Source organism: Bacillus salipaludis (assembly GCF_004358205.1).
Map to the genome: position 1 here is coordinate 1 of NZ_SMYO01000019.1, position 57671 is coordinate 57671.

The 57671-nt window shown below is 40.3% G+C and carries 71 protein-coding genes, 1 rRNA gene and 2 other annotated features (1 of these 74 running past the window's edge); of the genes, 2 read left to right on the top strand and 70 right to left on the bottom strand.

The window, feature by feature from the left end; translation table 11 throughout:
* Positions 1-142, bottom strand: a 16S ribosomal RNA gene (locus E2K98_RS25375); the annotation flags it as partial.
* Between the two features lie 258 nt (positions 143-400).
* Positions 401-631: a hypothetical protein gene (locus tag E2K98_RS25380; protein WP_133339184.1), complete on the bottom strand. Its 231-nt coding sequence runs from the start codon at positions 629-631 to the stop codon at positions 401-403.
* Between the two features lie 137 nt (positions 632-768).
* Here E2K98_RS25380 and pdaB point away from each other — a divergent pair, with 137 nt between their 5' ends.
* The gene (gene pdaB, locus E2K98_RS25385) at positions 769-1521 is read left to right on the top strand and encodes a polysaccharide deacetylase family sporulation protein PdaB (protein WP_133339186.1); all 753 of its coding nucleotides are present in this window, start codon (positions 769-771) and stop codon (positions 1519-1521) included.
* Positions 1522-2059: 538 nt separating this feature from the next.
* Here pdaB and E2K98_RS25390 read toward each other — a convergent pair.
* Entirely contained in the window at positions 2060-2746 is a 687-nt protein-coding gene (locus E2K98_RS25390; RefSeq protein WP_133339188.1) for a KinB-signaling pathway activation protein, read from the bottom strand.
* A 149-nt stretch (positions 2747-2895) separates the two neighbouring features.
* Between E2K98_RS25390 and gerD the strand changes: the two genes are divergently transcribed.
* Positions 2896-3522: a spore germination lipoprotein GerD gene (gerD, locus tag E2K98_RS25395; RefSeq protein WP_133339190.1), complete on the top strand. Its 627-nt coding sequence runs from the start codon at positions 2896-2898 to the stop codon at positions 3520-3522.
* A gap of 55 nt (positions 3523-3577) precedes the next feature.
* On the opposite strand, the gene E2K98_RS25400 is transcribed toward gerD, so the two are convergent.
* The 67 genes from E2K98_RS25400 to clpC all read right to left on the bottom strand — a co-directional run.
* Complete coding sequence (locus E2K98_RS25400; RefSeq protein WP_133339192.1) at positions 3578-4633, bottom strand: Mrp/NBP35 family ATP-binding protein; 1056 nt, start codon at positions 4631-4633, stop codon at positions 3578-3580.
* 140 nt (positions 4634-4773) lie between these two features.
* A complete protein-coding gene (cwlD, locus tag E2K98_RS25405) occupies positions 4774-5505 on the bottom strand; it encodes an N-acetylmuramoyl-L-alanine amidase CwlD (RefSeq protein ID WP_133339194.1) in 732 nt (243 codons plus the stop codon).
* Between the two features lie 222 nt (positions 5506-5727).
* Complete coding sequence (locus tag E2K98_RS25410) at positions 5728-6171, bottom strand: YbaK family protein (protein WP_026574302.1); 444 nt, start codon at positions 6169-6171, stop codon at positions 5728-5730.
* A 209-nt stretch (positions 6172-6380) separates the two neighbouring features.
* Complete coding sequence (locus tag E2K98_RS25415) at positions 6381-7640, bottom strand: MFS transporter (protein WP_133339196.1); 1260 nt, start codon at positions 7638-7640, stop codon at positions 6381-6383.
* 530 nt (positions 7641-8170) lie between these two features.
* Positions 8171-8563, bottom strand: coding sequence for a 30S ribosomal protein S9 (gene rpsI, locus E2K98_RS25420; RefSeq protein ID WP_026574304.1), 393 nt, complete (start codon positions 8561-8563; stop codon positions 8171-8173).
* 20 nt (positions 8564-8583) lie between these two features.
* Entirely contained in the window at positions 8584-9021 is a 438-nt protein-coding gene (gene rplM, locus E2K98_RS25425) for a 50S ribosomal protein L13 (RefSeq protein WP_133339198.1), read from the bottom strand.
* Positions 9022-9272: 251 nt separating this feature from the next.
* Positions 9273-10013 (bottom strand): tRNA pseudouridine(38-40) synthase TruA, encoded by a 741-nt coding sequence (truA, locus tag E2K98_RS25430; protein WP_133339200.1) that lies wholly within the window; start codon positions 10011-10013, stop codon positions 9273-9275.
* 14 nt (positions 10014-10027) lie between these two features.
* Positions 10028-10825, bottom strand: a complete 798-nt coding sequence (locus E2K98_RS25435; RefSeq protein ID WP_133339202.1) for an energy-coupling factor transporter transmembrane component T family protein — start codon at positions 10823-10825, stop codon at positions 10028-10030.
* Entirely contained in the window at positions 10822-11691 is an 870-nt protein-coding gene (locus E2K98_RS25440; protein WP_133339204.1) for an energy-coupling factor ABC transporter ATP-binding protein, read from the bottom strand. Before E2K98_RS25440 ends, E2K98_RS25435 begins: the two co-directional genes overlap by 4 nt.
* Positions 11667-12506, bottom strand: coding sequence for an energy-coupling factor ABC transporter ATP-binding protein (locus E2K98_RS25445; protein ID WP_133339206.1), 840 nt, complete (start codon positions 12504-12506; stop codon positions 11667-11669). The genes E2K98_RS25440 and E2K98_RS25445 overlap by 25 nt, the downstream gene beginning before the upstream one ends.
* Before the next feature lie 369 nt (positions 12507-12875).
* Positions 12876-13238, bottom strand: a complete 363-nt coding sequence (gene rplQ, locus E2K98_RS25450) for a 50S ribosomal protein L17 (protein ID WP_026574310.1) — start codon at positions 13236-13238, stop codon at positions 12876-12878.
* A gap of 65 nt (positions 13239-13303) precedes the next feature.
* Positions 13304-14248, bottom strand: a complete 945-nt coding sequence (locus E2K98_RS25455) for a DNA-directed RNA polymerase subunit alpha (protein ID WP_133339208.1) — start codon at positions 14246-14248, stop codon at positions 13304-13306.
* A 177-nt stretch (positions 14249-14425) separates the two neighbouring features.
* Positions 14426-14815: a 30S ribosomal protein S11 gene (gene rpsK / locus E2K98_RS25460; protein WP_026574109.1), complete on the bottom strand. Its 390-nt coding sequence runs from the start codon at positions 14813-14815 to the stop codon at positions 14426-14428.
* Between the two features lie 21 nt (positions 14816-14836).
* Entirely contained in the window at positions 14837-15202 is a 366-nt protein-coding gene (gene rpsM, locus E2K98_RS25465) for a 30S ribosomal protein S13 (RefSeq protein ID WP_026574108.1), read from the bottom strand.
* A 24-nt stretch (positions 15203-15226) separates the two neighbouring features.
* Positions 15227-15340, bottom strand: a complete 114-nt coding sequence (gene rpmJ / locus E2K98_RS25470) for a 50S ribosomal protein L36 (protein WP_000868344.1) — start codon at positions 15338-15340, stop codon at positions 15227-15229.
* Positions 15341-15376: 36 nt separating this feature from the next.
* On the bottom strand, positions 15377-15595 hold the full coding sequence (gene infA / locus E2K98_RS25475) for a translation initiation factor IF-1 (protein ID WP_034676129.1): 219 nt from the start codon (positions 15593-15595) through the stop codon (positions 15377-15379).
* A gap of 303 nt (positions 15596-15898) precedes the next feature.
* Complete coding sequence (locus tag E2K98_RS25480) at positions 15899-16549, bottom strand: adenylate kinase (RefSeq protein ID WP_133339210.1); 651 nt, start codon at positions 16547-16549, stop codon at positions 15899-15901.
* A gap of 56 nt (positions 16550-16605) precedes the next feature.
* On the bottom strand, positions 16606-17901 hold the full coding sequence (secY, locus tag E2K98_RS25485; RefSeq protein ID WP_133339212.1) for a preprotein translocase subunit SecY: 1296 nt from the start codon (positions 17899-17901) through the stop codon (positions 16606-16608).
* The gene (rplO, locus tag E2K98_RS25490) at positions 17901-18341 is read right to left on the bottom strand and encodes a 50S ribosomal protein L15 (RefSeq protein ID WP_026574105.1); all 441 of its coding nucleotides are present in this window, start codon (positions 18339-18341) and stop codon (positions 17901-17903) included. The genes secY and rplO overlap by 1 nt, the downstream gene beginning before the upstream one ends.
* Before the next feature lie 32 nt (positions 18342-18373).
* Positions 18374-18553 carry a 50S ribosomal protein L30 gene (rpmD, locus tag E2K98_RS25495; RefSeq protein ID WP_026574104.1) on the bottom strand — a complete coding sequence of 60 codons (180 nt, stop codon included), beginning with the start codon at positions 18551-18553 and terminating at the stop codon, positions 18374-18376.
* A 13-nt stretch (positions 18554-18566) separates the two neighbouring features.
* Positions 18567-19067 carry a 30S ribosomal protein S5 gene (gene rpsE, locus E2K98_RS25500; RefSeq protein ID WP_026574103.1) on the bottom strand — a complete coding sequence of 167 codons (501 nt, stop codon included), beginning with the start codon at positions 19065-19067 and terminating at the stop codon, positions 18567-18569.
* Between the two features lie 24 nt (positions 19068-19091).
* On the bottom strand, positions 19092-19454 hold the full coding sequence (gene rplR / locus E2K98_RS25505; RefSeq protein WP_026574102.1) for a 50S ribosomal protein L18: 363 nt from the start codon (positions 19452-19454) through the stop codon (positions 19092-19094).
* A 33-nt stretch (positions 19455-19487) separates the two neighbouring features.
* Positions 19488-20024, bottom strand: a complete 537-nt coding sequence (rplF, locus tag E2K98_RS25510) for a 50S ribosomal protein L6 (protein WP_133339214.1) — start codon at positions 20022-20024, stop codon at positions 19488-19490.
* 31 nt (positions 20025-20055) lie between these two features.
* Complete coding sequence (gene rpsH / locus E2K98_RS25515) at positions 20056-20454, bottom strand: 30S ribosomal protein S8 (RefSeq protein ID WP_026574100.1); 399 nt, start codon at positions 20452-20454, stop codon at positions 20056-20058.
* A 30-nt stretch (positions 20455-20484) separates the two neighbouring features.
* Positions 20485-20670, bottom strand: coding sequence for a 30S ribosomal protein S14 (gene rpsN, locus E2K98_RS25520; protein WP_009499044.1), 186 nt, complete (start codon positions 20668-20670; stop codon positions 20485-20487).
* Between the two features lie 24 nt (positions 20671-20694).
* A complete protein-coding gene (gene rplE, locus E2K98_RS25525; RefSeq protein WP_026574099.1) occupies positions 20695-21234 on the bottom strand; it encodes a 50S ribosomal protein L5 in 540 nt (179 codons plus the stop codon).
* A gap of 27 nt (positions 21235-21261) precedes the next feature.
* On the bottom strand, positions 21262-21570 hold the full coding sequence (gene rplX / locus E2K98_RS25530; RefSeq protein WP_026574098.1) for a 50S ribosomal protein L24: 309 nt from the start codon (positions 21568-21570) through the stop codon (positions 21262-21264).
* A gap of 36 nt (positions 21571-21606) precedes the next feature.
* Positions 21607-21975 carry a 50S ribosomal protein L14 gene (gene rplN, locus E2K98_RS25535; protein WP_026574097.1) on the bottom strand — a complete coding sequence of 123 codons (369 nt, stop codon included), beginning with the start codon at positions 21973-21975 and terminating at the stop codon, positions 21607-21609.
* 39 nt (positions 21976-22014) lie between these two features.
* Complete coding sequence (gene rpsQ / locus E2K98_RS25540; RefSeq protein WP_026574096.1) at positions 22015-22278, bottom strand: 30S ribosomal protein S17; 264 nt, start codon at positions 22276-22278, stop codon at positions 22015-22017.
* A gap of 21 nt (positions 22279-22299) precedes the next feature.
* Positions 22300-22500 (bottom strand): 50S ribosomal protein L29, encoded by a 201-nt coding sequence (rpmC, locus tag E2K98_RS25545; protein WP_026574095.1) that lies wholly within the window; start codon positions 22498-22500, stop codon positions 22300-22302.
* On the bottom strand, positions 22490-22924 hold the full coding sequence (gene rplP / locus E2K98_RS25550; protein WP_026574094.1) for a 50S ribosomal protein L16: 435 nt from the start codon (positions 22922-22924) through the stop codon (positions 22490-22492). The genes rpmC and rplP overlap by 11 nt, the downstream gene beginning before the upstream one ends.
* Position 22925: 1 nt before the next feature.
* Positions 22926-23582, bottom strand: coding sequence for a 30S ribosomal protein S3 (gene rpsC, locus E2K98_RS25555; protein WP_026574093.1), 657 nt, complete (start codon positions 23580-23582; stop codon positions 22926-22928).
* A 3-nt stretch (positions 23583-23585) separates the two neighbouring features.
* Positions 23586-23927, bottom strand: coding sequence for a 50S ribosomal protein L22 (rplV, locus tag E2K98_RS25560; RefSeq protein ID WP_042453964.1), 342 nt, complete (start codon positions 23925-23927; stop codon positions 23586-23588).
* A gap of 17 nt (positions 23928-23944) precedes the next feature.
* Positions 23945-24223 (bottom strand): 30S ribosomal protein S19, encoded by a 279-nt coding sequence (gene rpsS, locus E2K98_RS25565; protein ID WP_026574091.1) that lies wholly within the window; start codon positions 24221-24223, stop codon positions 23945-23947.
* Positions 24224-24283: 60 nt separating this feature from the next.
* Complete coding sequence (rplB, locus tag E2K98_RS25570; protein ID WP_133339216.1) at positions 24284-25114, bottom strand: 50S ribosomal protein L2; 831 nt, start codon at positions 25112-25114, stop codon at positions 24284-24286.
* A gap of 29 nt (positions 25115-25143) precedes the next feature.
* On the bottom strand, positions 25144-25431 hold the full coding sequence (gene rplW, locus E2K98_RS25575; RefSeq protein WP_208025423.1) for a 50S ribosomal protein L23: 288 nt from the start codon (positions 25429-25431) through the stop codon (positions 25144-25146).
* Positions 25428-26051 carry a 50S ribosomal protein L4 gene (gene rplD, locus E2K98_RS25580; protein WP_133339220.1) on the bottom strand — a complete coding sequence of 208 codons (624 nt, stop codon included), beginning with the start codon at positions 26049-26051 and terminating at the stop codon, positions 25428-25430. The genes rplW and rplD overlap by 4 nt, the downstream gene beginning before the upstream one ends.
* Positions 26052-26080: 29 nt before the next feature.
* Complete coding sequence (gene rplC, locus E2K98_RS25585) at positions 26081-26707, bottom strand: 50S ribosomal protein L3 (RefSeq protein WP_133339222.1); 627 nt, start codon at positions 26705-26707, stop codon at positions 26081-26083.
* Between the two features lie 39 nt (positions 26708-26746).
* The gene (gene rpsJ, locus E2K98_RS25590; protein WP_007085291.1) at positions 26747-27055 is read right to left on the bottom strand and encodes a 30S ribosomal protein S10; all 309 of its coding nucleotides are present in this window, start codon (positions 27053-27055) and stop codon (positions 26747-26749) included.
* 442 nt (positions 27056-27497) lie between these two features.
* Positions 27498-28685: an elongation factor Tu gene (gene tuf / locus E2K98_RS25595; protein WP_133339224.1), complete on the bottom strand. Its 1188-nt coding sequence runs from the start codon at positions 28683-28685 to the stop codon at positions 27498-27500.
* Positions 28686-28810: 125 nt separating this feature from the next.
* A complete protein-coding gene (gene fusA / locus E2K98_RS25600) occupies positions 28811-30892 on the bottom strand; it encodes an elongation factor G (RefSeq protein ID WP_133339226.1) in 2082 nt (693 codons plus the stop codon).
* A gap of 48 nt (positions 30893-30940) precedes the next feature.
* Entirely contained in the window at positions 30941-31411 is a 471-nt protein-coding gene (rpsG, locus tag E2K98_RS25605) for a 30S ribosomal protein S7 (protein ID WP_026574084.1), read from the bottom strand.
* A 39-nt stretch (positions 31412-31450) separates the two neighbouring features.
* Positions 31451-31873, bottom strand: coding sequence for a 30S ribosomal protein S12 (gene rpsL, locus E2K98_RS25610; RefSeq protein ID WP_071355942.1), 423 nt, complete (start codon positions 31871-31873; stop codon positions 31451-31453).
* Between the two features lie 104 nt (positions 31874-31977).
* A complete protein-coding gene (locus E2K98_RS25615) occupies positions 31978-32226 on the bottom strand; it encodes a 50S ribosomal protein L7ae-like protein (protein WP_133339228.1) in 249 nt (82 codons plus the stop codon).
* A gap of 145 nt (positions 32227-32371) precedes the next feature.
* A complete protein-coding gene (rpoC, locus tag E2K98_RS25620; RefSeq protein WP_133339230.1) occupies positions 32372-35971 on the bottom strand; it encodes a DNA-directed RNA polymerase subunit beta' in 3600 nt (1199 codons plus the stop codon).
* 127 nt (positions 35972-36098) lie between these two features.
* Positions 36099-39659 carry a DNA-directed RNA polymerase subunit beta gene (rpoB, locus tag E2K98_RS25625; protein ID WP_133339232.1) on the bottom strand — a complete coding sequence of 1187 codons (3561 nt, stop codon included), beginning with the start codon at positions 39657-39659 and terminating at the stop codon, positions 36099-36101.
* Between the two features lie 254 nt (positions 39660-39913).
* A complete protein-coding gene (locus tag E2K98_RS25630; RefSeq protein WP_133339234.1) occupies positions 39914-40513 on the bottom strand; it encodes a class I SAM-dependent methyltransferase in 600 nt (199 codons plus the stop codon).
* Positions 40514-40613: 100 nt separating this feature from the next.
* Positions 40614-40976 (bottom strand): 50S ribosomal protein L7/L12, encoded by a 363-nt coding sequence (rplL, locus tag E2K98_RS25635; protein WP_026574078.1) that lies wholly within the window; start codon positions 40974-40976, stop codon positions 40614-40616.
* A gap of 55 nt (positions 40977-41031) precedes the next feature.
* Positions 41032-41532 (bottom strand): 50S ribosomal protein L10, encoded by a 501-nt coding sequence (gene rplJ, locus E2K98_RS25640; protein ID WP_133339236.1) that lies wholly within the window; start codon positions 41530-41532, stop codon positions 41032-41034.
* Between the two features lie 32 nt (positions 41533-41564).
* Positions 41565-41710, bottom strand: a sequence feature (ribosomal protein L10 leader region).
* 49 nt (positions 41711-41759) lie between these two features.
* Positions 41760-42458, bottom strand: a complete 699-nt coding sequence (rplA, locus tag E2K98_RS25645; RefSeq protein WP_133339238.1) for a 50S ribosomal protein L1 — start codon at positions 42456-42458, stop codon at positions 41760-41762.
* A gap of 113 nt (positions 42459-42571) precedes the next feature.
* Positions 42572-42997 (bottom strand): 50S ribosomal protein L11, encoded by a 426-nt coding sequence (gene rplK / locus E2K98_RS25650; protein ID WP_026565509.1) that lies wholly within the window; start codon positions 42995-42997, stop codon positions 42572-42574.
* Between the two features lie 193 nt (positions 42998-43190).
* Positions 43191-43724: a transcription termination/antitermination protein NusG gene (nusG, locus tag E2K98_RS25655; protein WP_026574075.1), complete on the bottom strand. Its 534-nt coding sequence runs from the start codon at positions 43722-43724 to the stop codon at positions 43191-43193.
* A gap of 226 nt (positions 43725-43950) precedes the next feature.
* Positions 43951-44133 carry a preprotein translocase subunit SecE gene (gene secE, locus E2K98_RS25660; RefSeq protein WP_133339240.1) on the bottom strand — a complete coding sequence of 61 codons (183 nt, stop codon included), beginning with the start codon at positions 44131-44133 and terminating at the stop codon, positions 43951-43953.
* Positions 44134-44177: 44 nt separating this feature from the next.
* Entirely contained in the window at positions 44178-44324 is a 147-nt protein-coding gene (rpmG, locus tag E2K98_RS25665; RefSeq protein WP_081810729.1) for a 50S ribosomal protein L33, read from the bottom strand.
* 118 nt (positions 44325-44442) lie between these two features.
* Positions 44443-45093, bottom strand: coding sequence for an RNA polymerase sporulation sigma factor SigH (gene sigH / locus E2K98_RS25670; RefSeq protein ID WP_026574073.1), 651 nt, complete (start codon positions 45091-45093; stop codon positions 44443-44445).
* Between the two features lie 68 nt (positions 45094-45161).
* Positions 45162-45671 (bottom strand): NYN domain-containing protein, encoded by a 510-nt coding sequence (locus tag E2K98_RS25675; protein ID WP_133339242.1) that lies wholly within the window; start codon positions 45669-45671, stop codon positions 45162-45164.
* Positions 45672-45673: 2 nt separating this feature from the next.
* Complete coding sequence (rlmB, locus tag E2K98_RS25680; RefSeq protein WP_133339244.1) at positions 45674-46417, bottom strand: 23S rRNA (guanosine(2251)-2'-O)-methyltransferase RlmB; 744 nt, start codon at positions 46415-46417, stop codon at positions 45674-45676.
* Positions 46414-46839, bottom strand: a complete 426-nt coding sequence (locus tag E2K98_RS25685; protein WP_133339246.1) for a Mini-ribonuclease 3 — start codon at positions 46837-46839, stop codon at positions 46414-46416. Before E2K98_RS25685 ends, rlmB begins: the two co-directional genes overlap by 4 nt.
* Positions 46840-46842: 3 nt before the next feature.
* The gene (gene cysS, locus E2K98_RS25690) at positions 46843-48240 is read right to left on the bottom strand and encodes a cysteine--tRNA ligase (RefSeq protein ID WP_133339248.1); all 1398 of its coding nucleotides are present in this window, start codon (positions 48238-48240) and stop codon (positions 46843-46845) included.
* Entirely contained in the window at positions 48221-48892 is a 672-nt protein-coding gene (cysE, locus tag E2K98_RS25695) for a serine O-acetyltransferase (RefSeq protein ID WP_197031409.1), read from the bottom strand. Before cysE ends, cysS begins: the two co-directional genes overlap by 20 nt.
* Positions 48893-48963: 71 nt before the next feature.
* Positions 48964-49191, bottom strand: a binding site (T-box leader).
* A 49-nt stretch (positions 49192-49240) separates the two neighbouring features.
* Positions 49241-50698, bottom strand: coding sequence for a glutamate--tRNA ligase (gene gltX, locus E2K98_RS25700; protein WP_133339250.1), 1458 nt, complete (start codon positions 50696-50698; stop codon positions 49241-49243).
* A 134-nt stretch (positions 50699-50832) separates the two neighbouring features.
* Positions 50833-51315, bottom strand: a complete 483-nt coding sequence (gene ispF, locus E2K98_RS25705) for a 2-C-methyl-D-erythritol 2,4-cyclodiphosphate synthase (protein WP_133339252.1) — start codon at positions 51313-51315, stop codon at positions 50833-50835.
* Positions 51316-51317: 2 nt separating this feature from the next.
* Positions 51318-52007, bottom strand: coding sequence for a 2-C-methyl-D-erythritol 4-phosphate cytidylyltransferase (gene ispD / locus E2K98_RS25710; RefSeq protein WP_133339254.1), 690 nt, complete (start codon positions 52005-52007; stop codon positions 51318-51320).
* An 84-nt stretch (positions 52008-52091) separates the two neighbouring features.
* The gene (locus E2K98_RS25715; RefSeq protein WP_133339256.1) at positions 52092-53180 is read right to left on the bottom strand and encodes a PIN/TRAM domain-containing protein; all 1089 of its coding nucleotides are present in this window, start codon (positions 53178-53180) and stop codon (positions 52092-52094) included.
* Positions 53181-53281: 101 nt separating this feature from the next.
* The gene (gene disA, locus E2K98_RS25720) at positions 53282-54355 is read right to left on the bottom strand and encodes a DNA integrity scanning diadenylate cyclase DisA (RefSeq protein WP_133339258.1); all 1074 of its coding nucleotides are present in this window, start codon (positions 54353-54355) and stop codon (positions 53282-53284) included.
* A gap of 3 nt (positions 54356-54358) precedes the next feature.
* The gene (gene radA / locus E2K98_RS25725; protein WP_133339260.1) at positions 54359-55741 is read right to left on the bottom strand and encodes a DNA repair protein RadA; all 1383 of its coding nucleotides are present in this window, start codon (positions 55739-55741) and stop codon (positions 54359-54361) included.
* Positions 55742-55891: 150 nt separating this feature from the next.
* Positions 55892-57671, bottom strand: the 3' portion of a protein-coding gene (gene clpC / locus E2K98_RS25730; protein WP_133339262.1) for an ATP-dependent protease ATP-binding subunit ClpC. It continues 662 nt past the right edge of the window; only the last 1780 of its 2442 coding nucleotides appear in the window; its start codon lies off the right edge, out of view — the gene reads right to left on this strand; the stop codon is at positions 55892-55894.

The following is a 57671-nucleotide window of genomic DNA, read 5'->3' on the forward strand; positions in this document are numbered from 1 at the left end:
AGTCTTACAGGCAGGTTGCCCACGTGTTACTCACCCGTCCGCCGCTAACCAACAGGAGCAAGCTCCTATTGATTCGCTCGACTTGCATGTATTAGGCACGCCGCCAGCGTTCGTCCTGAGCCAGGATCAAACTCTCCAAGAAAGTTGATGTAGCTCATTTTGTTACGTTGGCTTCATTTCAAATGAAATGAATATTATTGTTTGTTGACGTTTTTGTTTGTTTAGTTTTCAAAGATCAATTTCTCTTGTTCGCCCAAAAGCGACTTTTTAAATATATCATCTACAATACGTATTGTCAACAACTTTTTTAAGTTGTTTTTTACGTCAGCAGCGACGTTTATTAATATAACAGGATAATAAATATATGTCAACAATTCTTTCGAAAAAAGTTAACGAAAATTTATCCCTTCATTCTACCTCTTTTATCTTTCCTCATATATTTTAAACATTCGTTTGGTGAAGCAACCCGTCGAAATAAAGTAAATAATACTTTGTAACGCTCCTCCATTGCTCTTTTCACAATATGATCAATGCGGTCATCCCTTAAATCAAAGAGGATTTCATCCATTTCCCGCTTAATTAAATATTCCATTTCTTTTACTTCTTTTTCATTAATTAGTATTCCTAGCATCCAATAGCCTCCAATGAAGTTTCTAGTTCTAGTAGTCTTTTCCAAATAATTCAATTTTATAATAAAAATCTTTATTCATATTATTAAAAAAGCAGGCATAAGTTGAGACAAGGATGGCAATGGACGAGGTGGTTAGGATGAATTTCTTTTATGTATTAAATGGTAAATCTCTTAAAAACATTTCTCTAATCTTAATTGCTGCATTTTTTACAGCCTGGTTCCTTTATATGCAGAATCTTGCCCAAATACCTGTTTTTTCAACTAAGGATGGACCGAAGGCAATTTATCGCGGCGAAAAAGACCTTGCTTTATCTTTTAATATTGGTTGGGGAGATGAAAAAGCAGAACCGATTTTAAACACACTAAAAAAAGAGGGGGTAAAATCAGCAACATTCTTTTTAGCTGGTTCATGGGCTGAACGGCACCCCGATCTAGTCAATCGAATTGTAAAGGAGGGTTATGAAATTGGCATCCTTGGATATGCCTATGAGGATTATAAAAGTTTGGAGGATGCTAAAATTCGTAGGGATATTTCTAAAGCACAAGAGGTTTTTACAAAATTAAATGTAAAAAATATCAAGCTCCTGCGTGCTCCCACTGGTCATTTTGATGAAAGAACCTTAAAAATTGCAGAGCGGTATGGTTATACTGTTGTTCATTGGAGTGTGGATTCACAGGATTGGACGAATCCTGGTATTAAGACCATTGTTTCTAATGTTGAAAAGGCTAAAAAAGGTGATATTGTTCTCTTACATGCTTCTGATTCAGCCAAGCAAACCAATAAAGCATTGCCAGCGATTATAGAGGAAATTCATCATAAAGGTCTAAAAATGATTTCTGTTTCCGAAATGATTGCCAATGGTCATGTCAGCTCTAAAGAAATAAAATAAACTGATATAAAAACTGTACCGATCCGTTTTGAGTGGATTTTTATAAACGACATAAGAATTATCAAGACTATTTATCGAAGGGATTTGGTCTTCATCACCTTTATGATGACTTCTTCCTCTGATTTTTCAAAGGATTTGGTCTTCACCGGCCTTATGAGGTCCTCTTTCCCTGTTTTCCCAAATGGATTTGGTCTTCACCGGCCTTATGAGGTCCTCTTTCCCTGTTTTCTCAAATGGATTTGGTCTTCACCGGCCTTATGAGGTCCTCTTTCCCTGTTTTCTCAAATGGATTTGGTCTTCACCATCCTTATGAGGTCCTCTTTCCCTGTTTTCTCAAATGGATTTGTTCTTCACCGGCCTTATGAGGTCCTCTTTCCCTGTTTTCCTAAAAGGATTTGGTCTTCACCAGTCTTATGAGGTCCTCTTTCCCTGTTTTCTCAAATGGACTTGGCCTTCATCGCCTTTATGATGATCTCTCCCCTTGTTTTTAGATTGGATTTGTTCTTCATCATTCTTATAAAAAAACCGCCCCTACTATTTAAAGGGACGGTTTTTTATTGATTTTATTTTTTACCGCTTTATTGCTGTTCCCAGCCGCAGTGCTCTTACGCTTTTGTCTTTCCTGTTCGGAACGTTCATTTAACTTATGAAGGATTAACAATTGATAGGCATTACAAGCCAGGAGACCAAAGACCATAAGGTAAACCCAGCTTCTTTCATTAACCCGTAGAACTGGAACCCATTCGATAACTGTTACAACAACCATAAAAAAGAGCGCGGGTATAAAGGCACTAAAATTTGTTTGTTTACTTTTAAACCAAGCTGCACCCCCGCCAATCACTAAAGGAATTAACGCAACCCCTATGTAGGGCAGCACAGACTCTCCAGGCTTGGCAAATGCCTCATAACGCATATAAACCAAATCAAATAGGCAAAATAATATGAGGACGGATTGAACTCCATTCCAAAGGGTTGCAGACTTAAAAATACCTAATCCGAACCGATGAATCGTTAAATAAGCAAAAAAGCCCATTTGACTAATAACACTAAAAAGGAATCCCATCACAATTAACCAAATCGTCGTTGATAATATATCAATTAGTTTAAATTCAGTAAAATACTGCTGAAATTCACTCCAGCGAACAATGAAACCCACAATAGCTGTTGTGAGCCCGCCTACTAATAATGTGGTCAAAAATAGTTTTACCCAATTGCGGCTCGTCACACTTTAAACCTCCAAAATATAAAATGCATTCCTAATGATTGTACCAATCCATATTTGAAAAATCCATATTTTAAAATCCTTACGAATAATCTTTCATGATTTTCTTCATCCTAAAATTAAGGATTCTTATGCGAAAGGGGCTTTTCAAAATGAAAGCGAAAAGTATGCTGCTCCTCCTACCTATCATGATGTTGTTAACTAGCTGTGCATCCAACGAATCCAGCAGCGGAGGACAAATTGATTATGAGCAAACCAAAAAAATGGTTGTTGATATTCTTAAAACCGATGATGGTAAGAAGGCAATTCAAGATGTAATGAACGATGACAGTATGAAGGAAAAGCTTGTGATGGACCAAAAAATGGTTTCCCAGACAATTCAACAAACACTTACTTCCGATAAAGCCACAACCTTTTGGAAAAAAACGTTTAATGATCCAAAATTTGCTCAAGGCGTTGCCAAGAACATGAGATCCGAGAATGAAAAATTGCTAAAGGATTTAATGAATGATCCCCAATATAGAGGTATGATGATTCAAGTTTTTAAAGAGCCTGAAATTCAAAAGGAATTAGCGGACGCATTAAAAAGTAAGGAATACCGGGAACATCTTCAAAAGGTAATTGCTGAAACCATTGAAAGCCCGTTATTTAAGGTCAAAATGCAAGAGCTTCTGCTTAAGGCGGCTGAAGATGTAAAAGCGAATGCGAGCAGCAGTAAAGATGGCGGCGGTCAATCAAGTGGAGGACAAAGCGGTTCTGATAACAGCAGCGGGGCCTAATTAATCATTCTATTCATTCAAAAGCCTCTTCCTGATCAGGAAGAGGCTTTATTTATTACTTTTTTAAAAGGCTTGTCATTTTTTCAGCAATTTCTAGATAGATTTTTCCGATTGGATGGTCTTCCTGATAAACAGATGGTGCAAAATCTTCGGCATTCCAATCAGGCTGGTTAAGTGGCAGGCGTCCTAGAATTTCTGTATTTAGCTCCTCGGCTAATTTATCCCCGCCGCCGCGGCCAAACACATATTCCTTTTCACCTGTCAGCTTACTTTCAAAATAAGCCATATTTTCAATAACACCTAGGATTTCGTGTTCCGTACGAACAGCCATTGCGCCGGCACGTGCTGCTACAAAGGCAGCCGTTGGATGTGGTGTCGTAACAATAATTTCTTTACATGCAGGAAGCATCGTGTGAACATCTAATGCAACATCCCCTGTTCCTGGAGGCAAGTCTAATAATAAATAATCCACTGCTCCCCATTCCACTTCATTGAAGAAGCTATTCAGCATTTTTCCAAGCATAGGTCCGCGCCAAATGATTGGTGCATTATCTTCAACAAAAAAGCCCATTGATATGACTTGAACTCCGAAACGTTCAACCGGTATAATTTTTTCCCCTCTAACTACAGGACGCTTTGTGATCCCCATCATATCCGGTACACTAAAACCGTAGATATCGGCATCAATCAGACCTACCTTTTTACCTAAACGAGCTAGGGCAATAGCAAGGTTTACAGATACCGTTGATTTACCTACACCGCCCTTACCGGAAGCAATCGCAATAAAGGTTGTATTTTTTGAAGATAATAAGCCTTTATCCTCCGTTTCCTCTACTGCATTACGATTGGCTGCAAGTACCTCTTCGGAAAGCTCGCCAAAGCGAATCCCTACTGTAGCTGCACCTGCTTCTTTTAATACATTTACAATTTGCGTTTGCAATTGTAATTGTTCGGCAGTACCAGTTTTGGCAATGTCTACTTTTATACTGACATGGTTTTTTTCTTCTTTAATTTTTATTTCCTCAATTGCATTTAGCTCTGCTAATGTTTTATGTAAAAATGGCTCCTTTAAGCTGCCTACAATTTCACGGATTTTCGCTTCTGTTAGCATGTAAACAAACACCTCACAATTGAATTCGTTTCCAAATCAAGTATACCATAACTCTCACTAAAAACAGTTAACTGAATCACACGTAAACCCTATACCAATAATAAAAAGTCAAAGAAGATGAGCGATAGAGCTCATCTTCCTTAATCTGTTTCCTTTAATTCCTTTTCATTCGTAAAATAACGGATGATTCCTTTATAAATGGAAGCAGCCACCTTTTCCTGGTAGGAATCAGTTTGGAGATTTGCCTTTTCAGCTGGATTGGATAAAAAACCCACCTCAACTAAAACGCCGGGCTTCTTTGCATTCTTTAAAATATAGACATGACTTAAAGGCTTTGCCTTTCGATTTGTATTTTCTAAATTCCGTCTTAACTCATCTTGAATAAATTTTGCTGCTTTTGCATTTTCAGTATAATGAGGGGAATAAAAGGTTTGAGCCCCGCTCCATCTAGCAGATGGGATGGCATTTAAATGAATACTGACAAAAAGGTCATTATCAGAGCTATTGATCATTTTCAACCTTTGCTTCAGATCCTCTACCTTTCTCCTGCTATAACCTTTTGTTGTAGGGTCTGCCAGGTCCTCATCGGTTTCCCTCGTCATCATTACCAGAGCACCGTGTTGCTGCAGGAAATCTCTAACCTTAAACGAAATATCTAAAGCAATATCCTTTTCTAAGGTTTTTCCTTCACCGGCACCACCGTCAGGTCCGCCATGCCCGGGGTCAATAAGAATGATTTTTCCCGATAAAGGCAAATTCCATGATTTCCATGATTTATCCTCCATAAAATCATGCTGTAAAATCAGGAATAATAAAAGTAAACCCACAGAGAACCCTATAATTTTCAATCTTCTCTTTAGCAACCAAATCATTCCTTCCCGCTCGTCCATGTTCGTTTAAATATATGGGACAAGGGGGAATTTTAGAACTAATAAGAAAAGCGGAGGCGCCTTGTTCAGCCCCGAAAAGGCTTTAGGTCCTTCGGTGAAGTCGTTCTTTGACTTCATCGGCAGGACCGAACAAACCCCGAGGTTCTAGGCGCTGGAGCTAGACAATTCTCAAAGCAATTAATAATTACTTATATAAAGAATAACCTAGTGCAGCCTTAGCTTATGCCGTCTTTCTCCTTTTTGATATCCATCGAGCCACCAAACGTGGATGTATTGTTCACAGAGATAGTATAGGGATTCACTCATCGTCCCTTCTTCTCCATTACCCCAATAAAGTAAAAAATTGAATAGGGTATCAATTAAATGCTTTTCTTCCTTATAGCAGCGTTTTTTTACCTCTTCGATATCTTCACCATAGTAACCGAATTTGCTAAACTTCGCCCCTAATAGATAGGCTTCAAGCGCTACATCGTAGCAGGCTTCCTCAACACCAGCATGCATCACAAAGCTTGATGTAATTCTTGATGAGCCAAAATAGTGCTGGACCCGTTCTTTTAAAGTTTTTATCGATAAGTCCTTTAAGACTGACCGCTCATATTTAATTTGTTTTTCCCGTTTTTTCTCTTTAAAGGTTGTAATGACTGTCACAGTTTTCACCTCTTAGGACTATTCTTCATCCCATAATCCTAAGAAATGCAAAATTTCCGCTGTTTTCAATTGCCAATTTTATGATTAGAAAAATCCAGCCAATATGACTGGATTTTTGGGAATTTAATTATTCTTCAGCTAGTTGATCGCACTATTCACGACAATTCCATGCATGGGCTGGGTGTAAAAATTCATGAAAGATTTTATAATTACACTGCTTCTTTATTTAGAACTTCAGTTACCAGACTAAACTTTGGTTTCGTTTTGCTAGCAATAAGGAATAATACAAATTGCACAGTAGAAAGGGCAATTAAAACATCAAGAACCAATTCATAGGAATGATTGATATTAAAAATGGCACCAGAAACAATTGGCGTGACTGCCGCGCCTAATGAAATAAATATGGACACAACACCATATTTTGCACTAAATTCTTTTTCACCAAATAGTGCCCCTGTAAGAAAGGCAGGTGTAACCGTAACTGCTGTTGAACCGATTCCTGAAAAAATCGTATAAAGAATAGCTGGCAGAACTATATTTGCTTTCATTAAAAATAAAAAGCTTAGAAGACTTCCTGCAGAAATGATAAATAATGTTGTGATTAATCCTAGCTTGTCAAATAATCGCCCAACTAAAAGTTTTCCGACAATGACCATTGCAGAACCTAAGGATAATAGCAATGCCGCTGTTTTAGCTGTTGTACCGATTCCCGCTAAATATGGAGCAAGGTTAATCAACATTGTATTAACAACAATTCCGCCAACCAGAATAGCTAAACAAAGGGCCCAAAATGATATGGATTTTAGTGCTTGACCTTGGGTTGTACCTGCTAATTCTTTATTTGGTATACTAGATTTTACTTCACCTAGGGCCATTAAACCTTTGTCTGCTGGAGTTAATCGAATAACAAATACCGCAAGTGGAATTAATAACACAGCGATTAGAATTCCTAAAACAAGATAGGCTGACCTCCACCCATAAGCTGTAATAAGCCAGTTAGTTAAAGGACTGAGAATTACACCGCCGAAACCGCTACCTGCTAAAGCAATCCCCAAACATAAACCACGTTTTTCATTAAACCAATTTGTGATAAGTACGGATGCTGGGATCATTGCCCCGCCAGATAAACCTGCACCCATTAGAACAGCAAATAAATAGAAATGAATCAGTTTCGTAGCAAAAGAGAAGCCAATAAAGGCAGCAGCTGAAATTAAAATAAATAATGTTAAATAGGCCCTTACATCCATCTTTTTCATTAGTTTACCTGCAAATGGACCTATACCCATAGCAGCTAAAGCCATAATGGTAAAATACAACATAAATTGAGAGGCACTAAATCCGAGTTCTTTTGTAACAGGCAGGATAAATAATGAAACTAGGTTTGCAATCGGGGCATAAATGAAAGTCATAATCATGAAGGCTGCTACTACAATCCACCAACCGTAAAAAATTCCGCCCTTTTTGTTCATATACCAACATCCGTCCTTTGCTAATTTTTTTAGAGTTTAATGAATTTAAAATGTATTAGTCCCATAAAACAATACTTCGCTGTAAAACCACTAAGTATAAGGCAAGAAAAAGTCAATATGAACCTGTTATCACTACACCCCTTTCTATGCTGAATGCCTTGGACATTATATTAACAGGACCGATTGAAAACGTTTTCCCTTGCTGCAATTATAAAATGCAATTTTCATGCCAAAACTATCGTTTATTTTCCTCTTTGATTTCAAATTTTCAACAAAATAAAAAAACCCTTAAAACCGGGCAAATTTTTATTAAAGTTTTTCCTTTATATAAAATTAACGTAATTAACATAAAAATATTATTCCAAATTATGCAAAAAATCATGTAGTTGGTAAAAAAATTTTTACAAACTGAGTAAAAAATATTTTACACTAAAAATTTCAAAGGATATTACAATGCATTCAGATGAGGTGTCGTTACAAATAAAAAAGACTCCCAAACCAATAGGTTTGAGAGCCTTTGAAACGTAAAATTAACGTTTTGAGAACTGAGGTGCACGACGAGCGCCTTTAAGACCGTATTTTTTACGTTCTTTCATACGAGCGTCACGAGTTAATAGACCTGCGCGTTTTAATGTTGGACGGTATTCTGGATCAGCTTGTAGTAATGCGCGAGCAATACCGTGGCGGATTGCGCCAGCTTGACCAGTGTAGCCACCGCCTTTTACGTTTACAAGAACATCGTAGCTGCCTACAGTTTCAGTCGCTACTAATGGTTGTCTTACAACAACACGTAAAGCTTCAAATGGAATATAGTTTTCGATGTCACGATTGTTAATAACAATTTTACCTGTACCTGGAACTAAGCGCACGCGTGCAACGGAGCTCTTACGACGACCAGTACCAATATATTGAACCTGTGCCAAGTTAATTCCCTCCCTTTAAATTATCCGCGAAGTTCGTAAACTTCTGGTTGTTGTGCTTGGTGCTTGTGCTCAGCACCAGCATATACGTGTAATTTTTTGAAAATTTGACGGCCAAGAGAATTCTTTGGAAGCATGCCTTTAACAGCTAGCTCGATCATTTTCTCAGCATAGTTTGTACGCATTTCAAGAGCAGTTCTTTGTTTTAAACCACCTGGGTGTAAGCTGTGACGATAGTAGATCTTGTCAGTTAATTTCTTACCAGTTAGTTCAACTTTAGAAGCGTTGATAATGATCACATGGTCACCAGTGTCAACATGTGGAGTAAAAGTTGGTTTGTTTTTACCACGTAGAATTGATGCTACTTCAGAAGCAAGACGACCAAGAGTTTTGCCTTCTGCATCAATTACGTACCATTTACGCTCGATATTGTTGGCATTTGCCATAAATGTTGTACGCATGAGTTTCCCTCCTAATTAAATCCGTAAAAGATTATTCTTTCGCACCTTCAAAGCCTTAGCGTCCATTCTGTTCCGGGAATGAACCTTTAAGACAGGCGTGCGGCTATTTTTTAAATCATATATTTTCAATCACGATGAAGACTTTCCGGGGCTTTATCGTGGGATTAAAAACACACACATATAATATAATAAATACTCTGGGGCTATATGTCAAGAAAATGTTACACCAGGATGGGTTGTTACTCGAATTTTTATTTGTAAAATACCTTCCATAAGTACAATCCGTGTGCTGGAGCTGTTTTTCCAGCAAACTTTCTATCCCTCGCCTCTAAAACTTGGGGCAGATCAGATGGCTTTCTATCGCCGGAACCGACCTCTAACAATGTTCCAACTAAAATTCTCACCATATTATATAAAAAACCATTTCCTACAAAATGAAGGATAAGCATATCCTGATCAACCGTAATCTCAATCGATTCAATCGTACGAGTTTTATCTTCTACCTCCGTCTTCGCGGAACAAAAGCTTGTAAAATCATGTGTCCCCAGTAAATAGGGAACAGCCTCTCTCATCGCATCCACATTTAATTTATAGGGATACTGATAGGCATACTTTCGCTGAAACGGGTCTCTCTTAGTAGACAGTTGAAGAACATAGCGATATTCTTTTCCGACAGCATCAAAACGCGCATGAAACGAATCATGCACCTTCTCAACCGATAACACTGCAAGATCCTCTGGTAATAAAGAATTAAGAGCTGCCTCCCACCTATTCACAGGAATTTGAAGCGGTGAATCAAAATGAATCACCTGGCCCTTAGCATGAACACCAGCATCTGTTCTACCTGAGGCAGCAACCTTCACAACATTTCCCTTATGGATTTTTGTTAGGACATTCTCCAGTACCAATTGGACTGTGCGTTTATTCGGCTGAATCTGGTAACCGGAAAAGTCAGAACCATCATATGAAATAATGCATTTATAGCGGTGCATTTCGATTCGCCCCATTACGAACGTAATAAAATTAAAAGAATACATAGTATAACAAGAATCACGATTTGGCTGGAATCAAGGTTATTCCAGCTCAACTGCCGGTATTTCGTTCTACCTTCACCGCCACGGTACCCTCTTGCCTCCATCGCAACAGCCAACTCTTCTGCTCGTTTAAAGGAACTAACGAATAATGGAATAAGTAAAGGAATAACAGCTTTCATACGTTCCTTAATGGGCCCGCTTGAAAACTCAACCCCTCTGGCAATTTGCGCTTTCATGATTTTATCCGTTTCCTGCATGAGAGTGGGGATGAATCGTAGTGCGATAGACATCATTAAAGCCATTTCGTGAACCGGAAAGCGGACCTTTTTCAAAGGATGCAAAAGCGTTTCAAGTCCATCTGTAATTTCAATTGGTGTCGTCGTTAACGTTAATAAGGATGTCATCAATATTAAGAAAAAAAACCTTAATGAAATGAAAATCCCCATCCTAAGACCTTCTTCATAAACCTTCACTGGACCTATATGAAAAAGAAGATTCCCTTCTTTCGTAAATAGAAGCTGCATGACAAAGGTAAATAAAACAAGCCAAATGATCGGTTTTAAACCGGTGTATAAAAAGCGAACGGGAATCTTTGATAACCCAATCATAAAAAAAGTATAAATTCCAATAAGTGCATAGGTCATCCAATTGTTTGCCAGAAAAATAATACAGACAAATAAAAATATAATGATTAACTTAGAACGTGGATCCATCCTATGAACAGCGGAATTTGCAGGTACAAATCGCCCAAAAATCATTTTTTCCATCATACCCGTTCACCTCTGCTTATTAAATCTATTACGGCAGAAGAAAGCTGTTCAATGGTTAAATAGGTTTTCCCAAGCTTTTTACCCATTGTTTTTTCAAGCTTAAGCTGAAAACGGACCACTTCTGGAACATCTAGTCCCATTTGGAGTAACTCTTCTGTAGCGGTAAAAATCTCTTCAGGGGTTCCCGTTTTAACAACCTTTCCTTGTTGCATAATCACGATTTGTTCTGCATATTGAGCAGCATCCTCCATACTATGGGTAACCAAAATCGTAGAGAGTCCTCTTTCCTTATGCAAACGATAAAACATATCCATAATTTCCTTGCGGCCCCTTGGATCTAAACCAGCGGTGGGCTCATCCAAGACAATTACGTCAGGTTCCATGGCAAGAACGCCTGCAATGGCTACCCGGCGCATTTGGCCACCTGATAGGTCAAATGGGGACTTTTCTAATATTTCTTCCGATAGTCCAACTTGTTTAAGTGCAGTCCTTGCTCTTTCTTTTGACTCTTGTTCAGAAACCCCAAAATTCATGGGGCCAAAAATAATATCCTTTTCGACGGTTTCTTCGAACAATTGATGTTCCGGGAACTGAAAGACAATTCCCACCTTTTGCCGAATAGGCTTAAGATTTTTATTTTTTTGCTTGGCTTTTATTTCATGGGTTCCTATTACTACCAAGCCTGCAGTCGGTTGTAAAAGGGCATTTAAATGCTGTAATACGGTCGACTTTCCAGAGCCGGTATGCCCAATAACTGCCAGGTAGGTTCCCGTTTTAATATCGATTGAAACATCTTCAATGGCCAGCCGCTCGAAGGGGGTATTCACTTGATAACGATATTCTACATTCTGCAGTGAGATGTCCATATCTCTGTCACCAACTCTTCTTCCGTTAAATAATGTTTCGATAATTCAATTCCTTTTTGGCGGAAAGCTTTACTCATTTTCACGGAAAAAGGGATATCTAAACCCAATTGAATTAACTCTTCATCCATCGAAAAAATTTCCTCAGGGGTCCCCTCACGGTATACTTCCCCACGATTCATGACAATCATCCGATCAGCTTTAGCTGCCTCTTCTAAATCATGTGTGATGGATATAACAGTCAGCTGTTTTTCGTCCTTCAACGATCGGACGGTCTCTAACACTTCTTCTCTACCTCTAGGGTCAAGCATGGATGTCGCTTCATCTAAGATAATAATAGAAGGTCTAAGAGCTAGTACACCCGCAATGGCCACACGTTGTTTCTGGCCGCCTGAAAGATGGTGGGGCTCTTGATTAAGAAATTGATCCATTTTGACCTTTCGTAAAGAATCTTCAACCCTCTGGACCATTTCATCCCTAGGTATTCCATGATTTTCTAAACCAAAAGCCACATCATCCTGAACAGTTGTCCCCACAAATTGATTATCTGGGTTCTGAAATACCATTCCTAATTTTTCCCGAATATCCCAAACAGATTCTTCCGTTAACTTCAACCCACAAACAGTAATCTCACCTTGCTGCGGAAATTGGAGACCATTTAAAAGTTTTGCAGTAGTAGACTTCCCAGAGCCATTATGGCCCACAATGGCCAGCCACTCCCCTTCGAAAATATCAAAGCTTACATTTTGGAGAGCATAGCGGTCCTGCGAATCATATTTAAAAGATACATTGTCAAGGGATACAATTGGTTTTTTCATGAGTGATTTCCCCCTACTCAACTAAAACAGAACTAAACTCAACTCATATTTTACTACATACAAAAAAAGCCTGCACCTCTTCCCTGGCAGGAACGAATTTCATCTGCCGATTTAACAGGAATTCCATAATGGAAATGGGAGAGGTGCATGAGCTAGACAAGACGTGAAAAGAATAATCTAATAAGGCCAATAGATATTCCTCCAGAGAGGCATTACTGCTTCATATGTGCTCCTAAAAATATAGGGGTCACGCTCATCGTAACGCTCTTTTTGGCTTGGTTCGTACGTATATAAGATATTGATACAGCAAAAGGGCAAAGAACAAGTTTCATTATAAACTGTCCAGCGCCCTTGTTGTCTGATAAGGAATTAAACTAACTCGATAATTACCATTGGCGCACCGTCACCGCGGCGAGGTCCAAGTTTCATAATACGAGTATATCCACCTTGGCGCTCTTGGTAACGAGGAGCGATATCAGTGAAAAGTTTTTGTAATGCGCTTGTATTGTTCTCAACATCAGCAACCTCATTACGAACGTATGAAGCAGCTTGACGGCGAGCATGTAAATCACCACGTTTACCTAAAGTGATCATTTTTTCAACAGTTGAACGAATTTCTTTCGCACGAGTTTCTGTTGTTTCAATACGCTCATTGATAATTAAATCAGTTGTTAAATCACGAAGCATAGCTTTACGCTGTGCACTTGTGCGTCCTAACTTTCTGTATGCCATGAAGGGTTCCCTCCTTTGTTGAAGTCATTAAAAAATCATCGCAATCAGACGAATGCTTGAATGAACTAGTCGTCTTTACGCAAGCCTAATCCTAGTTCTTCTAGTTTCGCTTTTACCTCTTCTAGAGATTTGCGACCTAGGTTTCGTACTTTCATCATATCCTCTTCAGTCTTATTAGCTAATTCTGAAACAGTATTAATGCCAGCACGCTTTAAGCAGTTATAAGAACGAACGGATAGATCAAGTTCTTCTATTGTCATCTCTAGAACTTTTTCTTTCTGATCTTCTTCTTTTTCAATCATAATTTCAGCATTTTGAGCTTCGTCAGTTAACCCAACGAATATATTCAAATGCTCGGTCAAAATCTTCGAACCAAGAGCAATCGCTTCTTTTGGCCCAGTGCTTCCATCTGTCCAAACATCAAGCGTTAGCTTATCATAATTTGTCATTTGACCTACACGAGTGTTTTCTACCTGATAGGACACCCTTGCTACCGGAGTATAAATAGAGTCAATCGGAATCACACCAATCGGTTGATCCTCACGCTTATTTTGTTCTGCCGGTGTATAACCGCGTCCGCGTCTAGCAGTTAAACGCATGCGAAGATGACCGCTTGAAGATAATGTTGCGATATGAAGGTCAGGATTTAAAATCTCAACATCACTGTCATGCGTAATATGACTACCCTTGACAGGACCTTCACCTTGAACGTCAATTTCAAGTGTTTTCTCTTCATCAGAGTAGATTTTAATAGCTAATTTTTTAATGTTTAAAATGATGGATGTTACATCCTCTACGACGCCTTCAATTGTTGAGAACTCATGAAGTACCCCATCGACCTGAATCGATGTAACAGCGGCACCTGGGAGTGAAGATAATAGGATACGACGTAAGGAGTTACCCAAAGTGGTACCATATCCACGCTCAAGTGGCTCTACGACGAACTTCCCGTACTTGGCATCATCGCTGATCTCAACCGTTTCGATTTTTGGTTTTTCTATTTCGATCATCAATTAACCCTCCTTCAAAACGTCGAAAACCTCGATTAGGTAAATGATCTAACCGAAATTCCCCCATGTATACGTTCCCGTTTTGTGCACAACAACTGGAATAAATCTTCTGTATGAACGGAAAAATTAGTATCATATCCCATTATAGACAGGGATACGAAAGTCTATACAGAAAAATTAAACACGACGACGTTTTGGTGGACGGCATCCATTATGAGGAACAGGAGTAACATCTTTAATTGCTGTTACTTCAAGACCAGCAGCTTGAAGAGCACGAATGGCAGCTTCACGTCCTGCACCTGGTCCTTTAACCGTTACTTCTAGCGTTTTCATACCGTGTTCGATAGATGTTTTTGCTGCTGTTTCAGCTGCCATTTGCGCTGCGAATGGAGTAGATTTACGAGAACCTTTAAATCCAAGCGCACCTGCACTTGACCATGAAATTGCATTACCATGAACATCAGTGATTGTTACAATTGTGTTGTTAAATGTTGAACGGATATGTGCAATACCTGATTCAATATTCTTTTTAACACGACGTTTACGTGTATTCGTCTTACGTGCCATTTAAATAACCTCCTTTGCCGATTACTTCTTCTTGTTCGCAACAGTCTTACGAGGACCTTTGCGTGTACGAGCGTTGTTTTTAGTATTTTGTCCACGAACCGGTAAACCACGACGATGACGTAATCCGCGGTAGCAGCCGATTTCCATTAAACGCTTAATGTTAAGAGAAATTTCACGGCGAAGATCACCTTCAACTTTTAGTTTGTCGATGATATCACGGATTTTGTTTAATTCGTCTTCAGTTAGATCACGCACACGTGTATCTTCAGAAACACCAGCTTCTGCTAAGATTTTTTGTGCTGTATTTTTACCAATACCATAAATGTAAGTTAACGAGATAACTACACGTTTTTCACGTGGAATATCTACACCAGCAATACGTGCCATATTTTAGCGCACCTCCTTCAAAAATTAACCTTGTTTTTGTTTATGTTTAGGGTTTTCACAGATAACCATAACTTTTCCGCGTCTACGGATAACTTTGCACTTTTCGCAGATCGGTTTAACAGATGGTCTTACTTTCATTATCCTAACCTCCTTAGTAGTACGGAGTGCAAGCAATTATTTAAAGCGGTAAGTAATTCTTCCGCGTGTCAAGTCATATGGAGAAAGCTCAACAGTCACTTTGTCACCCGGAAGGATTCGAATGAAGTGCATTCGAATTTTACCCGAAACATGAGCTAGCACAGTATGACCATTTTCTAATTCTACCTTAAACATTGCATTTGGCAAAGTTTCAAGGACTTTACCTTCTATTTCAATTACATCATCTTTGGCCATTGGACACGTCTCCCTTCTCTTTTCAGATTGTCATTTATTTAAAAACTAGTGCAAGTGCAAATCAAAGCTCAACCATATGATTATAGCATAATGAATCACACCACGTCTGCTAGTAACAATTAGAAATTAAAATTTCTATTCCAGGCTTTAGACGCGGTCATCTTTTAACTTCCATCATCATGTAAGTTTTGCCAAACACGATGTCCGGCATACTCATATAATTGAAAACCGCTTGCATCCACAAAAGTTAGAATCTTTTCGGAGATGTTCGAGAGACATTTAGCCTGGTTATGCATTTGATCATTAGATTAAATACCCTAGCAATCGCTCAATGTCAGCAAATACTACATTAATATCCTGCTGCCCGTTGATCATACGTAAATATCCCTTAGTTTCATAGAAATCTAATAATGGCTGGGATTGTTTAATATTTACATCCAAACGATTTTGTACAGTTTCTGCATTATCATCTGCCCGTTGGTACAATTCTCCGCCGCAGCGATCGCATTTCCCTTCATGAGCTGGTGGGTTAAACACAAGATGATAAGTAGCGCCACAATCCTTACAGATACGGCGCCCTGTTAAGCGCTCCATTAGGATATTCTTGTCAACATCAATGTTAATACAATAGTCAATTGACCTGTTTAGTTCAACAAGAAGTGTTTCCAATGCTTCAGCTTGAGGTACTGTTCTAGGAAAGCCGTCGAGTAAGAATCCTTTTTGACAGTCTTCTTTACTTAATCGCTCACGAACAATTCCGATTGTTACTTCGTCCGGAACAAGTTCACCTTTATCCATGAAGGATTTAGCTTTTAAACCTAGTTCTGTTCCTTCTTTCATCGCTGCACGGAACATATCTCCAGTAGAGATATGAGGGATGCCGTATTTTTCAACTATTCTTTCGGCCTGTGTGCCTTTACCGGCACCCGGAAGCCCCATTAATACTAAATTCACACGTATTCCCCCTCGTGCTATTGATAGGTTTTAAGGGGACTCGAGCCCCCAAACCTTTATTTTATAAAACCTTTATAATGACGCTTAACCAATTGAGCCTCAAGCTGTTTCATCGTATCAAGGGCGACCCCGATAACGATTAGCAGGCTTGTTCCTCCAATTTGAGCTGATTGCGGAAGATTCCCTATCTTAATAAAGATAACCGGAAGAACCGAAATAGCAGCTAAGAAGAGCGCACCAACAAAAGTTAAACGATATAATACGCGCGTTAGGTACTCTTGTGTGCTTTTTCCAGGACGAATACCAGGAATATAGCCGCTCTGCTTTTGTAAGTTTTCCGCAGCTTGTTCAGGATTCACTTGGATAAAAGCATAGAAGTAAGTAAACGCGATAATTAAAGCAGCATATAAGATCATCCCAATTGGATGAGAATAATCAAATATTTTGTTAATCCATATTGTTACATCGTTTTGCGGGAAGAAAGAAGCAACCGTCCTTGGTGTTACAATAAAGGAAATCGCAAAGATAACAGGAATAACCCCTGCTGCATTAACCTTTAAAGGCATATGAGTCGATTGTCCTCCTACAGGATTTCGGCCTGCCACAACACGCTTAGCATATTGGATTGGAATTTTACGATTTGCTTGTTGGATAAAAATAACACCCACAACAATAGCAATAACAGCAATCGCAATGATCACAACAGTTACAATTCGTAAAAATAACGCCTCACCGGCATTTTCAAACTGTTGAACAAAAATTTGTTTCACAGTGGTTGGGATCCCAGCAACAATACCTGCAAAGATGATTATAGAAATTCCATTTCCAACACCTTTTTCAGTAATTTGCTCACCAAGCCACATTAAGAATGATGTACCTGCAGTAAGAACAACTGCAATTAATAAATAGGTACCAATTCCTGGGTTTTCAATTAATTGCCCATTTGCAAGGTTATTGAAACCGTATGACATACCTAATGCTTGGATAAATCCAAGCACGACAGTAGCATAACGGGTAAACTGAGCAGTTTTCCGACGGCCGGCTTCTCCCTGCTTGGACCATTCTGTGAATTTTGGAACAACATCCATTTGTAAAAGCTGGATAATAATTGAAGCAGTAATATACGGCATAATACCCATTGCAAAGATGGAGAATTGTTTTAACGCTCCACCTCCAAAAGTATTTAAAACACCGAATACACTAAGTTTATCCTGCGCGCTAAGTACATCAGCATTTACATTAGGCACAGGAATAAATGTACCTAGACGAAAGATCACTAACATTAAAAGGGTGAATAGAATCTTTCGTCTTATATCACCCACGCGCATAAAATTGGAGATTGTTCGGAACATTAGATCACCTCAACGCTTCCACCGGCAGCTTCAATTGCTTCTTTGGCGGCAGAGGAGAATTTATGAGCTTTAACAGTCAACTTTTTCTCTACGTTCCCTTTTGCAAGAATTTTAATTCCTGCTCTTTCGTTCTTTACAACGCCTGATTCGATAAGAAGTTCTGGAGTAACTTCTGTACCTTCTTCAAAGCGATTAAGAGCATCAAGGTTTACAACCGCAAATTCTTTACGGCTGAAATTCGTAAAACCACGTTTTGGTAAACGACGGAATAATGGTGTTTGACCACCCTCGAATCCTAAGCGAACACCGCCGCCTGAACGAGCGTTTTGTCCTTTATGACCTTTACCAGCAGTTTTACCTTGACCAGAACCGATACCACGTCCTAAACGTTTACGTTCTTTACGTGAACCCTCTGCAGGTTTTAATTCATGAAGTTTCATATTGGCACCTCCTTATGAAAGAAAACAATTAATTATTGTTCTTTTACTGTTACAAGGTGAGCAACTTTATTAATCATACCGCGAATAGCAGCGTTATCTTGATGCTCAACTGTTTGATTTAATTTACGTAATCCAAGCGCAGTAACTGTCGCACGTTGGTCTTCGGGGCGACCAATTAGGCTACGGTTGAGGGTAATTAATAGTTTCGCCATTTGAATTCCCCCCTTATCCTAACAGTTCTTCTACTGATTTACCACGTAACTTTGCTACGTCCTCAGCACGTTTTAATTGTTTTAAACCATCTACAGTTGCACGAACCATATTAATTGGTGTATTTGTTCCTAAAGATTTTGAAAGGATATCAGCAACACCAGCTAATTCAAGAACCGCACGAACTGGTCCACCAGCGATAACTCCTGTACCTTCAGAAGCAGGTTTTAAAAGGATTTCGCCAGCACCGAAACGACCAATTACTTGGTGAGGAACAGTAGTTCCAACCATAGGTACTTCGACTAAGTTTTTCTTCGCATCTTCGATAGCTTTACGAATCGCATCCGGTACCTCTTGAGCTTTACCAGTACCGAATCCGACATGACCGTTTTTATCTCCAACTACTACAAGAGCAGTGAAACGGAAACGACGTCCACCTTTAACAACTTTCGCAACACGGTTAACCGTAACTACGCGTTCTTCTAGTTCAAGTTTGTTTGGATCAATACGACGCATCTTTTTGTGTCCCTCCTTTGTCTATTAAAATTGTAAGCCGTTTTCGCGAGCAGCATCAGCTAATGCTTGAATACGTCCATGATAAAGGTATCCTCCACGGTCAAAGACAACGTTTGAAATACCCTTTTCAGCTGCACGTTTCGCAACTAATTCTCCGACCTTTTGTGCTGCGTCAACATTGCTTGAAGACTCAAGATTTAATTCTTTATCTAAAGTTGAAGCACTTGCTAAAGTAACTCCATTCATGTCATCGATAATTTGAGCATAAATATGTTTATTAGAACGAAACACATTTAGACGTGGACGAGCTGAAGTTCCGCTAAGTTTCGCACGTACTCGAGCATGTCTTTTACGGCGAACAGCGTTTTTATCAAGCTTCGTAATCATTTACGTCACTCCTTTCGTTTACCCATAAGGCGATTACTTACCAGTTTTACCTTCTTTACGACGAACGAATTCACCTTCGTAGCGAATACCTTTGCCTTTATATGGCTCTGGCGGGCGAACTTGGCGAATGTTAGCAGCTAACGCACCAACGCGTTCTTTGTCAGTTCCCTTTACAATAACTTTGGTATTGGAAGGAACTTCAATTTCAAGTCCTTTTTCAGGTTCAATTTCTACAGGATGAGAATAACCAACGTTTAAAACAAGCTTGTTACCTTGTTTTTGCGCACGGTATCCAACCCCGATTAATTCTAAACCTCTTTCGAAACCTTTAGAAACACCTTCAACCATGTTGGCAATAACAGCACGAGTTGTACCATGTAATGCGCGGTGTTCTTTTACGTCTGATGGACGAGAAATGTTGATCACATTCTCTTCAACGTTAATTGTAATATCAGGATTAAAAGTACGAGTTAATTCGCCTTTAGGACCTTTTACAGTAACGGTTTGATTATTTAAAGTAATTGTAACTCCAGCTGGAATTTCAATTGGTTTTTTTCCTACGCGAGACATTTAGTGCACCTCCATTCTTTCAGAAACTCTATTACCAAACGTAAGCTAATACTTCTCCGCCAACTTGTTTTGCACGAGCTTCTTTATCAGTAATAACACCTGTTGAAGTTGAGACTAGTGCAATACCAAGACCATTAAGTACACGAGGTACCTCAGTAGATTTAGCGTAAACGCGAAGACCAGGCTTACTAATACGTTTAAGACCAGTAATAACACGTTCGTTATTTGTACCGTACTTAAGGAAGATACGGATAATACCTTGTTTGTTGTCATCGATAAATTCAACGTCACGTACGAAACCTTCGCGCTTTAGAATTTCAGCGATTTCTTTTTTGATATTAGAAGCAGGTACTTCTAACTTTTCGTGACGTACCATATTCGCATTTCGAATGCGAGTAAGCATATCAGCAATTGGATCTGTCATGACCATTATTTTTACCTCCTTCCCAAACCTTTAGTTTTACCAGCTGGCTTTTTTAACACCAGGAATTTGTCCTTTGTATGCTAATTCACGGAAACAAATACGGCAAAGCTTAAATTTACGATATACAGAGTGTGGACGTCCGCAACGTTCGCAACGTGTGTACTCTTGTACTTTGTATTTAGGCGTGCGCTTTTGTTTCGCAATCATTGACTTTTTAGCCACGTTTTCGCCTCCCTTATTTAGCGATTACTTTTGGAATGGCATTCCAACTTGAGTTAACAACTCACGAGCTTCTTCATCGGTGTTAGCAGTGGTAACGATAACGATATCCATACCACGAACCTTAGTTACTTTATCGTAATCAATTTCTGGGAAGATTAATTGTTCCTTAATACCTAAAGTATAGTTACCACGACCATCGAATGCCTTCTTAGAAACACCACGGAAGTCACGTACACGAGGTAATGATACAGAAACCAATTTATCCAAGAATTGGTACATGCGCTCTCCACGAAGAGTAACCTTTGCGCCGATTGGCATACCTTCACGAAGGCGGAAACCAGCGATTGATTTTTTCGCACGAGTTACGACAGGTTTTTGACCAGTAATTGTAGCAAGTTCTTCTACAGCATTATCAAGTGCTTTAGCATTTTGAACTGCGTCACCAACACCCATGTTAATAACGATCTTCTCAATTTTTGGTACTTGCATTACTGATTTATAATTAAATTTGCTCATTAGAGCAGGAGAAATTTCTTTTACAAATTTATCTTTTAGGCGGTTCACTTATTGTACCTCCCTTCTTAATTTAAACTATTTATCTAAAACTTCACCGGATTTTGCTACGCGTACTTTTTTGCCATCAACCGTTTTGTAACCTACACGAGTCGGGTTACCTGATTTAGGATCGATAGGCATAACGTTTGATACATGAATTGGAGCCTCTTGGCTGATGATTCCACCTTGTGGATTCAATTGAGAAGGCTTAGTGTGTTTTTTCACGATGTTTACACCTTCTACAAGCACACGGGCTTCTTTAGGGTAAGCAGCTAGAATCACACCAGTTTTTCCTTTATCCTTACCAGAGAGAACTCTTACTTTGTCACCTTTTTTCACATGCATCATTAAGCACCTCCTTAAAGGCATATTAATTTAAAATTATAATACTTCTGGAGCTAAAGAAACAATTTTCATGAAGTTGTTTTCGCGAAGTTCGCGGGCAACTGGTCCGAAGATACGAGTACCGCGTGGGCTCTTATCATCTTTGATAATTACACATGCGTTTTCGTCAAATTTAATGTAGGTACCATCAGTGCGACGTGCACCGCTTTTTGTACGTACAATAACAGCTTTAACCACATCACCTTTTTTAACAACGCCACCTGGTGTTGCTTGTTTTACTGTACATACGATAACATCACCGATACCAGCAGTTTTGCGACCAGAACCACCGAGAACTTTAATAGTAAGTACTTCACGAGCACCAGAGTTGTCAGCAACTTTTAAACGTGATTCTTGTTGAATCATGCGTGTAACCTCCCTTCGGAATGAACATAATCCGAACAATTAAATAATAACTGCTTTTTCTACTACTTCTACTAGACGGAAGCGCTTTGTAGCTGAAAGCGGGCGAGTTTCCATGATACGTACGATGTCGCCAACTTTTGCCTGATTTTGCTCATCATGAGCTTTATACTTTTTAGAGTACTTAACGCGTTTACCGTATAATGGATGCTTTTTGTATGTTTCGACTAAAACAGTAATAGTTTTATCCATTTTGTCTGAAACAACGCGTCCAGTGTAAACTTTGCGTTGGTTACGTTCACTCATTATGTGAACCTCCTCTCACTATTACTTGTTTACGCTGATTTCTCTTTCACGAATCACAGTCTTCATGCGAGCAATCGCTTTGCGTACTTCACGGATACGAGCCGTATTTTCAAGTTGTCCTGTCGCCAATTGAAAGCGAAGGTTGAAAAGCTCTTCTTTTAAAGATTTAACTTTTTGTTCAATTTCAGCAGTGGTTAGGTCACGAAGTTCATTAGCTTTCATTTGATTCACCACCAATTTCTTCACGTTTTACAAACTTACATTTTACAGGAAGTTTGTGCATTGCAAGACGAAGTGCTTCACGAGCGATCTCTTCAGAAACGCCTGCGATTTCAAACATAATTTTTCCCGGTTTAACTACGGCTACCCATCCTTCAGGTGCCCCTTTACCAGAACCCATCCGCACCTCTAGAGGCTTAGCAGTATAAGGCTTGTGTGGGAAAATTTTAATCCAAACTTTACCGCCACGTTTCATGTAACGAGTCATTGCAATACGAGCCGCTTCGATTTGACGGTTTGTAATCCAAGATGCTTCTAATGCTTGAAGACCGTATTCACCGAAAGTTACTTCAGTGCCGCCTTTTGCGTTTCCACGCATTTTTCCGCGGTGTTGACGGCGATATTTTACGCGTTTTGGCAATAACATATTATTTGCCTCCTTCCTCAGTTTTCTTCTTAGTAGGAAGGACTTCTCCACGATAGATCCATACTTTTACGCCAAGTTTACCATAGGTAGTATCTGCTTCAGCTGTTGCATAGTCGATGTCGGCGCGAAGTGTATGAAGTGGAACTGTTCCTTCGCTGTAGTGTTCTGAACGAGCAATATCTGCACCGCCTAAACGACCGGATACCATTGTTTTAATACCTTTCGCTCCAGCACGCATAGCACGTTGAATTGCTTGCTTTTGTGCACGACGGAAAGATACACGGTTTTCTAATTGACGAGCAATATTTTCAGCAACTAATTTAGCGTCAACATCAGCTTTCTTGATTTCAAGAATGTTGATGTGTACACGTTTGCCAGTTAATGCATTTAATGCTTTACGAAGTGCTTCAACTTCAGTACCGCCTTTACCGATAACCATACCTGGCTTAGCAGTATGAACAGTTACGTTTACACGGTTTGCAGCACGTTCGATTTCTACTTTAGAAACAGAAGCATCTTTTAAACGTTTTGTGATGTACTCACGAACCTTAAGGTCTTCGTGTAAAAGATCAGCAAAGTCTTTACCTGCGTACCACTTAGATTCCCAATCACGGATGATTCCGATACGCAAACCGACTGGATTTACTTTTTGACCCACTGATTATCCCTCCTTCTTTTCTGATAGAACGATTGTGATATGACTGGTGCGTTTGTTAATTTGGCTTGCACGGCCCATTGCGCGAGGACGGAAACGTTTTAATGTTGGTCCTTCGTCAACAAATGCTTGTGCAACTACCAAGTTATTTACGTCCATTTCATAGTTATGCTCGGCATTTGCCATAGCAGATTTTAATACTTTCTCAACGATTGGAGAAGCAGCCTTAGGAGTGAGATTTAAAATCGCCACAGCTTCACCAACTTGCTTACCTCGAATTAGATCGACGACTAAACGTGCTTTACGAGGAGCAATACGAACTGTTCTTGCAACAGCTTTAGCTTGCATTTGGATGCCCTCCTCTCTTAACGTCTGGTTTTCTTATCATCATTACCATGGCCTTTGTAAGCACGAGTTGGAGCGAATTCTCCAAGCTTGTGTCCAACCATGTCTTCAGTTACATATACAGGCACATGTTTACGACCATCATAAACTGCGATAGTGTGTCCGATAAATTGTGGGAAGATCGTAGAACGGCGTGACCAAGTTTTAACAACTTGTTTACCTTCAGTTTCATTTAACTTTTCGATCTTTACCATTAAATGATCATCAACGAATGGTCCTTTTTTTAAGCTGCGACCCATGAATGAACCTCCCTTCGTGACAGTTCTACGGTTCTTCTTTTGAACCGTAGTTCAATCACGTTATTTTTTACGACGACGAACAATAAATTTGTCCGATTTATTTTTCTTCTTACGAGTTTTGTATCCAAGAGTTGGTTTACCCCATGGAGACATTGGTGATTTACGTCCGATAGGAGCACGACCTTCACCACCACCGTGTGGGTGATCATTAGGGTTCATTACAGATCCACGAACAGTTGGACGCTTGCCTAACCAGCGAGAACGACCAGCTTTACCAATGTTGATTAATTCGTGTTGTTCGTTTCCAACTTGACCGATTGACGCACGGCATTCAGAAAGAATCATACGAACTTCACCAGAATTCAAACGTACAAGTACGTATTTGCCTTCTTTACCAAGAACTTGTGCAGATGTACCAGCAGCACGTACTAATTGTCCACCTTTTCCTGGTTTTAATTCAATGTTGTGTACTACAGTACCAACTGGAATGTTTACTAATGGAAGAGCATTACCTACTTTAATATCAGCCTCAGGGCCAGACATTACTTCCATGCCAACCTGTAGATTTTTAGGAGCTAAGATATAACGCTTTTCTCCATCTGCATAGTTGATTAGTGCAATATTTGCAGAACGGTTTGGATCATACTCAATTGTGGCAACGCGTCCAGGAATGCCATCTTTTGTACGTTTAAAGTCAATTAAACGATATTGACGCTTATGGCCGCCACCTTGATGACGAACAGTTAACTTACCTTGGTTATTACGGCCGCCTTTTCTCTTTAATGGAGCTAATAGAGATTTTTCTGGTGTGCTAGTTGTGATTTCTGCGAAATCAGAAGTAGTCATACCGCGACGACCATTGGAGGTAGGTTTGTACTTTTTAATCGCCATTTTGTTTCCCTCCTCTTCTAGATAGATTCTTATGCTTCAAAGAATTCAATTTCTTTGCTGTCAGCTGTTAATTTAACAATTGCCTTACGACGTTTATTTGTGTAACCACCGAATTTACCCATACGCTTGAACTTACCTTTGTAGTTCATGATGTTAACTTTTTCAACATCAACGCCAAAGATTGTTTCAACAGCATCTTTAACCTGAGTTTTATTCGCTCTAACATCCACTTCAAATGTATATTTCTTTTCAGCCATTAGGTCAGTAGAACGTTCAGTGATAACGGGGCGCTTAATGATATCGCGTGCATCCATTATGCAAGCACCTCCTCTACTTTTTCAACCGCTGCTTTAGTCATGATCAACTTATCATGATTTACAACGTCTAATACGTTGATTCCATCAGCTGTTACAACAGTTACACCAGGAATGTTACGAGCAGATAATGCTACGTTCTCATCTAGGTCAGCAGTAACAATAAGTGCCTTTTTCTCAACAGAAAGACCACCTAATACTGATTTAAATTCTTTTGTTTTTGGTGCATCGAAAATTAGGCTTTCAAGTACCAAAATATTTTCTTCTACCACTTTAGATGAAAGTGCTGATTTGATCGCTAAGCGACGCACTTTTTTCGGTAATTTATAACTGTAGCTGCGTGGTGTTGGACCAAATACAGTACCACCTCCGCGCCATTGTGGAGAACGGATAGACCCTTGACGAGCACGACCAGTTCCTTTTTGACGCCATGGTTTACGTCCACCGCCGCGTACTTCAGAACGCCCTTTTACTTTATGAGTTCCTTGACGTAATGAAGCGCGTTGCATAACAATCGCTTCAAATAAAACGTGTTGGTTTACCTCAATACCAAATACTGATTCATTAAGTTCGATTTCACCAACTTGTGACCCAGTTTGGTTTAATAATGCTACTTTAGGCATGCTTTTGTTCCTCCTTTCTTATGAAGTAATTATGCTTTTACCGCACTTTTAATTTTTAATAGTGATTTTTTAGCTCCTGGAACATTACCTTTAATCATTAGTAAGTTGCGTTCAACGTCAACTTTTACGATTTCAAGATTTTGTACAGTTACTTGTTCTCCACCCATACGTCCAGGTAAAGCTTTACCTTTAAATACACGGTTTGGAGCAACAGGTCCCATTGAACCAGGACGACGATGATAACGGGAACCGTGAGCCATAGGGCCGCGAGATTGTCCGTGGCGCTTAATTGAACCTTGGAAACCTTTACCTTTTGAAATTCCTGTTACATCTACAGTTTCACCTGCAGCGAAAATATCAACCTTGACTTCTTGACCAACTTCATACCCTGCAACATCAACTCCGCGAATTTCGCGAACGAAGCGCTTAGGAGCAGTATTAGCTTTTGCAGCATGGCCCTTTTCTGGTTTGTTAGCTAGTTTTTCACGTTTGTCATCAAATCCGATTTGGATTGCTTCATAGCCATCAGTTTCAACCGATTTCTTTTGAAGAACAACGTTTGCAGCAGCTTCAACAACAGTAACTGGGATTAAATTGCCGTTTTCAACAAATACTTGAGTCATACCAATCTTTCTTCCTAAGATTCCTTTGGTCATTTAGTCACACCTCCTATAATTTATGTTCATTTATTTTTATTAAAGTTTAATTTCGATATCAACACCAGATGGTAAATCTAAACGCATTAATGCATCAACTGTTTGTGGAGTTGGATTAACGATGTCGATTAGACGCTTATGTGTCCGCATTTCGAATTGCTCACGAGAATCTTTGTACTTATGAACCGCACGAAGAATTGTGTAAACAGATTTTTCAGTTGGTAGTGGGATTGGACCCGAAACTGCCGCACCTGAACGTTTTGCTGTTTCTACGATTTTTTCTGCAGATTGATCAAGAATTCTGTGATCATACGCTTTTAAACGGATACGAATTTTTTGTTTTGCCATTATTTTCCCTCCTTTATCGCCTATTTTCTTAAATAGACATACTCAGTGAAAATTTCCCACACACTCGCCATGGCAAAGCGGCCGGGTGTGTCAGCAACCTTCCACATCATCGCAGTCAAAGACCAACATTGTCTATTATACATAAAACATAAAGTAAACGCAACATTAATTACGAATTTCTTTAATGTTTCTTGTGCCTAGCACACTTTTAATATTATAACTGCACATATCATTAATTTCAATAGCAAAAATGAATCTCCAATAATATCCTATGTGGAATTCAGGATTAACTTAGAAAATGCAAAATTCATAAAAGTAACTATGTCTATTATAATAGAAGAAACTCGTTTTTTTGTAGTGAATAACGGTTTCCCGGCTCTGGGTCATTAACATAAAAAAAAAGCAGATGGATCGTCACCCATCTGCTTTTACTATTATCTAATTATGCTTGAATTGAAGTAATAGTACCAGATCCTACAGTACGTCCGCCTTCACGGATTGAGAATTTAGTTCCTTCTTCAATCGCAACTGGAGCGATAAGCTCAACAGTCATTTCGATGTGGTCGCCAGGCATAACCATTTCTGTGCCTTCTGGAAGATTACAAATACCAGTAATATCAGAAGTACGGAAATAGAATTGTGGACGGTAGTTTGTGAAGAATGGAGTATGACGTCCACCTTCTTCTTTTGTTAAAACATATACTTGAGCTAAGAATTTAGTGTGTGGAGTGATTGACTTTGGTTTAGCCAATACTTGTCCACGTTCGATATCTTCACGTGCTACACCACGAAGAAGCGCACCAATGTTGTCTCCTGCTTCTGCAAAATCAAGAAGTTTACGGAACATTTCTACACCTGTTACAGTTGTAGATTTTGGTTCTTCAGTGAAACCAACGATTTCAACAACATCACCAACTTTTACTACACCACGCTCAACACGTCCTGTAGCAACAGTACCACGACCAGTGATTGAGAATACATCCTCAACTGGCATCATGAATGGCTTATCAGTATCACGAGTTGGAGTTGGGATAAACTCATCAACAGCGCTCATAAGTTCAAAGATTTTTTCTTCCCATGCAGCTTCGCCTTCTAATGCTTTAAGAGCAGAACCTTTGATAACTGGAGTGTCATCGCCAGGGAAATCGTATTCACTAAGAAGGTCACGAATTTCCATTTCTACAAGTTCAAGAAGCTCTTCGTCATCAACCATATCACACTTGTTCATGAAAACAACAAGGTAAGGTACACCTACTTGACGAGAAAGAAGAATGTGTTCACGAGTTTGTGGCATTGGACCATCAGTAGCAGAAACAACAAGGATACCGCCGTCCATTTGCGCAGCACCAGTGATCATGTTTTTAACATAGTCAGCGTGTCCTGGGCAGTCAACGTGTGCATAGTGACGATTATCAGTTTCATACTCAACGTGCGCTGTAGAGATTGTGATACCACGCTCTCTTTCTTCAGGAGCACCATCAATTTGATCATATGCACGTGCTTCTGCTTTACCGGATTTAGCAAGTACAGAAGTGATTGCAGCTGTTAAAGTAGTTTTACCATGGTCAACGTGACCAATTGTACCAATGTTAACGTGTGGCTTTGAACGGTCGAATTTAGCTTTACCCATTAGAAAATCCTCCTCTAAATTATAAAATTTAAGTATATTTTTTGGAAACCGCAAGGTGGTTGTCCCAATCTTACAGTTTCCTAGCTTACATTAGTAGTTATACTTTAAAGATAAGTTAAAATCAATTACTCACCTTTATTTTTTTTGATGATTTCTTCAGAAACAGATTTTGGTACTTCTTCATAGTGATCAAAGTGCATAGAGAATACTCCACGACCTTGTGTACTTGAACGAAGTGCTGTTGCGTATCCAAACATTTCTGAAAGTGGAACCATCGCACGAACTACTTGTGCGTTACCGCGAGCTTCCATACCTTCAACACGGCCGCGACGAGCAGTGATTTGACCCATGATATCCCCTAAATATTCTTCGGGGATAACAACTTCTACTCTCATCATAGGTTCAAGGATAACCGGCTGACACTTAGAAGCAGCATTTTTAAGAGCCATTGAAGCGGCAATCTTAAACGCCATTTCAGAGGAGTCAACATCATGGTATGATCCATCGAACAATCTTGCTTTAATATCAACTAATGGATATCCAGCAAGAACACCACGATTTAGAGCATCTTCAAGTCCAGCTTGAACTGGAGCGATGTATTCACGAGGAACAACACCACCGACAATGCCGTTTTCAAATTCGAATCCTTTACCTTCTTCGTTAGGTGAGAATTCGATCCAAACGTGACCGTATTGTCCACGACCACCAGACTGACGTGCAAACTTACCTTCTACTTGAGCAGAAGCGCGGAAAGTTTCACGATAAGCAACCTGTGGAGCACCTACGTTCGCTTCAACCTTGAATTCACGACGCATACGGTCAACGATGATATCAAGGTGAAGTTCACCCATTCCGGCAATGATAACCTGTCCAGTTTCCTGGTCAGTATGCGCGCGGAAGGTTGGATCTTCTTCTTGAAGCTTTTGAAGGGCAGTTGTCATTTTATCTTGGTCTGCTTTAGACTTAGGTTCAACTGAAAGTTGGATTACTGGTTCTGGGAATTGCATAGACTCTAAGATAACAAGGTTTTTGTCATCACATAAAGTATCACCAGTTGTTGTATCTTTTAGACCTACAGCAGCAGCAATGTCACCGGCATAAACCTTAGAGATCTCTTGACGGCTGTTTGCGTGCATTTGCAGAATACGTCCGATACGTTCGCGCTTTCCTTTAGTAGAGTTTTGGACATAGGATCCAGACTCTAAAGTACCAGAATACACGCGGAAGAACGTTAATTTACCAACATAAGGGTCAGTCATAACTTTGAATGCTAGAGCTGAGAATGGCTCTTCATCACTTGAGTGACGCTCGATTACATCATCTTCATCATCAATCGCGTGACCTTTGATTGCAGGTACATCTAATGGTGATGGAAGGTAATCGATAACAGCATCCAACATTAATTGAACGCCTTTGTTTTTGAAGGCAGATCCACAGATTACTGGGTAGAATTCAACATTAACAGTACCTTTACGAATTCCTGCTTTGAGTTCTTCTTTAGTGATTTCTTCACCACCAAGGTATTTTTCCATTAATTCTTCATCTAATTCAGCTACTGCTTCAACTAACTTTTCACGATATTCTTCAGCTTGAGCACGAAATTCTTCAGGGATTTCGCGAACTTCAATATCAGTTCCTAAATCGTTCCCGTAGAATACGGCATTCATTTCAACTAGGTCAATGATTGCTTCAAACTGATCTTCAGCGCCGATTGGCAACTGAATAGCATGCGCATTCGCTTGTAGACGGTCATGAAGTGTTCCTAGCGAGTAAAGGAAGTCAGCTCCAATTTTGTCCATCTTGTTTACGAATACAACACGTGGTACTCCGTAGGTTGTTGCTTGACGCCAAACTGTTTCAGTTTGTGGTTCAACACCTGATTGTGCATCAAGGACGGCTACTGCACCATCAAGTACACGAAGTGAACGCTCAACTTCAACTGTGAAGTCTACGTGTCCTGGAGTGTCAATGATGTTTACGCGGTGACCGTGCCATTGCGCAGTTGTTGCAGCGGATGTAATGGTTATTCCGCGCTCCTGTTCTTGCTCCATCCAGTCCATCTGAGATGCACCTTCATGTGTTTCACCGATTTTATGAATCTTACCGGTGTAGTAAAGTACACGCTCAGTGGTGGTTGTTTTACCGGCATCGATGTGAGCCATGATGCCGATATTGCGAGTGTTTTCTAAGGAGAACTCTCTTGCCATTGGGTCTTTCTCCTTCCTAGTATGAAAGTTTTTATATTGAAGGTTAAATTACCAACGATAGTGAGCAAACGCTTTGTTTGCTTCAGCCATTTTGTGTGTATCTTCACGCTTCTTAACAGATGCACCAGTGTTGTTAGCTGCATCCATGATTTCGTTAGCTAAACGCTCTTCCATCGTTTTTTCACCGCGAAGACGTGAATAGTTAACTAACCAACGAAGACCTAAAGTTGTACGACGATCAGGGCGCACCTCAACTGGTACTTGGTAGTTCGCACCACCTACACGGCGTGCTCTAACTTCAAGTACAGGCATGATGTTCTTCATCGCTGCATCGAAAATTTCCATTGGTTCCTTACCAGTACGTTCACGAATCGTATCAAACGCAGAATAAAGAATTTCTTGGGATTTACCTCTTTTACCGTCAACCATCATTTTATTGATTAGACGAGTAACTAATTTAGAATTGTAAAGTGGATCTGGTAACACGTCTCTTTTTGCTACAGGACCTTTACGTGGCATTTTATTTCCTCCTTTCGAAAAAGCTGTTATTTAATGTACTTATTTTTTAGCTGCTTTTGGTCTCTTAGTACCATATTTCGAACGACCTTGCATACGGTTGTTTACACCCGCAGTATCAAGCGCTCCACGTACGATGTGATAACGTACCCCTGGTAAGTCTTTTACACGTCCTCCACGAATAAGAACAACACTGTGCTCTTGAAGGTTGTGACCAATACCAGGAATGTATGCAGTCACCTCAATACCGTTTGTTAAGCGTACACGAGCATATTTACGTAACGCTGAGTTCGGTTTCTTCGGAGTCATTGTACCAACACGAGTACATACTCCGCGTTTTTGTGGTGAAGATACATTTGTTTGAGATTTTTTGAAGCTATTGTAACCTTTGTTTAGCGCAGGAGATTTTGACTTCTCAGTAGTAGCCTGACGAGGCTTGCGCACTAGTTGATTAATAGTAGGCATGTTGTGTTTCCTCCCTTCATTATTTGTAAGCCCACACATCCAGGTGGTTCATTTTTTTGCAAAAACAAAGTTTTTGCAGACTACTCTATCTACAAAAACAGTTTTTAACGGATAATCGCAACAGCTGAGGCTCCCACTTCAACCCTGCATGCTTTTCCAAGCTTTTTGTTTGAATCAACATAGAGGATTGGTACGTTCATTCGCAAGGCTTGATTTACCACAGAATCTGTAATCTTCGGATCAGCATCCAGTGCTATAACGAGCTCTTGTACTTGACCGTTTTTAAGTGCTTTCGCTGTTTGTTTTGTTCCTATAACAATTTTGTTTGCCCGTAATACTTTTTCATAAGACATTTTCATATCCTCCAAAGTACTAGGTGAATAGGAGCACCTTTGATATATTAACATCTTAATAATGCGATGTCAACAAATCTTTAAAAAAAGTATTTTTCTTTAAAATGCGGTACCTGTAATTAGATAACAGGTACCGCTTGCCATCTTAGTCAATCGTAACGGTTTCGTCAGATTCAGCTTCTGCAAAAACAGGTTCTGCTTTGCGGTATCGCTGCATTCCTGTTCCTGCTGGGACTAGCTTACCAATGATAACATTTTCCTTAAGACCAAGTAATTCATCGCGTTTGCCTTTAATTGCAGCATCCGTAAGTACCCTTGTTGTTTCTTGGAATGATGCAGCGGACAAGAATGAATCCGTTTCAAGGGATGCCTTGGTAATACCAAGTAATACAGGTCGTCCTGTTGCAGGTAATTTACCAGATAACAACGCCTTTTCATTGGCATCCGTAAACTGATGAATATCGAGTAATGTACCAGGAAGTACTTCTGTTTCACCTGCATCTACTACGCGCACCTTGCGAAGCATTTGACGAACCATTACCTCAACGTGTTTGTCGCCAATTTCTACCCCTTGCATACGGTAAACCTTTTGTACCTCACGCAATAAGTATTCTTGAACGGCATTTACGTCTTTTACTTTGATTAATTCTTTCGGGTCGATTGAACCTTCGGTTAATTCTTCACCGCGTTCTACACGATCATCGATTGCTACCTTTAAGCGGGCAGTATACGGTGCATTGTAAGTACGTGATTCCACTTCACCTTGAACAACAATTTCATGTTGACGGTCTCGCCCCTCATTAATACCGACAACAACACCATCAATTTCCGAAATAACGGCTTGACCTTTAGGGTTACGTGCTTCAAAAATCTCTTGAATACGCGGAAGACCCTGTGTGATATCGTCTCCGGCAACACCGCCTGTATGGAATGTACGCATGGTTAATTGTGTACCCGGCTCACCAATGGATTGGGCTGCAATAATACCAACTGCTTCGCCCACTTCCACTTCCTGACCAGTAGCCAAGTTACGGCCATAACACTTTTTACATACTCCATGGCGGGTATTACATGTAAATACAGAACGAATTTTTACTTCTTCAACTCCGGCACCGACAATGACCTCTGCAAGGTCTTCAGTAATTAGTCCATTTTCAGGAACAAGAACTTCCTTCGTTTCCGGATGTTTAATTGGGTTGCGGGCATAACGGCCAATTAGACGTTCTTCTAATGACTCGATCGTTTCATTTCCGTCTTTTAATGCACTAATGAGCAATCCACGGTCCGTTCCACAGTCATCATCACGAACGATAACATCCTGTGCAACGTCAACAAGACGACGTGTTAAATAACCAGAGTCCGCTGTTTTAAGCGCCGTATCGGCAAGACCTTTACGGGCACCATGAGTGGAGATAAAGTATTCCAACACGGTTAAACCTTCACGGAAACTTGATTTAATTGGTAACTCAATGATCCGTCCAGCCGGGTTGGCCATCAATCCACGCATACCAGCAAGCTGTGTAAAGTTCGATGCGTTACCACGCGCTCCGGAATCAGACATCATGAAGATTGGATTGGTTTTATTCAAGGATTTCATCAGTTTACCTTGAATCGTATCTTTAGCCGCACTCCAAATCGCAATGACACGATCGTAACGCTCATCTTCCGTAATTAAACCGCGTCTAAATTGCTTCATAACATTATCAACTTTTTCCTGTGCTTCGTGAAGGATTTGCTGTTTCTCACCTAATACGACGATATCAGCAACACCAACCGTAATGCCGGCCTTGGTTGAATGTTTAAATCCTAAATCCTTCATCCGGTCAAGCATTTTTGAGGTTTCAGTAATTTTGAAACGTTTGAATACTTCCGCAATGATATTTCCAAGGATTTTCTTTTTAAATGGATCGACGATCGGCATTTCTTTGATTCTTGCACGGACATCATCACCTTTTTCAACAAAATACTTCTCAGGGGTTTTAACCTCTAAGTTATCTCTTGTTGGTTCATTGATATAAGGGAATGATTTCGGCAAAATTTCGTTAAAAATTAATTTGCCCACTGTTGAAATCAACAGCATATTGTTTTGTTCTTCAGTAAAGGTTTCATTGCGAAGTGAACCTGCATGAACAGCCACACGAGTATGGTAATGAACAAAGCCATTTTGATAAGCAAGCAGCGCTTCGTTGGTGTCTTTGAAAATCATTCCTTCTCCGACAGTACCTTCTCTTTCCAGTGTTAAGTAATAGTTACCAAGCACCATATCCTGAGAAGGTGTAACAACAGGCTTACCATCTTTTGGATTCAAAATATTTTGGGCTGCAAGCATTAACAATCTTGCTTCTGCTTGTGCTTCTGAAGAAAGTGGAACGTGAACAGCCATTTGGTCCCCGTCAAAATCAGCGTTATATGCTGTACATACAAGCGGGTGCAATCGAATTGCCCGGCCTTCAACAAGGGTAGGTTCAAATGCCTGAATTCCAAGTCTGTGCAACGTAGGGGCACGGTTTAATAAAACTGGGTGCTCTCTAATTACATCTTCTAAAACATCCCAAACTTCAGGAGAAACTCGTTCAATTTTCCGTTTTGCAGATTTAATATTATGTGCTAAACCTTTTTCAACAAGCTCTTTCATAACAAATGGCTTGAACAATTCAAGCGCCATTTCTTTAGGAAGACCACATTGATACATTTTCAAATTCGGACCAACGACAATAACGGAACGTCCAGAATAGTCAACACGCTTTCCAAGCAAGTTTTGACGGAAGCGGCCTTGTTTCCCTTTTAACATGTGAGAAAGTGATTTTAATGGACGATTTCCCGGTCCAGTTACCGGACGGCCGCGTCGGCCGTTATCGATTAGTGCATCAACCGCCTCTTGCAGCATACGCTTTTCGTTTTGTACGATAATGCTTGGTGCTCCAAGGTCCAATAAACGCTTTAAACGGTTATTACGGTTAATCACGCGGCGATATAGGTCATTCAAGTCAGAAGTTGCAAATCTTCCTCCATCCAATTGGACCATTGGTCGTAATTCAGGTGGAATAACAGGAAGAACATCAAGAATCATCCAAGATGGTTCATTACCAGAACCACGGAAGGCTTCTAAAACTTCAAGGCGTTTGATTGCACGTGTACGGCGCTGGCCTTGTGCTGTTTTCAACTCTTCCTTTAGGCTATCTACTTCTTTATTTAAATCAATATCTGAGAGTAACTTCTTAATAGCTTCAGCACCCATGGCAGCTTGGAACTTATTGCCAAACTTTTCACGGTATGCACGGTATTCCTTTTCAGATAAAAGCTGCTTCTTATCAAGTGCAGTGTCACCAGAATCTGTTACAACATAAGAGGCAAAATAAATAACTTCCTCCAATGCACGTGGAGACATATCTAAAACGAGTCCCATTCTGCTTGGAATCCCTTTAAAATACCAAATATGTGAAACAGGTGCCGCAAGCTCAATATGCCCCATTCTTTCACGGCGAACTTTTGCGCGCGTTACTTCAACACCGCATCGGTCACAGACAACACCTTTATAACGGACACGCTTATATTTTCCGCAATGACATTCCCAGTCCTTAGTTGGACCAAAAATCCTTTCACAGAACAAGCCGTCCTTTTCAGGTTTTAATGTACGATAGTTAATGGTTTCTGGCTTCTTCACTTCTCCGAATGACCATGAACGGATCTTATCCGGTGAAGCAAGGCCGATTTTCATATACTCAAAATTATTAACGTCCAGCAAGGGGCCTACCTCCCTTTTGATCTCCAGGTTTTACCCTAATTGCTCAGAAAAACTAAAAGCGCATTGAGGAACAAGTTTGACTTGTTCCCATTTTACGTTTAAATGCACAATGCGCTTTAGCAGCTAATTACTCTTTTGAACCAACTTTTTCAGATTCAAGGTTCTGGGCTTCAGGAACTATATTTAATGTATCGACCTGCTGCAAGTCATCCTCATCTTCCAAATCACGCATTTCAATTTCTTCTTCATCACCGGAAAGGATTTTCACATCCATACCAAGACTTTGAAGCTCTTTTATTAAAACCTTGAATGATTCTGGAACGCCCGGCTCCGGAACATTTTCACCTTTTACAATCGCCTCATATGTTTTCACACGACCGACAACGTCGTCTGATTTAACAGTAAGGATTTCTTGAAGCGTATAAGCAGCACCATAGGCTTCAAGCGCCCAAACCTCCATCTCACCGAAACGCTGTCCGCCAAATTGCGCTTTACCGCCAAGTGGCTGCTGCGTAACAAGTGAGTAAGGTCCCGTTGAACGGGCATGCAATTTATCGTCAACCATGTGGGCAAGTTTAATCATATACATGACACCAACTGAAACCCGGTTGTCAAATGGTTCACCTGTACGGCCATCGTAAAGAACGGTTTTCGCATCGCGTGCCATTCCTGCCTCTTCAATCGTTGACCATACATCTTCTTCACGCGCTCCGTCAAATACCGGAGTTGCAACATGAATTCCTAAATATCTTGCAGCCATTCCTAAATGGAGCTCAAGCACCTGGCCGATATTCATACGAGAAGGTACCCCTAATGGGTTTAACATGATATCAACAGGTGTGCCATCTGGTAAATAAGGCATATCTTCTTCAGGTAAAATCCTTGAGATAACCCCTTTATTTCCGTGGCGTCCCGCCATTTTATCACCTTGGTGAATCTTACGCTTCTGTACGATATAAACACGAACAAGCTGGTTTACTCCAGGTGGAAGTTCGTCTCCGTCTTCACGGTTAAAGACTTTAACATCATGGACGATTCCTCCGCCGCCATGTGGTACCCGTAATGAAGTATCACGGACCTCACGGGCCTTTTCACCAAAAATAGCATGTAAGAGTCGTTCTTCAGCCGTTAGTTCAGTAACCCCTTTTGGCGTAACCTTACCAACAAGAAGGTCACCATCTTTTACCTCTGCACCTGTACGGATAATACCGCGCTCATCCAGATTACGAAGGGCATCTTCCCCAACATTCGGAATATCACGAGTAATTTCCTCTGGTCCAAGCTTTGTATCACGAGATTCAGATTCATACTCTTCAATATGAATAGATGTATAAACATCATCTTTTACAAGACGTTCACTCATGATAATTGCATCTTCATAGTTATAACCATCCCACGTCATAAACGCAACGAGAACATTACGTCCAAGAGCCAATTCCCCTAATTCCATTGAAGGACCATCAGCAAGAATTTCGCCTTTTTTCACACGGTTGCCTACTGCAACAATTGGACGCTGGTTGTAGCAAGTACCTTGGTTAGAACGGATAAACTTTAATAATCTGTATTTTTTCAGATCGCCCTTTACCTCTTGGCCATCTACTTCTTTAATTTCGCGAACCCAAACTTCGCGGGCTTCTACATGCTCGACAATTCCATCCTGCTTACAAATAACCGCTGCACCTGAGTCTTTCCCTGATACATATTCCATACCGGTTCCAACACGAGGAGCTTCCGGCTGCATAAGCGGTACTGCTTGACGCTGCATGTTCGCACCCATTAATGCACGGTTTGAGTCATCGTTTTCAAGGAATGGAATACAGGCAGTTGCTGCAGACACTACCTGTTTTGGTGAAACATCCATATAATCAATACGGTCACGATTTACAACTGTGTTCTCACCACGGAAACGAGCTACGATATCCGTATCAAGGAATGAACCATCGTCTCCTAAACGGGAATTCGCTTGTGCAACTACATAGTTATCTTCTTCATCTGCAGTAAGATAGTCAATTCGGCTTGTTACCTTTCCTGTGTCAGGATCAACACGGCGGTAAGGTGTTTCAATAAAGCCAAAACGGTTCACTTTTGCATAAGATGATAATGAGTTAATCAAACCAATGTTCGGACCCTCTGGTGTTTCAATCGGACACATACGGCCATAGTGGGAGTAGTGAACGTCACGGACTTCCATTCCAGCACGTTCACGCGTTAGTCCACCAGGTCCTAAGGCTGATAAACGGCGTTTATGTGTTAACTCTGCCAGTGGGTTCGTTTGATCCATGAATTGCGATAATTGCGAACTTCCGAAGAACTCTTTAATTGACGCAATAACTGGACGAATATTAATCAGCTGCTGCGGTGTGATTGTTGCTGTATCTTGAATAGACATTCTTTCACGAACAACGCGCTCCATCCGGGATAATCCAATTCGGAATTGATTTTGCAATAATTCACCAACAGAGCGAAGACGTCTGTTTCCTAGATGGTCAATATCATCTGTATCTCCCACACCATGCAGCAAATTAAAGAAATAGCTGATGGACGCAATAATATCTGCAGGAGTGATATTCTTAATCGGTTCAGCAACATAGGCATTACCTAATACGTTGATGACTTTTTCATTTTCATCATTAGGGGCATAAATTTTAATTCCCTGAAGAATGATATCATCCTCCACTACGCCGCCCGATGGATTAAAACTGTTAAAGTTAATATTTTTTTCAAGCGCAGGAATAATCCGATCAAGATTTCTGCGGTCAAGTAATGTCCCTTTTTCTGCAATAATTTCACCAGTTTCAGGATCCACAAGGGATTCTGCTAACCGTTGATTGAATAAGCGGTTTTTAATATGAAGCTTTTTATTGATCTTATAGCGACCAACATTAGCTAGGTCATATCGCTTAGGGTCAAAGAAACGGGAAACTAATAAACTTTTTGCATTTTCAACTGTCGGTGGTTCACCTGGACGCAGACGTTCATAAATTTCCAAAAGGGCTTTATCTACACCCTCAGTATTGTCCTTCTCCAGCGTATTGCGAATATACTCGTTGTCCCCAATCAATTCAATGATTTCTTGATCAGAGCCGAAGCCAAGTGCACGCAAAAGAACCGTAACGGGCAGTTTCCGAGTACGATCTATTCTTACATATACGACATCTTTGGCATCTGTTTCATACTCAAGCCAAGCGCCGCGGTTCGGAATTACCGTTGCTGTAAATCCTCTTTTTCCGTTTTTATCAACTTTCCCACTGAAGTATACGCTCGGTGAACGTACTAACTGAGAAACAATAACACGTTCAGCACCATTGATGACAAACGTACCCGTTTCTGTCATGAGCGGGAAATCACCCATAAAAACATCTTGGTCTTTTACTTCGCCTGTTTCTTTGTTCACAAGACGTACTTTTACACGTAATGGTGCTGAATATGTAACGTCCCGTTCTTTTGATTCTTCAACAGAATACTTTGGATCGCCAAGGCTGTAATCAATAAATTCTAGAGATAGGTTACCAGTAAAGTCTTCAATCGGTGAAATATCCTGGAACATTTCACGCAACCCCTCATCAAGAAACCATTGATATGAAGAGGTTTGGATTTCAATAAGATTTGGTAATTCTAAAACTTCACTGATTCGCGCGTAACTCCTCCGCTTCCGGTGTCGTCCATACTGAACTAGTTGACCTGTCAACTGATTCACCCCTCAAATCAAGCGTTATAATAAAAATGTATTAACGTCTTTTAAGAAGAAATAAACTCCCTCTCATCAGACAAAAAGAAAAAGGGTTTTACATAAAAACCACATTTTCACATTTTGACTATTATTTTGTCATCATTTCCGTCTTCATCCATTTTTATACAGTAAAATCAATTATTTTCAGGAATAATTCGGAAAATATTATGATGGCATTTTATAATGCTAACATAGTGGCATATTAGAGTCAACTATTTTTTAGCCTTAATAACAAAATAACCTTTTGATTTAACGACCGTCTCTACCTCAGAAAATAGTTCCTTTAATTTTTCTATTGCTGACGGCGCTCCTTGCTTCTTTTGAATCACTACCCAGAGCTCACCGCCATATGCGAGGTACTCATGACTTTGTTCAAAAATGTCGTGAACAACCTGTTTTCCGGCTCGAATCGGCGGATTCGTTAAAACAGCAGCAAAATCACTTGCCTTAACCCCCGTTAACCGATCACTTTCATAAATTACAACATTTTCAATTTGATTTAGTACGGCATTTTCTTTTGCTAATTCAATTGCCCGCTCATTTACATCAACCATATGAACCATTCGCTCAGGGTACGTCAATGCCAAAGTAAGACCAATCGGCCCATAACCACAGCCAACATCTAAAACGGAGCCTTCGACATCAGGCATTTCAAACGCCTCAATTAATACACGTGAGCCAAAGTCCACTTCACGCTTTGAAAAAACACCATTATCCGTTTTAAAGCGAAATCGGTGATTTCTTAATGTAAAATCCCAGTACTTCGGATCACTTTCAACTTTTTGGGTACGAGAATAGTAGTGTTCAGACAAAAGACAATTCCTCCCTGGAGAATGATTTTGAAGAAAAACGAGGATTTTTAAAAATAAGCCAAAAAAAGCCCGCTATACAGCGAGCTTTTTTATAGAAAAATTACTTAACTTCAACGTTCGCTCCAACTTCATCAAGCTTAGCTTTGATTGCTTCAGCATCTTCTTTAGATACGCCTTCTTTAACTGGCTTTGGAGTGTTATCAACAAGATCTTTTGCTTCTTTAAGACCAAGACCAGTGATTTCACGAACAACTTTAATAACTTTGATTTTTTGATCGCCAGCGCTAGCTAGGATTACATCAAATTCAGTTTTTTCTTCAACAGCAGCAGCACCAGCTCCGCCAACCATAGCTACAGGAGCAGCAGCAGTTACGCCGAATTCTTCTTCGATTGCTTTTACTAGATCGTTAAGTTCTAAAACAGTCATAGATTTAACTGCTTCAATGATTTGTTCTTTAGTCATTTTAAATTTCCTCCTTAGTTTTCATTCAATTTATTAATTACGCTTTTAAATTAACTTACGCGCCTTGTTCTTCTTTTTGATCTGCAACTGCTTTTGCAGCAAGAGCAAGATTGCGGATTGGAGCTTGTAGTACGGAAAGTAGCATAGAAAGTAAACCTTCGCGTGAAGGAAGTTCTGCAAGAGCTTTAACCTCTTCAACTGTAGCGATGCTTCCTTCGATTACACCTGCTTTAATTTCAAGAGCCTCATGTTTTTTCGCAAAATCATTAAGGATTTTAGCAGGAGCTACAACATCTTCGGTACTGAACGCAATTGCGTTTGGACCTGTTAGAGCTTCGTTTAAACCTGAAAGTTCAACAGCATCAGCCGCACGGCGAGCCATTGAGTTTTTGTAAACTTTGAAATCGACACCAGCTTCGCGAAGCTGCTTACGAAGTTCAGTTACTTCAGAAACAGTAAGACCACGGTAGTCAACAACAATCGTAGATTTGCTGGCTTTTAATTTATCAGCGATTTCATCAACGATCAATTTCTTTGATTCGATTGCACTGCTCATCTTTACACCTCCTGTAGTTATCTACATTTATACCAGGCAGATAAAAACCTCCATATCAATCGAAGACATGGAGGCAGCATAAAGCTGAAGCGTTTCAGCCAATTTATCGCATTACCTCGGCAGGATTATTAAGCGCATGTTGCGCCCCTGCTGTCTACAGTACAAATGTTTTTAATTTAAACAACAAAATATATTATATTAAATCTATAATTAATTGTCAATAAAAATTATTTTGCTGCAACAGAAGAAGGATCAACCTTCACGCCAGGTCCCATTGTTGAAGTAACGGTTACGTTCTTCATGTAAGTACCTTTTGCAGCAGCAGGCTTAACTTTCAACATTGTGTCGAAAATTGTTTTGAAGTTTTCAACAAGTTTTCCATCTTCAAAAGAAGCTTTACCGATTGGCACGTGGATATTACCAGCTTTGTCAACACGGTATTCAACTTTACCTGCTTTAATTTCATTGATTGCTCTTGTTACATCAAATGTAACTGTACCAGTTTTAGGGTTTGGCATTAAACCTTTAGGTCCTAATACACGACCAAGTTTACCAACTTCACCCATCATATCTGGAGTTGCGACGATTACATCAAATTCGAACCAACCTTGTTGGATTTTGTTGATGTATTCTGCATCGCCAACATAATCAGCACCAGCTGCTTCTGCTTCTTTTACTTTTTCACCCTTCGCGAAAACTAAAACGCGTTGAGTTTTACCAGTACCGTTCGGAAGTACAACTGCACCACGGATTTGTTGGTCAGCTTTCTTAGGATCAACGCCTAAGCGGAATGCAACTTCAAGAGTTGCGTCAAATTTTGCAAAGTTTGTCTTCTTTGCAAGTTCGATTGCTTCTGCAATTGGGTAAGCTTTTGTGCGATCTACAAGCTTCACAGCTTCTAGATACTTTTTACCTTTTTTAGCCATTTTGTTTTTCCTCCTAAATTGTGGTTTTAACGTTGAATAACTCCCACGAAAAAGGTTGCGAATATTTTAGAACTTCGCAACCCTCTCATTACATCATCAACAGTTTACATGGATTAATCTTCGATAACGATTCCCATGCTGCGTGCAGTACCTTCAACCATGCGCATTGCTGCTTCAACGCTAGCTGCGTTAAGATCAGGCATTTTCTGTTCCGCAATCTCGCGTACTGTGTTACGCTTAACTGTTGCTACTTTATTACGGTTTGGTTCACCAGAACCAGACTGGATTCCAGCTGCTACTTTCAAAAGAACGGCAGCAGGAGGAGTTTTCGTAATAAATGTAAATGAACGGTCTTCAAACACCGTAATTTCAACAGGAATAATTAATCCAGCTTGATCAGCTGTACGAGCGTTAAATTCCTTACAGAATCCCATGATATTAACACCGGCTTGACCTAGTGCAGGACCAACTGGTGGTGCAGGATTCGCTTTACCAGCAGGGATTTGCAATTTAACAACTTTAATTACTTTTTTAGCCACGAGACACACCTCCTTAAAGTCCGTGATGTGGTAATAGGGTATTCACCCTCCCACTCAAGGCATCTGTCTTTATATAAAGATAAAGAACTTGACAAAGTCTTGTCTCAAAAATCGAGACATACTGACCTATGAAATATTAACATTTTTTATAATTGATTTCAAGTTTTTTTACAATATCAATCAATTTTTCTTTTTAGAGCTTATCAATTTGCGTAAAATCTAACTCTACAGGCGTATCACGGCCAAACATATTAACAAGTACTTTAAGCTTAGCTTTATCCTTGTCCATTTCTTCTACAGTACCGGTAAAGTTAGCAAATGGGCCTTCTTTTACGCGTACGGTTTCACCAATTTCAAAATCCACATCCAAACGCTTTTCTTCTACTCCCATGCGTTTCAGTAATACCGTCACCTCTTCCGGAAGAAGCGGTGTCGGTTTTGAGCCTGAACCGGCAGAGCCAACGAATCCAGTTACTCCAGGTGTATTCCGTACGACGTACCAAGAATCATCGGTCATAACAATTTCAACTAGTACATATCCAGGGAAAACTTTTCGTTTTACGACTTTCTTTTTACCATTTTTAATTTCGGTTTCTTCTTCCTCAGGTACAACTACTCGGAAAATTTTATCCGCCATCCCCATTGATTCAACGCGCTTTTCCAGATTGGCTTTTACTTTATTTTCATAGCCTGAGTAAGTATGAACAACATACCAATTCTTTTCCATTTAAGAGGACTAGTGTCCGTCCCTCCCTGTATTTTTCAATTTAAAGCTGTGTTAAACTTGCTTGCTGATTTGCGCTCCAGACATTTCGCTTTCCGCGGGCGCTCCGCTCCAATTATCATAATTACAAATTCAACTACTGAACACAGCCAAAATAAAAAACCCGTTAAACGGGCTTTGCATAAAAATTTCCTGTATTAATCACCATTATACCATGAAATAACATCTATTATTCAAGAATTAAACGAATCAATTTAGAAATTCCTAAATCTATTACTTCAAAGAAAAGAGCAACAAACACAACGGTAGATAAAACAGTAACTGTATATCTTGTTAATTCACCGCGTTTTGGCCAGCTAACCTTTCTCATCTCGCGGAAAACATCACTGAAGAACTTCTTTATGCGCTGCATTCTGTAACCTCCAAAATCGGGATTGCCTACTAACTATATTAAAATTACTTTGTCTCACGGTGTAATGTATGCGAATTACAAGTTTTGCAGAATTTTTTCAATTCTAATCTCTCTGATTTTTCCTGCTTGCCGATCGTTGAATAATTCCTTGAACCACAGTCAACGCATGCAAGGATAACCTTTTTACTCATATTTGACACCTTCAATTGTCCTACTATTATATCCTAAAAATGTAACACGGTACATACTATATGTCAATAATAGTTGGGAACGCATTCACATAAATTCCATATTTATACTAGTTATAAATTACAAGGAAAACTCCCGGATTTCAAGGTATCTTTCAAGCTTTCGCTTTACGCGCTGCAACGCATTATCGATCGATTTAACATGGCGGTTTAGTTCCTCAGAAATCTCCTGATAGGATTGTCCATCAAGGTAGAGTGCCAGAACCTTCCTTTCTAGATCACTCAATAATTCAGTCATTTTTACCTCAATATGATCAAATTCTTCTTGATTAATGATTAATTCCTCTGGGTCAAGCACTTTTGCCCCAGATAAAATATCCATTAATGTTCGGTCTGATTCTTCATCATAAATAGGCTTGTCCAATGAGACATATGAATTTAACGGAATATGCTTTTGCCTTGTTGCTGTTTTTATTGCCGTAATAATTTGGCGGGTAATACAAAGCTCTGCAAACGCTTTAAATGAAGTGAGCTTGTCCTCCCGAAAATCACGTATCGCCTTATACAGCCCGATCATACCCTCCTGGACAATGTCTTCCTTATCTGCCCCAATTAAAAAGTAGGATCTTGCTTTTGCCCGTACAAAATTTCGATACTTGTGGATTAAATAATCCAACGCTTCACTTTCACCCTGGTGCACTAGATCCACAATTTCTTCATCTTCCATTGAAAAAAATTGTTCGTTGATTTTTATCCCGAAGTCTGTACTCACTAGATCCCCTCCACCGAACAAGCATAGATAATCTAAGTATACATGATGGTTTTTTTGACCGTCAATTCTTACTTTTCTCCCCTGCGCCATTTTTCAAAAATTTCTGCCATTTCATCACTAATTTGAATCTTTGCAGCAGGCCGTTTCTCTTGAATTTTCTTTACCCTCTTTTCTATGCCTTTTTCAATTGAAGACATTTCAATCAGTAATTCCCTAGCAGATTTCCTCAGTGCCCCTTGTCCAAAAATCGCCCATTGTTCTGTAAAATCAGATGTAGCTACGTGAATTTGCGTTTTTCGATTATTTAGGCTAATCGCCAATTTCTCAATCCGTTCATCCGCTGTTTCATTTTTCTTTGTAAAAATCACTTCTACTTTATGATTTTTATATTTTTTCTCGGTGCCCTGAACATACTGTGCATCAAAAACCACGATCACACGGTAACCGGAAAAGGCTTGGTATTCTGCCATTTTTTCCACCAAGCGATCCCGTGCGGCAGGTAAATCACGTTCCTTTAAACCCCTTAAATCGGGCCAGGCACCGATAATGTTATAGCCATCGACAAGCAGGATATCCATTTCTATCCCTCAAGAGGGTGCCTTTTTCGGAATACCTCATACATGAGTAATGCCGCTGCAACGGATGCATTCAAGGATGTAACCTTGCCGGCCATTGGCAAATGAATTAAGAAGTCACATTTATCTCGCACAAGCCTGCCCATTCCTTTTCCCTCACTGCCAATCACGAGGCCAAGTGGAAGCGTCCCATCAAATTGACGGTAATCCTCTTTCCCTTTGGCATCTGTTCCGGCAATCCATACACCCCGTTCCTTTAACTCATCAATGGTACGAGCCATATTTGTCACACGGACAACAGGTATATATTCAATTGCTCCAGTCGAGGCTTTTGCCACTGTCGCGGTTAGTCCAACAGCTCTTCGCTTTGGGATAATAATGCCATGTGCCCCTACCGAATCAGCTGTTCTCATAATGGAACCAAGGTTATGCGGGTCTTCAATTTCATCTAATAATAAAAAGAAAGGAGGTTCATTTTTCTTTTCTGCTGCAGCAAATAAATCATCCATTTCTGCATATTGGTAGGCTGCCACGTACGCAAGGACCCCTTGATGATTTTGATCTGTAATTTGATCAATTTTTTTCTTTGGAACAAATTGAACAATCACATTTCCCTCTTTAGCAAGCTGGGTAATTTGCTGCATTTGCCCCCGCTGTGAACCCTCGGCAATGAGAATTTTATTGATATCGCGATTTGACTTTAGTGCTTCAATTACTGGATTTTTTCCGATGATATATTCTTGGGTCATCCTGTTGTTCCTCCTTTCTTTTCGTCTACATAGGTAAATGCTTTTTGAATAAGTTCTTCTAACCGGATCAGTTCCCCCGTTAAATATAGATGTCCCATCAGTGCTTCAAACGCAGTGCTGTAACGGTACGTTTGCACATCCGTATTTTTGGGAACGGTTCCTGACTTTGCATTTCGGCCCCGCATGATGACAGCCGTTTCTTCTTCCGTAAGAAGATGGTCATCCATCATATGAAACAAAATTTGGCACTGCGCTTTTGCGGAAACATATTTCGTCCCGGCATGATGTAACTGGTTTGGCCTTACTTTTCCACTTTGCAGCAGGTGACGCCGTACGTAAATTTCAAATACAGCATCACCCATGTAAGCAAGTGCCAGACTATTTAATTGTTTTGCATCCACATGGTTCTCATAATCAAGCATGAATTATCCTCTTTTCCAGCGTGTACCCTGAGGTGTATCTTCTAAAATAATATTCAACGCTTTTAGCTGATCCCGAATTTGATCTGCTAACTGAAAATTACGATCCTTGCGGGCTTGAATTCTTTTTTCAAGTAAGGCATCAATTTCTTCGTCCAACATTTCTTCTTTTTCAAGTGTTAAACCTAAAACGCGGAACAATTGCTCAAATTCGTTGATAAATTCATCGATTACAATCTTCGCTGTATTTTTTTCGAGCAAATAATAGTTCGCCAATTTTGAAAGCTCGAATAGAACTGAAATGGCATTAGCTGTGTTAAAATCATCATCCATTTCCTTTATAAATTGGCCGCGCATTTCTGCTATTTTTTCAAGCCACTCCTGATTATTATTGGTTAAGTCTGTACTTGCCTCTTTGCGATGCTTTAAATTTTGGTAGGAGGTGGTCAACCTTTCGAATGCGGCCTTCGTACTTTCTAATAATTCCTCGCTATAATTGATTGGATTGCGGTAATGAACAGACAGCATAAAGAATCGTAATACTTGTGGGTTATGCTTTTTAATAATGTCATGGACTAACACAAAATTGCCAAGTGATTTTGACATTTTTTCATTATCAATATTAATATAGCCATTATGCATCCAGTAATTTGCAAATGTTTTTCCAGAAAGTGCTTCTGATTGGGCAATTTCATTTTCATGATGCGGGAAGGTTAAATCCTGTCCGCCGGCATGAATGTCAATGGTCTCACCCAGATATTTTTTCGCCATTGCCGAGCACTCAATATGCCAGCCTGGTCTGCCTATTCCCCACGGACTTTCCCAGAAGATTTCTCCTTCCTTTGCAGCTTTCCATAGAGCAAAGTCAAGATCATCTTGTTTCTTTTCGCCAACCTCAATCCTTGCCCCTACCCGAAGCTCATCAATTGATTGATGTGATAGTTTACCGTATTCATCAAACTTTCTTGTACGGAAGTAGACATCTCCCTCTGACTCATAGGCATAACCTTTTTCAATCAATTGGCTGATAAAGTCGATAATAATATCCATATTTTCCATTACACGCGGATGGACATCGGCTTTTTGGCAGCCTAATGCAGATACATCCTCAAAATAGGCATGGATGAAGCGATTGGCAATTGTCGGAACATCTTCACCCAATTGATTGGCTGCTCGAATCAGCTTATCGTCAACATCGGTAAAGTTTGATACGTATTTCACCTCAAAGCCTCGGTATTCCAAATAACGGCGGACGGTATCAAATACAATGGCCGGACGCGCATTGCCTATATGAATATAATTATAAACCGTTGGACCGCAGACATACATTTTTACCTTACCTTCTTCTAATGGAACGAATGTTTCCTTTTTTCGTGTAAGTGTATTATATAACTGAATGGTCATTAAGCTTGCTCCCTTCATCTTCCAGTTCATCTAAATGGTGCTGTAACCGATTGATCTCGTTTTGCATTTCCGATAACCGATCCGCAATTGGATCTGGCAGATCGCAATGGTTGAAGTCCTTATTAATTCGTTTTCCGTTCTGAATGACAACTCTGCCTGGAACACCTACAACGGTAGAGTTTGGCGGCACCTCTTTTAAAACAACAGAGCCGGCACCAATTTTTGAATTTTCCCCAACCGTAATTGATCCAAGTACCTTAGCCCCTGTAGCAATCAAGGCGTTGTCCTTAATGGTTGGATGACGTTTTCCCTTTTCTTTCCCAGTTCCGCCAAGCGTTACCCCTTGGAAAACTGTTACGTTATCCCCTATTTCACAGGTTTCCCCAATGACGACACCCATGCCATGGTCAATAAAAAATCTTCTGCCTATTTTTGCCCCCGGGTGAATTTCAATTCCGGTAAAAAAACGGCTGACCTGCGAAATCACCCTCGCGATAAAATAAAATTTTCGCTTATAGAAGGCATGAGCAATTCGATGTGCCCAAATGGCGTGTAAACCGGAATATGTTAATACCACCTCAAAATAACTTCGTGCCGCTGGATCCTGTTCAAATATAACCTCAACGTCCTCTTTAAATGTTTTAAACATGATGGTTTCCCCCCCTTTTTTGAAAACACAGCCCAAAATTCCCCATTAATATAAAAAAGCGTCCCTGTCTATACGACAGAGACGCTTAAGCGCGGTTCCACTCTGATTAGACCAAAACTCTATTTCGGTCTCACTCTACCTGTTAACGGATAGGTTCCGCCCATATCTACTCTGGAATCCTCCTTTTCGAAATGGGGCTCAGAGGTGCATTTCAAAAAATGAGCGGCCTGAACCACTTTCAGCCGGTGATGGTTCTCTCTTTAAAACATCATTTTTTTACTTATCCTCTTCTTCACTTTCATGCATATGGAATTTATTTAATTTTACTATATTATTTTTTTATTTCAATTGTTAACTGATAATTTTATTAATTCTTGCTTGAATTTTTTCTTTTCCTAAAAGCTCAATCGCCTGCGGCAAATCCGGCCCATGTGTTTGACCCGTTACGGCTGCACGAATCGGCATAAAAAGATTTTTCCCTTTTTGTCCTGTTGACTTTTGAACAGCTTTCATTGCAGCTTTAATTCCATTTGCTTCAAAGCTTGGAAGCTGGTCAAGTTCATGGGAAAATGCCTTCAACACTTCCGGAACCTGTTCACCGGAAAGAATCTCTTTTGCCTCTTCTTCATATTCTGCCTCATCCTTGAAAAATAACTCGGTAAGCTCGACGATTTCTGCGCCAAAGCTCATTTTTTCTTGGAAAAGAGCAACAAGACTTTTAGCCCAGTGCTGCTCGGCCTCCGTCATTTTTTCAGGCAAACGGCCTGCTTTGATTAAATGTGGAACCGCAAGTTGATAAACGCGGTCAAGCTCCACCTTTTTCATGTACTGATTGTTCATCCAAGCAAGTTTTTGCTTGTCAAATAATGCAGGTGATTTGGAAAGTCGTTCCGCATCAAACAATTCAATAAATTCCGCTTTCGAATAAATTTCTTCTTCCCCTGCAGGTGACCAACCGAGCAATGTAATAAAATTAAATAATGCCTCCGGCAGATAACCTAAATCCTCATATTGCTCAATAAATTGAATAATTGATTCATCGCGCTTACTTAATTTTCTTCGACTCTCATTGACGATTAAGGTCATATGTCCAAAAATTGGCGGTTCCCAGCCTAATGCTTCATAAACTACAAGCTGTTTCGGGGTATTTGAAATATGGTCATCCCCACGTAAAACATGGGAGATTTCCATTAAATGATCATCTACTGCAACAGCAAAATTATAGGTTGGAGTTCCGTCCTTCTTCACGATTACATAGTCGCCGATCCCTTCGGATTCGAAAGATACAACACCTTTTACCATATCATCAAATGTATAGGTTGTTTCTTGGGGAACCGCAATCCGGATGCTTGGCTGACGGCCTTCGCCCTCAAGCTGGCTGCGCTGTTCCGCTGTTAAATGGCGGCACTTTCCTGAATATTGAGGATTTTCCCCTCTAGCGATCTGTCCTTCACGTTCAGCCTCTAACTCTTCTTCGGTGCAGTAGCATTTATAAGCTTTACCGTTTTCTAATAATTGCTTGTAATAGACTTCATAAATATCATTCCGTTCCGATTGACGGTATGGACCATATTCACCGCCGATATCAACACTTTCGTCCCAATCCATTCCGAGCCATTTTAAATATTTTAATTGGCTTTCTTCTCCACCGGCAATGTTCCGCTTTTTATCAGTATCCTCAATCCGGATGATAAATTTCCCGCCCTTATTGCGTGCAAACAAATAATTAAATAACGCAGTACGAGCATTCCCAATATGTAAATGTCCAGTTGGACTTGGAGCATACCTTACACGAACTTCATTTGACATGATATATAGTGCCTCCTAAGAAAAGCAAAAGCGCCTTGCCCAGGGGCTTGTGACCTCAAGCCCCTAGGCGCTGCAGCTAGACATCTTTTCGGAATTGTTTTCACCTGATATTTTACCACTGTAAAGTATAAAGATTAAGCATTTATTTTCTTTAATAACACAACAGCCTGGGCTGCAATTCCCTCTTCTCTTCCGGTAAAGCCGAGTTTTTCTGTAGTGGTAGCTTTTACATTGACCTGGTCCGGTGCTGCTTCAAGTAATTCAGCAATCCGGCCTTTCATCTGCTCAATATAAGGAGCCATTTTTGGCTTTTGCGCAATGATAGTGCAATCGGCATTTACGAGCTCATAGCCTTTTTCTTTCACGAGCTTCCATACGTGCTCCATCAACTTAGCAGAATCAGCATCCTTAAAATTTGGATCGGTATCCGGAAAGTGCCTGCCGATGTCCCCTTCTCCAATTGCGCCAAGACAGGCATCCGAAACGGTATGTAATAATACATCGGCATCAGAATGGCCCAACAGCCCTTTTTCGTAAGGGATTTTTATACCACCGATAATGAGCGGGCGTCCTTCCGTTAATTGGTGAACATCAAAGCCTTGTCCAATTCGAAACATCTTTAAAAACTCCCTTTTCTTTTTTTCAATATTGCTTCGGCAAAAAATAAATCCTCCGGTGTTGTTAGCTTAATATTATCATAATCTCCTTCCACCACTGTAACGGGGTGGGGGATTCGCTCCACTAAGCTTGCATCATCCGTCCCTAAAAAGTTTTCACTTTCTGCATTTTCATAGGCTTCAAGCAAAATGGACATGCGAAAAGCTTGTGGGGTTTGTACTGCCCACAAGCTAGATCGTTCGACTGTTCCCAGCACCGTTCGATTGCGCACTGTTTTCATCGTGTCTTTTGCCGGTACGCCAATAATCGCCGCACCAGTTTCTTCCGCTGCCTTTATCAGACGGTGAATATATTCTTTTCTAATAAAGGGGCGGGCGGCATCATGAACAAGAATCATTTCGCCATCCTTCACTGTTTTCAATGCATGATGGATACTGTGCTGACGTTCTTTTCCACCCGGTACCAGGCCTTTTACTTTCTCAATCTGATATTGTTTAAGCAAGACATTAAATTCAGCTTCATCCTGGGGATGTATCGCTAATATTATGCCATCACATTTTTCGTCCTCTTCGAACACCCTTAATGTATGGATCAATATAGGAATAGCGCTTAACTCAAGCAACAGCTTATTTTTCCCTGCACCCATTCTTTTTCCCTGACCTGCTGCCGGGAGAATGACCTGGTAGCCCATCTTATAACCCCAATTCTATCTAACATACTCTGCCGTTTTTAGTGTCAATTCCAACGCCTGGCAAAAGCACTTTCGCTTTTCTTGTTACAAAGCCTTTTCTAATAATTTTGGTTTCGCAAAAATCATCCTTCCCGCAGATGTTTGCAGTACACTAGTAACAAGAACCTCAATTCTTTTTCCAATATACTCTCGTCCTTCTTCGACCACAATCATAGTCCCGTCATCAAGGTAAGCAACTCCCTGATGGTATTCTTTTCCGTCCTTAATAACCTGCACCGTTAATTCTTCACCCGGAAGAACAACCGGTTTAACCGCATTCGCCAAATCATTGATATTTAACACCGTTACGTTCTGTAATTCACAAACCTTGTTTAAATTAAAATCATTGGTCACAAGAATGCCATTGGTCAACTTGGCAAGCTTGACCAATTTGCTGTCTACCTCTTGAATTTCTTCAAAGTCTCCCTCGTAAATCTCAACCTTTATCGCAAGCTCTTTTTGAATACGATTGAGAATATCCAAACCTCTCCGACCGCGATTTCGTTTTAAAACATCGGATGAATCAGCAATATGCTGGAGCTCTTCCAGCACAAATTGGGGGATGACAATGGTTCCTTCCAAAAATCCTGTCTGGCAAATATCAGCAACCCGTCCATCAATAATGACGCTAGTATCGAGAATTTTTAATTGCTGGAATGCTGCCTTTTCGGGTTCTTCCTCTCCTGACTTTTTCTTTCCAATTCGGTTTGTAAAGAGATTTAATAACTCATCCCTTTTCTTAAACCCAACTTGAAAACCGAGATAACCAAATAGTAAGGTCAGTAGAATGGGAGCGACTGCATTCAAAATTGGCACCTTTACCGCATTTAGGGCAAAGCCAATTAAAAAGGCCACCAATAATCCAAAAATTAACCCAATACTGCCGAAAAGTACATCCGTTACCGGGATTTTAATTAAAGAATCCTCAGTCCATTTAATAAATTCATGTACATAATCAACTGCCCAAAAGGTAATAAGATAAAAAATAATTGCACCTATAATAGCAGTGACATATGAGTTACTGACAATCGGAATGTCATTCATGTTGATTAATTTAAGTAATTCAGGGATTAATAAGATTCCAAGCGTACCTCCGGTAATGAGGAAGCAAGCTTGAACAATTCGTTTTAACATTCCTTCACCTCCTCTATTTCATTATAAACATTTTCATCAATTTGAAACCTTCGTTTCATGATTATTTTTCCAAATTGTAACCATTTTGAAATGTATTCCTTTTAAAGTTGTCTCTCTGTATACAGACGTTCTTTTAACAATCTCAGACCCTCTTTAATCTTCTTAGCACGTACTTCTCCAATTCCCTCCACATCATCGAGCTCCTCTACCGTTGCAAAAATAATTTTAGGGAGCGTACCAAAACGTGTTACGAGATTTTCAACAATTACCGCAGGCAGCCGCGGAATTTTATTTAGAATCCGGTATCCCCTTGGGTTCTTATTTTCATCGAGATGTACATATCCTTGATAGCCCATCATTTTTAATAATACCATATCTTCCATGGTTTCATGATTCGCCATGACTTGCAACCGGCCCAGGACCTCCTGCGCTTTCGTCTCCCGGTCAAACGCATAATCCTTAAGGATTAACATCATTTCCTCTTCCAGTTCTGTTAAAATTTCATTGATTTGCAGTCGGATCAGCCTTCCTTCTGTTCCGAGTTCATTTAAATAAGTTAGTAATTCATTTTTTATTTTTAACACCATCTCAAACCGATGAAGAACTAGTAAAAAGTCTGTATAGGTAACAGATTCCTCAAACTCTAAAATGCTTAAGTTTGTAATACTTTCTTCTAAGACAGCCTTATATTTTTCAAGCGTTTGTACTGCTTGATTGGCCTTCGTTAAAATCACACCGATATCCCTAAGTGCATAGCGTAAATTCCCTTGATAAAGAGTAATGACATTTCTTCTTTGGGAAATTGCAATCACAAGCGCTTTTGTTTGTTTGGCCACCCGTTCAGCAGTCCGGTGGCGCATCCCTGTTTCTGAGGAGGGCACCGTGGAGTCCGGAGCAAGATGGGCATTCGCAAAGAGAATTTTCGTGCCCAATTCATTAAGAATAATCGCGCCATCCATCTTTGCAAGTTCATATAAAAAGCTTGGTGAAAATGGACAGTTCACTTGAAAGCCGCCATCCACAAGACTTTTCACCTTATCATTATAACCAACTACAATCAGTCCCCCGGTGTTAGCCCGAAGCACATTATCGATTCCTTCACGAAGGGGTGTTCCTGGTGCAATGAATGGTAATACTTCACTTACAGATTGCTCACCAAGCCTTTTTACTTCCATCTACTACCCTCCCAACGCTGCTTTAAGGGCTTCACTTACAGATGAAACCCCAATTAATTGAATATCTTTTGGTCCAGTCCATCCACTTAAATTATTAGCGGGTAAAATCACACGTTCAAATCCAAGCTTTGCTGCCTCTTGAACACGCTGCTCAATTCTAGATACCCTTCTGACCTCACCGGTTAACCCTACTTCCCCAATAATACAGTCCGTTGGTCTTGTCGGCTGATCACGAAAGCTTGAGGCAATGCTGACCGCAATCGCTAAGTCAATCGCCGGTTCATCCAGCTTCACTCCGCCAGCTACCTTTAGATAGGCATCTTGATTGGCGAGCAGCATACCGACACGCTTTTCCAATACAGCCATTAAAAGCGGAACCCGGTTATGGTCGATTCCTGTGGCCATTCTTCTCGGATTCCCGAAGCTTGTAGGAGAAATAAGTGCTTGGATTTCCACTAATACTGGCCGTGTCCCCTCCATCGAAGCGACAACCGTTGAACCTGCCGCCCCCCTTGAACGCTCTTCTAGAAAAATTTCCGAAGGGTTCGCCACTTCCTCAAGGCCAGCCTCTTTCATTTCAAAAATTCCCATTTCATTCGTGGAGCCAAAGCGGTTTTTCACGGCACGTAAAATCCGGTACGTATGATGCCGTTCCCCTTCGAAATATAAAACAGTGTCAACCATATGCTCTAATAATCTTGGACCGGCAATCGAACCTTCTTTCGTTACATGCCCAACAATAAAAATCGCAATTCCCTTCGTCTTTCCAATTCTCATTAACTCGGCCGTACATTCACGAACCTGTGAAACGCTGCCCGGGGCTGAAGTAACCTCGGGATGGTAAATGGTTTGAATCGAATCAATAATGACAAAGGCCGGATTCGCAGCTTCGATCGTGCGGTTAATTTCCTCTAGGCTTGTTTCCGAATACACAAATAAATTTTCAGAAGATACCCCTAAGCGCTCGGCACGAAGCTTGGTCTGCCTTAGCGATTCTTCACCGGATATGTATAAAACTTTATTCCCATTATGGGCGAGCTGTGATGATACCTGCAAAAGAAGTGTGGATTTACCAATACCTGGATCACCGCCAATCAGGACCAATGATCCCCTGACAATTCCACCACCCAGTACTCGGTTAAGCTCACTCAAATTGGTTAAAATCCTTGGTTCACTGCCTGTTTCAATGGACGTGATCGGCATAGCCTTTGAAAGAATCTCCGCACCGCCCTGGGCATGTGCAAAGGCTCCTCTTCGATTTCCACCCGTTACCTCTACCTCTTCGACCATCTTATTCCACTGACCGCATCCCGGACATTTCCCCATCCATTTGGGAGATTCATATCCACATTCCTGACACATGAACTTAGTTTTTCGCTTTACCATTACTTCTACCTCTTTTGCCTTTAAGTAATCTACACACCTATTGTACAACAAATAATCAATTGGATAAATATGTAAAAATAAAGAGGCACACGATCAACGATATTCACGTGTACCTCTACTTGTGTTTTTCCGATTGTACCTTTTATAAATCTATTTTGCTAGACTAGTTTTTTCCGCCGTCCTTACGGTAAATTCACCATTATCAACATCAATGATCACATTCTGGCCTGTTAGCACTGTACCTTTTAGCAACTCTTCAGATAGGCGATCTTCAATATGCTTCTGAATGGCGCGGCGCAGTGGTCTTGCCCCATATTCCGGATCATATCCTTCCAGGCAGATCTTATCCTTCGCTGCCTCCGTTAACTCAAGCTCAATATTTTGTTCTTTCAAGCGTTTTGTTAACTGATCAGACAATAATGTAACAATTTCCTGCAAATGCTTTCTCTCCAATGCATGGAAGACAATGATTTCATCAATCCGGTTCAAGAACTCTGGACGGAAGGCCTTCTTCAATTCTTCCATCACTTTCCCTTTCATGTCTTTGTAATCCTGCTCACCATCCTGGATATTAAAGCCGACATATTTATTGCGTTTCAATGCCTCGGCACCCACGTTTGATGTCATGATCAAGACGGTATTACGGAAATCAACCGTTCTTCCTTTTGAGTCAGTTAAGCGCCCATCTTCAAGAACCTGCAAGAGAATATTGAAAACATCAGGATGTGCCTTTTCAATTTCATCCAGCAAAATAACCGAATAAGGTTTTCTTCTTACTTTTTCCGTTAATTGTCCGCCTTCCTCATAGCCGACATATCCCGGAGGGGAACCGACAAGACGGGAAGTGGAGTGTTTCTCCATGTATTCAGACATATCAATCCGAATCATTGCCTCTTCATCACCAAACATTGCTTCCGCAAGTGCTCTTGCCAACTCTGTTTTCCCGACACCTGTAGGTCCAAGGAAAACAAAGGAACCGATTGGGCGTTTTGGATCCTTTAATCCTGCCCGTGCACGACGGACTGCTTTCGAAACCGCCTTAACAGCTTCTTCCTGGCCAATTACGCGAGAATGTAAAATTTCTTCTAAATTAAGAAGCTTTTCTGTTTCTGTTTGAGCCAGTCTTGAGACCGGAACTCCCGTCCAACTGGAAACAACATTCGCGATATCTTCAACTGTAACTTCATTATTTTCTTTTCCTTGTTTTTCTTTCCATGTCTTTTTCGTTTCTTCGAGCTGTTCACGCAGGCGCTGCTCCGTATCCCTTAAAGATGCTGCTTTTTCAAATTCCTGGCTTTGTACTGAAGCATCTTTTTCCTTTCGGACATCCTCAAGCTTTACTTCTAGTTCTTTTAAGTTTGGAGGAGTCGTATAGGAACGTAAGCGTACTTTCGAACCTGCTTCATCAATCAAGTCAATCGCCTTATCCGGCAGGAAGCGATCAGAAATATAACGGTCCGATAATTTTACAGCTGCTTCAATTGCTTCATCTGTAATTGATACACGGTGATGTGCCTCGTAGCGATCGCGCAATCCTTGTAAAATTTGAATCGATTCTTCAGCTGTCGGTTCATCGACACGAATCGGTTGGAAACGTCGCTCTAACGCTGCATCCTTTTCAATGTATTTACGGTACTCATCCAGAGTCGTTGCACCGATACACTGAAGCTCGCCGCGTGCAAGGGAAGGTTTTAAAATATTGGAGGCGTCAATAGCACCTTCCGCACCACCGGCTCCAATTAATGTGTGTAGTTCATCAATAAATAGAATGATATTACCTGCTTGGCGGATTTCATCCATTACCTTTTTCAAACGGTCCTCAAACTCACCGCGATACTTTGTACCGGCAACAACCGTTCCCATATCTAACGTCATGACCCGTTTATCCCGGAGAATCTCAGGAACTTCATTATTAACAATTTGCTGGGCA

Bases quoted from the DNA above. Each gene is read 5' to 3' on its own strand.
- ispD (WP_133339254.1), bottom strand. From the start codon at position 52,007: ATGGGCTACCAGGTCATTCTCCCGGCAGCAGGTCAGGGAAAAAGAATG.
- nusG (WP_026574075.1), bottom strand. From the start codon at position 43,724: ATGGAAAAGAATTGGTATGTTGTTCATACTTACTCAGGCTATGAAAAT.
- secE (WP_133339240.1), bottom strand. From the start codon at position 44,133: ATGCAGCGCATAAAGAAGTTCTTCAGTGATGTTTTCCGCGAGATGAGA.
- fusA (WP_133339226.1), bottom strand. From the start codon at position 30,892: ATGGCAAGAGAGTTCTCCTTAGAAAACACTCGCAATATCGGCATCATG.
- gltX (WP_133339250.1), bottom strand. From the start codon at position 50,698: ATGTCAAATGAAGTTCGTGTAAGGTATGCTCCAAGTCCAACTGGACAT.
- E2K98_RS25380 (WP_133339184.1), bottom strand. From the start codon at position 631: ATGCTAGGAATACTAATTAATGAAAAAGAAGTAAAAGAAATGGAATAT.
- secY (WP_133339212.1), bottom strand. From the start codon at position 17,901: ATGTTCCGAACAATCTCCAATTTTATGCGCGTGGGTGATATAAGACGA.
- rplD (WP_133339220.1), bottom strand. From the start codon at position 26,051: ATGCCTAAAGTAGCATTATTAAACCAAACTGGGTCACAAGTTGGTGAA.
- rplB (WP_133339216.1), bottom strand. From the start codon at position 25,114: ATGGCGATTAAAAAGTACAAACCTACCTCCAATGGTCGTCGCGGTATG.
- disA (WP_133339258.1), bottom strand. From the start codon at position 54,355: ATGGAAGTAAAAAGGCTTGGTGAGCAATCTGTAAGTGAAGTATTACCA.
- rpmG (WP_081810729.1), bottom strand. From the start codon at position 44,324: ATGAGTAAAAAGGTTATCCTTGCATGCGTTGACTGTGGTTCAAGGAAT.
- E2K98_RS25675 (WP_133339242.1), bottom strand. From the start codon at position 45,671: ATGGATATCCTGCTTGTCGATGGCTATAACATTATCGGTGCCTGGCCC.
- tuf (WP_133339224.1), bottom strand. From the start codon at position 28,685: ATGGGTAAAGCTAAATTCGACCGTTCAAAGCCACACGTTAACATTGGT.
- E2K98_RS25685 (WP_133339246.1), bottom strand. From the start codon at position 46,839: ATGCTTGATTATGAGAACCATGTGGATGCAAAACAATTAAATAGTCTG.
- rpsS (WP_026574091.1), bottom strand. From the start codon at position 24,223: ATGGGTCGCAGCTTAAAAAAAGGACCATTCGTTGATGATCATTTAATG.
- rplN (WP_026574097.1), bottom strand. From the start codon at position 21,975: ATGATTCAACAAGAATCACGTTTAAAAGTTGCTGACAACTCTGGTGCT.
- rpsQ (WP_026574096.1), bottom strand. From the start codon at position 22,278: ATGAGTGAACGTAACCAACGCAAAGTTTACACTGGACGCGTTGTTTCA.
- E2K98_RS25415 (WP_133339196.1), bottom strand. From the start codon at position 7,640: ATGAACAAAAAGGGCGGAATTTTTTACGGTTGGTGGATTGTAGTAGCA.
- rplL (WP_026574078.1), bottom strand. From the start codon at position 40,976: ATGACTAAAGAACAAATCATTGAAGCAGTTAAATCTATGACTGTTTTA.
- E2K98_RS25445 (WP_133339206.1), bottom strand. From the start codon at position 12,506: ATGAAAAAACCAATTGTATCCCTTGACAATGTATCTTTTAAATATGAT.
- pdaB (WP_133339186.1), top strand. From the start codon at position 769: ATGAATTTCTTTTATGTATTAAATGGTAAATCTCTTAAAAACATTTCT.
- rplQ (WP_026574310.1), bottom strand. From the start codon at position 13,238: ATGGCATACAGAAAGTTAGGACGCACAAGTGCACAGCGTAAAGCTATG.
- rpsE (WP_026574103.1), bottom strand. From the start codon at position 19,067: ATGCGTCGTATTGATCCAAACAAACTTGAACTAGAAGAACGCGTAGTT.
- rpmD (WP_026574104.1), bottom strand. From the start codon at position 18,553: ATGGCGAAACTATTAATTACCCTCAACCGTAGCCTAATTGGTCGCCCC.
- truA (WP_133339200.1), bottom strand. From the start codon at position 10,013: ATGCACCGCTATAAATGCATTATTTCATATGATGGTTCTGACTTTTCC.
- rpsJ (WP_007085291.1), bottom strand. From the start codon at position 27,055: ATGGCAAAACAAAAAATTCGTATCCGTTTAAAAGCGTATGATCACAGA.
- cysS (WP_133339248.1), bottom strand. From the start codon at position 48,240: ATGACCATTCAGTTATATAATACACTTACACGAAAAAAGGAAACATTC.
- E2K98_RS25715 (WP_133339256.1), bottom strand. From the start codon at position 53,180: ATGTTAAAACGAATTGTTCAAGCTTGCTTCCTCATTACCGGAGGTACG.
- rplM (WP_133339198.1), bottom strand. From the start codon at position 9,021: ATGCGTACAACATTTATGGCAAATGCCAACAATATCGAGCGTAAATGG.
- rplC (WP_133339222.1), bottom strand. From the start codon at position 26,707: ATGACCAAAGGAATCTTAGGAAGAAAGATTGGTATGACTCAAGTATTT.
- rpmJ (WP_000868344.1), bottom strand. From the start codon at position 15,340: ATGAAAGTAAGACCATCTGTTAAACCGATCTGCGAAAAGTGCAAAGTT.
- infA (WP_034676129.1), bottom strand. From the start codon at position 15,595: ATGGCCAAAGATGATGTAATTGAAATAGAAGGTAAAGTCCTTGAAACT.
- rplV (WP_042453964.1), bottom strand. From the start codon at position 23,927: ATGCAAGCTAAAGCTGTTGCAAGAACAGTTCGTATTGCTCCTCGTAAA.
- radA (WP_133339260.1), bottom strand. From the start codon at position 55,741: ATGGTAAAGCGAAAAACTAAGTTCATGTGTCAGGAATGTGGATATGAA.
- E2K98_RS25435 (WP_133339202.1), bottom strand. From the start codon at position 10,825: ATGATGGAAAAAATGATTTTTGGGCGATTTGTACCTGCAAATTCCGCT.
- rplF (WP_133339214.1), bottom strand. From the start codon at position 20,024: ATGTCTCGCGTAGGAAAAAAACCAATTGAAATTCCAGCTGGAGTTACA.
- rpsH (WP_026574100.1), bottom strand. From the start codon at position 20,454: ATGGTCATGACAGATCCAATTGCTGATATGCTTACTCGCATTCGAAAT.
- cwlD (WP_133339194.1), bottom strand. From the start codon at position 5,505: ATGATTTGGTTGCTAAAGAGAAGATTGAAAATTATAGGGTTCTCTGTG.
- E2K98_RS25440 (WP_133339204.1), bottom strand. From the start codon at position 11,691: ATGGACATCTCACTGCAGAATGTAGAATATCGTTATCAAGTGAATACC.
- ispF (WP_133339252.1), bottom strand. From the start codon at position 51,315: ATGTTTCGAATTGGACAAGGCTTTGATGTTCACCAATTAACGGAAGGA.
- rplA (WP_133339238.1), bottom strand. From the start codon at position 42,458: ATGGCTAAAAAAGGTAAAAAGTATCTAGAAGCTGTGAAGCTTGTAGAT.
- E2K98_RS25455 (WP_133339208.1), bottom strand. From the start codon at position 14,248: ATGATCGAAATAGAAAAACCAAAAATCGAAACGGTTGAGATCAGCGAT.
- E2K98_RS25615 (WP_133339228.1), bottom strand. From the start codon at position 32,226: ATGTCTTATGAAAAAGTATTACGGGCAAACAAAATTGTTATAGGAACA.
- E2K98_RS25400 (WP_133339192.1), bottom strand. From the start codon at position 4,633: ATGCTAACAGAAGCGAAAATCCGTGAAATTGTAGGCAGCTTAAAGGAG.
- rpmC (WP_026574095.1), bottom strand. From the start codon at position 22,500: ATGAAAGCTAATGAACTTCGTGACCTAACCACTGCTGAAATTGAACAA.
- rplP (WP_026574094.1), bottom strand. From the start codon at position 22,924: ATGTTATTGCCAAAACGCGTAAAATATCGCCGTCAACACCGCGGAAAA.
- rplO (WP_026574105.1), bottom strand. From the start codon at position 18,341: ATGAAACTTCATGAATTAAAACCTGCAGAGGGTTCACGTAAAGAACGT.
- rpsG (WP_026574084.1), bottom strand. From the start codon at position 31,411: ATGCCACGTAAAGGTCCTGTAGCAAAAAGAGACGTGTTACCAGATCCA.
- rplJ (WP_133339236.1), bottom strand. From the start codon at position 41,532: ATGAGCAGTGCAATCGAATCAAAGAAATTGATCGTTGATGAAATCGCT.
- rpsL (WP_071355942.1), bottom strand. From the start codon at position 31,873: ATGCCTACTATTAATCAACTAGTGCGCAAGCCTCGTCAGGCTACTACT.
- rlmB (WP_133339244.1), bottom strand. From the start codon at position 46,417: ATGACCCAAGAATATATCATCGGAAAAAATCCAGTAATTGAAGCACTA.
- rplR (WP_026574102.1), bottom strand. From the start codon at position 19,454: ATGATTACGAAGCTTGATAAAAACGCTGTTCGCCGTAAAAGACATGCT.
- rplX (WP_026574098.1), bottom strand. From the start codon at position 21,570: ATGCATGTGAAAAAAGGTGACAAAGTAAGAGTTCTCTCTGGTAAGGAT.
- rpsM (WP_026574108.1), bottom strand. From the start codon at position 15,202: ATGGCACGTATTGCTGGTGTAGATATTCCACGTGAAAAACGTGTAGTT.
- gerD (WP_133339190.1), top strand. From the start codon at position 2,896: ATGAAAGCGAAAAGTATGCTGCTCCTCCTACCTATCATGATGTTGTTA.
- rpsK (WP_026574109.1), bottom strand. From the start codon at position 14,815: ATGGCACGTAAGACGAATACACGTAAACGTCGTGTTAAAAAGAATATT.